The 47,127-nt window shown below is 51.3% G+C and carries 35 protein-coding genes and 1 pseudogene; 18 read left to right on the top strand and 18 right to left on the bottom strand.

What is annotated here, in order from left to right; all coding sequences use genetic code 11:
* The first annotated feature begins 250 nt into the window (after nt 1-250).
* The 4 genes from QZ311_RS05645 (at nt 251) to hflX (ending at nt 5,222) form a co-directional block, all read left to right on the top strand.
* Nucleotides 251-970, top strand: coding sequence for a response regulator transcription factor (locus QZ311_RS05645; RefSeq protein WP_297065207.1), 720 nt, complete (start codon nt 251-253; stop codon nt 968-970).
* The gene (locus QZ311_RS05640; protein WP_297065205.1) at nt 948-2,420 is read left to right on the top strand and encodes a HAMP domain-containing sensor histidine kinase; all 1,473 of its coding nucleotides are present in this window, start codon (nt 948-950) and stop codon (nt 2,418-2,420) included. The genes QZ311_RS05645 and QZ311_RS05640 overlap by 23 nt, the downstream gene beginning before the upstream one ends.
* Nucleotides 2,421-2,717: 297 nt before the next feature.
* Nucleotides 2,718-3,845: an MraY family glycosyltransferase gene (locus QZ311_RS05635; RefSeq protein ID WP_297065202.1), complete on the top strand. Its 1,128-nt coding sequence runs from the start codon at nt 2,718-2,720 to the stop codon at nt 3,843-3,845.
* A 147-nt stretch (nt 3,846-3,992) separates the two neighbouring features.
* On the top strand, nt 3,993-5,222 hold the full coding sequence (gene hflX, locus QZ311_RS05630; RefSeq protein ID WP_297065199.1) for a GTPase HflX: 1,230 nt from the start codon (nt 3,993-3,995) through the stop codon (nt 5,220-5,222).
* A 204-nt stretch (nt 5,223-5,426) separates the two neighbouring features.
* Here hflX and mgtE read toward each other — a convergent pair whose 3' ends face one another.
* The 9 genes from mgtE to QZ311_RS05585 all read right to left on the bottom strand — a co-directional run bounded on the left by mgtE (nt 5,427) and on the right by QZ311_RS05585 (nt 18,047).
* Nucleotides 5,427-6,794 carry a magnesium transporter gene (mgtE, locus tag QZ311_RS05625; RefSeq protein ID WP_297065196.1) on the bottom strand — a complete coding sequence of 456 codons (1,368 nt, stop codon included), beginning with the start codon at nt 6,792-6,794 and terminating at the stop codon, nt 5,427-5,429.
* Nucleotides 6,795-6,842: 48 nt separating this feature from the next.
* Entirely contained in the window at nt 6,843-7,655 is an 813-nt protein-coding gene (gene rsmA / locus QZ311_RS05620) for a 16S rRNA (adenine(1518)-N(6)/adenine(1519)-N(6))-dimethyltransferase RsmA (protein ID WP_297065193.1), read from the bottom strand.
* Nucleotides 7,656-8,078: 423 nt separating this feature from the next.
* A complete protein-coding gene (locus QZ311_RS05615) occupies nt 8,079-9,302 on the bottom strand; it encodes a serpin family protein (RefSeq protein ID WP_297065190.1) in 1,224 nt (407 codons plus the stop codon).
* Between the two features lie 16 nt (nt 9,303-9,318).
* Complete coding sequence (locus tag QZ311_RS05610; protein WP_297065187.1) at nt 9,319-10,581, bottom strand: C10 family peptidase; 1,263 nt, start codon at nt 10,579-10,581, stop codon at nt 9,319-9,321.
* A gap of 809 nt (nt 10,582-11,390) precedes the next feature.
* A complete protein-coding gene (locus QZ311_RS05605; RefSeq protein WP_297065184.1) occupies nt 11,391-12,059 on the bottom strand; it encodes a DUF4294 domain-containing protein in 669 nt (222 codons plus the stop codon).
* Nucleotides 12,060-12,103: 44 nt separating this feature from the next.
* Nucleotides 12,104-13,693 carry an L-aspartate oxidase gene (gene nadB, locus QZ311_RS05600; RefSeq protein WP_297065182.1) on the bottom strand — a complete coding sequence of 530 codons (1,590 nt, stop codon included), beginning with the start codon at nt 13,691-13,693 and terminating at the stop codon, nt 12,104-12,106.
* An 89-nt stretch (nt 13,694-13,782) separates the two neighbouring features.
* Nucleotides 13,783-14,979 carry an L-serine ammonia-lyase gene (locus QZ311_RS05595; protein ID WP_297065179.1) on the bottom strand — a complete coding sequence of 399 codons (1,197 nt, stop codon included), beginning with the start codon at nt 14,977-14,979 and terminating at the stop codon, nt 13,783-13,785.
* 19 nt (nt 14,980-14,998) lie between these two features.
* Nucleotides 14,999-16,513, bottom strand: a complete 1,515-nt coding sequence (gpmI, locus tag QZ311_RS05590) for a 2,3-bisphosphoglycerate-independent phosphoglycerate mutase (protein ID WP_297065176.1) — start codon at nt 16,511-16,513, stop codon at nt 14,999-15,001.
* A gap of 106 nt (nt 16,514-16,619) precedes the next feature.
* A complete protein-coding gene (locus QZ311_RS05585; RefSeq protein WP_297065173.1) occupies nt 16,620-18,047 on the bottom strand; it encodes an ATP-binding cassette domain-containing protein in 1,428 nt (475 codons plus the stop codon).
* A gap of 222 nt (nt 18,048-18,269) precedes the next feature.
* Between QZ311_RS05585 and QZ311_RS05580 the strand changes: the two genes are divergently transcribed.
* Together QZ311_RS05580 and QZ311_RS05575 are read left to right on the top strand one after the other, a co-directional pair.
* Nucleotides 18,270-19,796: a peptide MFS transporter gene (locus QZ311_RS05580; RefSeq protein ID WP_297065170.1), complete on the top strand. Its 1,527-nt coding sequence runs from the start codon at nt 18,270-18,272 to the stop codon at nt 19,794-19,796.
* A gap of 139 nt (nt 19,797-19,935) precedes the next feature.
* Nucleotides 19,936-21,639 carry a peptide MFS transporter gene (locus tag QZ311_RS05575; protein WP_297065165.1) on the top strand — a complete coding sequence of 568 codons (1,704 nt, stop codon included), beginning with the start codon at nt 19,936-19,938 and terminating at the stop codon, nt 21,637-21,639.
* Between the two features lie 117 nt (nt 21,640-21,756).
* Here QZ311_RS05575 and QZ311_RS05570 read toward each other — a convergent pair whose 3' ends face one another.
* Nucleotides 21,757-22,062: a nucleotidyltransferase domain-containing protein gene (locus tag QZ311_RS05570; RefSeq protein WP_297065162.1), complete on the bottom strand. Its 306-nt coding sequence runs from the start codon at nt 22,060-22,062 to the stop codon at nt 21,757-21,759.
* A 611-nt stretch (nt 22,063-22,673) separates the two neighbouring features.
* Here QZ311_RS05570 and QZ311_RS05565 point away from each other — a divergent pair.
* Together QZ311_RS05565 and QZ311_RS05560 are read left to right on the top strand one after the other, a co-directional pair.
* Entirely contained in the window at nt 22,674-23,831 is a 1,158-nt protein-coding gene (locus QZ311_RS05565) for a putative sugar nucleotidyl transferase (RefSeq protein ID WP_297065159.1), read from the top strand.
* Nucleotides 23,832-23,879: 48 nt separating this feature from the next.
* Nucleotides 23,880-25,079, top strand: a complete 1,200-nt coding sequence (locus QZ311_RS05560) for a pyridoxal phosphate-dependent aminotransferase (protein ID WP_297065156.1) — start codon at nt 23,880-23,882, stop codon at nt 25,077-25,079.
* A 131-nt stretch (nt 25,080-25,210) separates the two neighbouring features.
* Here the strand turns inward: QZ311_RS05560 and QZ311_RS05555 are convergent, their stop codons facing one another.
* Complete coding sequence (locus tag QZ311_RS05555) at nt 25,211-26,047, bottom strand: HAD family hydrolase (RefSeq protein ID WP_297065154.1); 837 nt, start codon at nt 26,045-26,047, stop codon at nt 25,211-25,213.
* 555 nt (nt 26,048-26,602) lie between these two features.
* Here QZ311_RS05555 and QZ311_RS05550 point away from each other — a divergent pair.
* The 6 genes from QZ311_RS05550 to QZ311_RS05525 all read left to right on the top strand — a co-directional run bounded on the left by QZ311_RS05550 (nt 26,603) and on the right by QZ311_RS05525 (nt 33,420).
* Nucleotides 26,603-28,129: a hypothetical protein gene (locus QZ311_RS05550; RefSeq protein ID WP_297065151.1), complete on the top strand. Its 1,527-nt coding sequence runs from the start codon at nt 26,603-26,605 to the stop codon at nt 28,127-28,129.
* Between the two features lie 101 nt (nt 28,130-28,230).
* On the top strand, nt 28,231-30,174 hold the full coding sequence (locus QZ311_RS05545; RefSeq protein WP_297065148.1) for a WG repeat-containing protein: 1,944 nt from the start codon (nt 28,231-28,233) through the stop codon (nt 30,172-30,174).
* A gap of 24 nt (nt 30,175-30,198) precedes the next feature.
* Entirely contained in the window at nt 30,199-31,257 is a 1,059-nt protein-coding gene (locus tag QZ311_RS05540; RefSeq protein ID WP_297065145.1) for an energy transducer TonB, read from the top strand.
* 410 nt (nt 31,258-31,667) lie between these two features.
* The gene (gene pyrE / locus QZ311_RS05535) at nt 31,668-32,321 is read left to right on the top strand and encodes an orotate phosphoribosyltransferase (RefSeq protein WP_297065143.1); all 654 of its coding nucleotides are present in this window, start codon (nt 31,668-31,670) and stop codon (nt 32,319-32,321) included.
* Nucleotides 32,322-32,483: 162 nt separating this feature from the next.
* On the top strand, nt 32,484-32,903 hold the full coding sequence (locus QZ311_RS05530) for a hypothetical protein (protein WP_297065140.1): 420 nt from the start codon (nt 32,484-32,486) through the stop codon (nt 32,901-32,903).
* Between the two features lie 10 nt (nt 32,904-32,913).
* Nucleotides 32,914-33,420, top strand: a complete 507-nt coding sequence (locus tag QZ311_RS05525) for a hypothetical protein (protein ID WP_297065137.1) — start codon at nt 32,914-32,916, stop codon at nt 33,418-33,420.
* Between the two features lie 117 nt (nt 33,421-33,537).
* Here QZ311_RS05525 and QZ311_RS05520 read toward each other — a convergent pair whose 3' ends face one another.
* The 5 genes and pseudogenes from QZ311_RS05520 to QZ311_RS05500 form a co-directional block, all read right to left on the bottom strand.
* Nucleotides 33,538-34,107, bottom strand: coding sequence for an NUDIX hydrolase (locus QZ311_RS05520; RefSeq protein WP_297065135.1), 570 nt, complete (start codon nt 34,105-34,107; stop codon nt 33,538-33,540).
* 29 nt (nt 34,108-34,136) lie between these two features.
* A complete protein-coding gene (locus QZ311_RS05515; RefSeq protein WP_297065320.1) occupies nt 34,137-34,484 on the bottom strand; it encodes a helix-turn-helix domain-containing protein in 348 nt (115 codons plus the stop codon).
* Nucleotides 34,467-36,236 (bottom strand): annotated as a pseudogene (gene recQ, locus QZ311_RS05510) (DNA helicase RecQ); the annotation flags it as partial. The pseudogene recQ and the gene QZ311_RS05515, both read right to left, overlap by 18 nt.
* A gap of 93 nt (nt 36,237-36,329) precedes the next feature.
* The gene (locus QZ311_RS05505) at nt 36,330-37,715 is read right to left on the bottom strand and encodes an undecaprenyl-phosphate glucose phosphotransferase (protein ID WP_297065133.1); all 1,386 of its coding nucleotides are present in this window, start codon (nt 37,713-37,715) and stop codon (nt 36,330-36,332) included.
* A gap of 188 nt (nt 37,716-37,903) precedes the next feature.
* Complete coding sequence (locus QZ311_RS05500; protein WP_297065131.1) at nt 37,904-39,820, bottom strand: DUF349 domain-containing protein; 1,917 nt, start codon at nt 39,818-39,820, stop codon at nt 37,904-37,906.
* 566 nt (nt 39,821-40,386) lie between these two features.
* On the opposite strand from QZ311_RS05500, the gene QZ311_RS05495 reads away from it, so the two are divergent.
* On the top strand, nt 40,387-42,180 hold the full coding sequence (locus QZ311_RS05495; protein WP_297065129.1) for a M6 family metalloprotease domain-containing protein: 1,794 nt from the start codon (nt 40,387-40,389) through the stop codon (nt 42,178-42,180).
* Nucleotides 42,181-42,231: 51 nt separating this feature from the next.
* On the opposite strand, the gene QZ311_RS05490 is transcribed toward QZ311_RS05495, so the two are convergent.
* Both QZ311_RS05490 and QZ311_RS05485 read right to left on the bottom strand, forming a co-directional pair.
* Nucleotides 42,232-42,780 carry a fumarylacetoacetate hydrolase family protein gene (locus tag QZ311_RS05490; protein ID WP_297065126.1) on the bottom strand — a complete coding sequence of 183 codons (549 nt, stop codon included), beginning with the start codon at nt 42,778-42,780 and terminating at the stop codon, nt 42,232-42,234.
* Nucleotides 42,777-43,406 (bottom strand): redox-sensing transcriptional repressor Rex, encoded by a 630-nt coding sequence (locus QZ311_RS05485; protein ID WP_297065123.1) that lies wholly within the window; start codon nt 43,404-43,406, stop codon nt 42,777-42,779. Before QZ311_RS05485 ends, QZ311_RS05490 begins: the two co-directional genes overlap by 4 nt.
* 317 nt (nt 43,407-43,723) lie before the next feature.
* On the opposite strand from QZ311_RS05485, the gene gltX reads away from it, so the two are divergent.
* The 3 genes from gltX (at nt 43,724) to QZ311_RS05470 (ending at nt 47,015) form a co-directional block, all read left to right on the top strand.
* Nucleotides 43,724-45,259 (top strand): glutamate--tRNA ligase, encoded by a 1,536-nt coding sequence (gene gltX, locus QZ311_RS05480; RefSeq protein WP_297065120.1) that lies wholly within the window; start codon nt 43,724-43,726, stop codon nt 45,257-45,259.
* 101 nt (nt 45,260-45,360) lie between these two features.
* Nucleotides 45,361-46,332, top strand: coding sequence for an N-acetyl-gamma-glutamyl-phosphate reductase (argC, locus tag QZ311_RS05475; RefSeq protein ID WP_297065115.1), 972 nt, complete (start codon nt 45,361-45,363; stop codon nt 46,330-46,332).
* A 143-nt stretch (nt 46,333-46,475) separates the two neighbouring features.
* On the top strand, nt 46,476-47,015 hold the full coding sequence (locus QZ311_RS05470) for a carbonic anhydrase (protein WP_297065111.1): 540 nt from the start codon (nt 46,476-46,478) through the stop codon (nt 47,013-47,015).
* Nucleotides 47,016-47,127 lie beyond the last annotated feature (112 nt).

Genomic DNA, 47,127 nt, shown 5'->3' with positions numbered 1-47,127 from the left:
TTGTTCTTTAACCTTAAATCTAATACCATGAAAACACAGTGCAAATATAGTAACTATGTCATTATAACCTCAGGCATCCGGAAAAGTTCACACAAACGGCCGATTTAACACAAGTTAACACTACGCCTCAAAAAAATGATGTAATTTAGCATCTTGAAAACCAATCTGACAGAGAATTACGCCACAACGATGAAATCGCACCGCTACAATCTGCCGGAGATTTATTAAACCGAACACGTAATATATTTATATGAGCACCCGCCTTTTAGTAATAGACGACGAAGAATCAATCTGCGAGATTCTGAAGTATAATCTTCAGAAAGAGGGATATATGGTCGACACCGCCTATAGCGCTGAGGAGGCTTTGGAAATGGACCTCACCCCCTACGATCTTTTCATCGTGGACATCATGATGGAACGTCTGAGCGGATTTGACTTTGCCAAGCGCCTGCGCAACTCATCTGAAATGGAAGACGTGCCAATAATTTTCTGTTCGGCTCTCAACGGCGAGGACGACACGGTCATGGGTCTGAACATCGGTGCAGACGACTATATCACAAAACCGTTCAAGATAAGCGAGATGCTCGCAAGAGTCAACGCCGTCTTACGCCGCACCCAGATTGCACGCCGTGCGCGCGAAGCTGCCTCGGCCGTTTCTCACGACGGACTCGAACCACAGATCGTATATCAGGAACTGCGCATCGACCCCAACGAAAAAATCTGCTATCTCGACGGAGAGAAGGTCGCTCTGACCAAAACCGAATTCGAGATACTCGCCTTTTTCCTCACCCGACGCAACCGCATCTATTCGCGCGAGGAAATCATACGCCATGTGTGGGCTGACGACGTAGTAGTCACCAACCGTACAATCGACACCAACATCACACGCCTCCGCAAAAAAATCGGCCACTACGGCAACAACATCGAGACTCGCTTAGGGTTCGGCTATGGGTTTAAAGAGAAGGATTAACTATCAGTGGAGACTTTTCCTGCCGATTGCGACAGCTCTGTGCATCGTATTCGGCGCTATAATCTTCTATCAATACAAGAGAGAAGCCAACTATCGCGCGCAGGTGTTCAGCGCCGAACTCGACCTCATCGACAGCCGAATCCTTGATGCGTATCGTCAGGACGTCAACCTGCGCACATTCCTTTCCTTCATCCAACAGTTTTTCCAAGGCTCGATGTTTGAGGGAGTCCGCGTCAGCGTCTACACCGACGACCGTCTCACATACTCTCTGGGCACGCCCATCCCTCTCGACATGAGCGAAGTCGATGTCAGGAAACGTGGCATAACCTTTTCAAACGTCGAAGGCATCGACGGCGAACGTCTTGTCGGGCGCGACGAAGACAAGCTCTATTTCTTCTCGAAAGTCAAGAGCGACGACGGCAAGGTGACAGTCTGCACGGCAATGCCCTACAGCGACAATGTCCACGATGCTATCGACATCGACATGAGAGTCTGGCTCGTAATCCTGTCGGCTCTTGCCGTGACCCTCATCATAGCCTACCTGTCGACACGGGTATTGTCGCGCAACGTAGTGCTCCTGCGCGAGTTTGCCTACAACGCCGCGGCCGGTGGGAAAGTCAAGGAGGACTACGAATTCCCGCGAAACGAACTTGGCGACATCTCCCGCGAAATTCTCAAATTCTATCATGACCGCAACAAAAGCCTCGAAGCCATCAAGCGCGAGCGCAGGATTGCAATACACGCCATTGAAGAAAAAGCCAAGATTTCGCGTCAGATGACCAACAACATCAACCACGAAATCAAAACCCCGGTCGGAATCATACGCGGCTATCTCGAATCAATCCTCGGCGACCCGGAGATGGACAACGAGACACGGACCCGCTTCCTCGAACGCATGCTGACAAATGTCGAGAGACTGACAGCGCTCCTCAACGATGTCTCGACAATGACCCGCCTCGAAAACGGCGCAGACATGATATCGGTGGAAAGCGTCAACATGCACGACCTCGTCTATCAGATTGAATATGACCTTCCGGCCAACAACCTTGCAGGAAATATGGAATTCCAATTCGACATACCGCTTGACTGCGAGGTCACGGGCAACTACAGCCTGCTCAACGGAATGGTATGCGGACTAATCAAGAACTCCGCCCTCTATTCAGGAGGCACGGAAATCCACCTCAACCTGATTTCAGAAAACGACCGATTCTACATATTCAGCTTCTATGACAACGGCAACGGTATCGGTGAAGAGCATATCCCCCACCTGTTCGAACGGTTCTACCGAGTCGACACCGGACGTTCTCGCAAAATGGGTGGAACCGGCCTCGGACTGCCGATCGTGAAAAGCACTGTCGATTCTCTCGGCGGAACAATCTCAGTCCACAACCGTTCGAAAGGTGGGCTGGAATACATATTCACACTGCCTAAATACATTGAAAAAGACTAAAATCATCCACAGGGGACAATTCGCAGAAATGGCTAAATTGCACAAAAACCGCGTTTTTATGCAAAAAAATAGTCTTAAATTTAGCAAATTCAGATAATAATGCTTAATTTTGCATTGAAACCCGTGACGCTTTGCATTATTTCTGTCGTAAATATAGAATCTCTGTCGACGTTATTTTATGAAGTTCACTCCCCTCTCCCGACACCTCGTTCATCACGATGTATTTCTTGCCATACAAACGGGCTTTGTGCTTAAAATAATACTCTTAAAACATCCTTATAATCGAAAGCTAATTTTATGGGATACTGGACAATAAACTCTCTCATTATCTTTGCTTTGTGCGCCCTCCTCGCAGGTGTGCTCATCCCTCAGATTCTTTTGATTGCCTATAGACGCAATCTTTTCGACGAAGTAAACGAACGCAAGATTCACAAAGGTCTTGTCCCCCGTCTGGGCGGTATCGCGTTCGTCCCTGTGATTATTGTTTCAATCGCCGTGCTGCTGGAGGGTAACATAAAGTTGGGCTACTCCACGTTTGCCGACGCTCTTTCCAACTGCTACCTTCCTCTTCTCTCTACATTTATCGCACTGCAACTGCTCTACCTTGTCGGCCTTGCCGATGACCTTATCGGTATCAAATACCGTGCGAAATTCGTCGTGCAGCTCATCTGTGCCATCTTCCTGCTTGGCGGTGGCGTATGGTTCTCGAATCTCGGCGGCGTGCTCGGCATCGGAGACGTATCGCCATGGTTCGGCTATCCCTTCACAGTCATTGTACTCGTATTCCTCATCAATGCAATCAACCTCATCGACGGCATCGACGGCCTCGCATCGGGTCTGAGCTCAATTGTCTGCGTCATCTACGGTGTTGCTTTCATGTTCCTTAGCGAATATGCCCTCGCGATAGTCAGCTTCGCAACCCTCGGCGTGCTCATCCCGTTCTTCTACTACAATGTGTTCGGCGATGTCAACAAGCATAAGAAAATCTTCATGGGCGACACCGGTTCACTGACAATCGGTCTCATACTCGGTGTGCTCGGCACAATCCTCTACGTACACCCCAACAACAATATGGTCGGTGTCAATCCGTCGATTATCGCATTCTCGCCTCTGATTGTTCCGTGTTTCGATGTAATCCGCGTCTATATGCTCCGCATACGTCAACACCGCAGCCCCTTCCTCCCCGACAAGAGCCATATCCACCACAAATTCCTTGCGGCAGGAATGAAACCGCGCATGGCCATGATTACGATTGTCAGCGTGTCGGCTCTCTTCACCATCGTCAACTTCGCTCTCGCCTCATATCTCAAAGTCAACATCAACATCATCGTCATAATCGACGTTGTGGCATGGACTATCGGAAACTACTGGGTTTCACGTAAAATCAAGCTCTATCAGGCATCACTCGCTTCAAAGAATGCCTAAGACAATACTTAATCAGTCCGTCGGCCGGACGCAACGGCAACGCTGATAACAAATTTCCCTGAAAAGAAATAACCTTTTCAGGGAAATTTGTTATCTTTGTAGAACACCACACGTAAACTCAACTACGAAAAAAAATCAGAATCAATCATGATTGACCAGATACTTAACGAGGAGATAACCGAAAAGGCAGTCCTTGTCGGACTTATCACCGAACAGCAAAACGAGACCAAGGCAAGGGAATATCTCGACGAACTCGCCTTCCTCGCCGACACGGCGGGAGCTGAGACCGAGAAAATTTTCATGCAGAAACTCCCCTATCCCAACCCGCGCACATTTGTCGGCAAGGGCAAACTCGAAGAAATCCGCGCCTATATCGAGGACAATGACATCGGTATGGCTATTTTCGACGATGACCTCAGCTCGAAACAGGTGCTCAACATCGAGCGCGAACTGAAAGTCAAAATCCTTGACCGCACGAGCCTGATTCTCGACATCTTCGCCAAGCGCGCACGCACAGCCAACGCAAAAACGCAGGTGGAGCTTGCCCAGTACCAGTATCTCCTTCCGCGACTCACCCGAATGTGGACACACCTCGAACGCCAGCGAGGCGGCATCGGTATGCGCGGTCCGGGTGAGACACAGATCGAGACCGACCGCCGAATCATCCTCAACCGCATATCGTGGCTGAAAGAGCAGCTGCGCGACATCGACAAGCAGAAGGCCGTGCAGCGTAAAAACCGTGGCAAACTCACGCGCGTGGCACTTGTCGGCTACACCAATGCAGGAAAATCAACCCTCATGAACGTGCTCAGCAAAAGCGACGTCTTTGCCGAAAACAAGCTTTTTGCAACGCTCGACACGACCGTGCGCAAGGTTATCATCGACAATCTACCCTTCCTGCTGACCGATACCGTAGGGTTCATACGCAAACTTCCGACACATCTCGTCGACTCTTTCAAATCGACACTCGACGAGGTGCGCGAAGCCGACCTGCTCGTGCACGTGGTCGACATCTCACACCCTAATTTCGAAGAGCAGATCGAGGTTGTCGACAAGACTCTCCGCGAGGTGTGTGACGGCGCTGACAAACCGATGATAATGGTGTTTAACAAAATCGACGCGTTCACCTACACGCCTAAGGACGAAAACGACCTCACTCCCGAAACCCGCGAAAATGTGTCGCTCGAAGAGCTGGAACGCATGTGGATGTCACGCCTGCCACACGACTGTGTGTTTATCTCGGCCAAGAAAGGCACAAACATCGACGAGCTAAAACAGATGCTCTACCAGCGCGCGAAGGAAATCCATCTCACCCGTTTCCCCTACAATGATTTCCTTTTCCAGAAATATGACACTGAAAACATCGATCCTGAATAAATACCGAAATCTCTGAAGGTATTTTTTAGGGATACAGAAATTCAGAAATAACAAAAATAACAGATTTTTTATTCTGTCATTTGGATTCAGGCGATTTGATTGCCTGTTATTTCTCAACCGACAGGTTGAGTTGTCCAAAAGAATAAAATCTGTTATTTTTGTTATTTCTGAATTTCTGTACCCTATACCCTATCCCCTCATGTGTCAATGCAATCCGAAGGAGAGGATAAGCCACGAGGAAATGGACATGTAGATGAGCATGCCTATGATGTCGTTGGTAATCGAAATGAACGGGCCGGTGGCGATTGCCGGGTCGATTTTGAGCTTTTCGAGCGTGAGCGGGACGAATGTACCGAAAACAGAGGCAAACATCACCACGCAGAATATCGAAGCCGAGACTGCGATAGTAGTCACCTGATGTTCGCTGCCAAGGGTAAAGAAATTGTAGATAAACACCAGAAGGGCTATGATGCTTCCGTTGAGCAGACCCACGCCAAGCTCCTTGAGGAGCTGTCGTGATGACTTCTTGATGTCCAGCGAACCGTTTGCAAGGCCTTGGACTACGATTGCCGACGACTGTGTGCCGACATTTCCACCCGTACCTCCGATAAGCGGTATAAACAGGGCCAATGCCGGATCGACCACAAAACCGCCTTCGAAACGGCCGAGAATGACCGAGTTGCAGATACCTCCGACCATACCTATCAGAAGCCACGGCAGACGTGCCTTGGTCTGGGCAAACAGCTTGTCGTCGCTCTCCACATCGCCCGAAAGACCTGATGCCAGCTGATAGTCTCGCTCGCTTGAGTCACGCACCTTGTCCATCACGTCGTCGACCGTTATACGGCCGAGAAGACGCCCAATCGAGTCAACCACAGGCATAGCCACAAGGTCGTATTTCTCGAAATCAAGCGCAACCTCGTCGATAGGCGTGTCGGCCTTGACCGCCACCGGGTCGGCCTCCATGACGTGACGTATTTTCGACACCGACGGATGGGTGATGAGCTTCTTGAGCGGAAGAGTTCCGCGCAGACGGTCCTCGTTGTCGACGACATAGACATAGTAGACCTCATCCATATCCTCGGCCTGCATCCTCATCTGCTTGATGCACTCGGGCATACTCCAGTTTTCGTTGACCACGATCATTTCCGTACCCATCAGACCGCCGGCCGTATCCTCGTCATACTTCAGAAGGTCAATGATGTCGCCGGCCTGCTCAACGTCGTCGATATGGCTGAGAATCTTCTCACGGTCATCCTCGTCGAGTTCCTGAATAATGTCGACCGCATCGTCCGAATCAAGATGCTCGATCTGCTTGGCGATATCGGCCACATCCATCTTCGAAAGCAACTTGGCACGGTCGTCCTCGTCAAGTTCCATGAGCACATCGGCCTGCATCTCCTCGTCGAGTAGCTTAAACAGATATTCCGCCTCATCAAGATCAAGATCCTGATAAAGCTCCGCGATATCGGCCGGATGGAGGTCGGCAAGTTCTTCGGCAGCAGCCGAATCTGCACGGTCATGTATGATTTTACGCAGATGCGCAAGATATTCGGATGTGAATTCTTTCATTACCGTCGTGTGAGGAGGGAGGGCTGGAAAAATTCGACTCTTATTGGCTTATCTCGATGAACCGACAAGATTTGTCAGTTCGATGAACTGAGCCACCGAAAGCTGCTCGGGGCGCAGTGAGAGAAGCGGGTCGTCCGGCAACGGCACTCCGGCAGGGAACATTCCGCGGATTGAGTTGCGTATAGTCTTGCGGCGCTGCCCGAAAGCCGTCTTCACGACGGATTTGAACAGACGTTCGTCACAGCCGAGATCGGTGACACTGTTGCGCACCATCCTTATCACTCCGCTCTTGACCTTCGGCGGAGGATTGAAGACATTTTCATCGACAGTGAAAAGATATTCCACATCATACCATGCCTGAAGCAATACGCTCAGGATTCCCCGGGCCTTTGTCCCCGGAGCGGCGGCAAAACGCTCGGCCACTTCACGCTGTAGCATTCCCGAGCAACACACCACTTGGTCGCGATAGTCAAGCACATGGAAAAATATCTGCGACGAGATGTTGTAGGGATAGTTGCCGATTACGCAAAACTTCTGTCCGTCAGGATAAATACGCGCCAGATCAAGACGCAGGAAATCCGCGTCGAGTATGCGACCGGCCAGTTCAGGATAGTTATAGCGCAGATATTCAATGCTTTCGCCGTCGATTTCCGCCACTTTCACATCATGGCCCGAGGCGATGAGATATTTTGTCAGTACACCCATTCCCGGGCCTACTTCCATCACAGGAAGGCCCTTGTAGGATGAAAGGGTGTCGGCGATGCGTGCGGCAATGCTCTCGTCGGTCAGAAAGTGCTGCCCGAGAGCCTTTTTAGGACGCACATCACCGCCTGTCGAGGCTTTTGTTTGGATTCTTTTCATGGACTTCTGCGCGTGGAAGGGTTGATTAATCACATGCAAAGTTAAGCCTTTTTAATGAATTTAGTCACAAACGAGACCTATAAAATCAAACCTCTCGTCTCCTTAACACCAATTTACTTCTTTTAAATACATCCGCTCAACCATTCACATTTTTCTGTGTTTTAATTATGAACGCGGAAAAACAAGACGTTCAATTGGTAGTCGTTGGCTATAAGGCCTCCGGCTATATTACGAAGAGCAGAGCTCGAACCCCAATTCGGCTCTCTCTGCCCCCGATAGAAGGTTTCTAAACCGTAGAAACCTTAGGGAGACGGCCTAAAACCCGCTCCCGACATTATCACCCCGCCCGGCAGTGGAACCAGCGTCCCGCCGGGCTTTTTTGTGGGGTGTATGTAATCAAAGTTTTTGATATACCGGTCTGTATTAAAGTTTATTCACACGGCCTGTAAAGAGAATCGCACCTGTCGATGTCTCTTCGATTATGAAGGCAAAGGTACGGTTGACATGAAATTCTACCGGCTGATGGATAACATCAGTGTACTCTCCCTCAAGTTTTGTCACAGCCGTCGCGACTGTGCCTTTTTCATCGACCGCAATGCGGGTAAACTGGTCTGACTTAGATAGGTAGACAGCCTTGTCAGACATAGCAGACAAATCTGCCTTCGCGCTGTCGTAGACTTCCTTTATACCTATGCTTTTAAAATAGTCGTCAAGCTCAAAATGAGTCGCTATGCTGAATTTCGGCATTTCGAGGTTGCAATCCCTGATTTCGCATCCTCTTTTCCATGTCGACCAAGCGTAGGGGTTCAGCGTCTGCAACACCTCGCCGAGCGACGAGTCCTTCGACGGGAGCAGCAGAGTCATCGCATACGCGCCGTTGCCATAATTCATGCGGGCAAGTTCATATTTTTCCCCCTTGAAATAGTACATATTTTCTTCTTTGCACATTGTGGCAACATTCGAGACTGTTCCGTCGGCATTGGTGAATTCCTTGTTTACAGTATTCTCTGTTTTAAACGGCTTTTGCCATTCACCTTTGAAATACAAGGCGTTAAGTATGACAAATGCTGTATTGTCCGTGTAAGGCTCTTTGATTACGGTCGGAATCATACCTTCAGTTTTTGAGGAACACCAGTCATTGATTCTTTTCATGGTCTCCTCGGCCGAAAGGTCAACCGTCGCAGCCTCGGCGCGATAGAAATCTGCCATGGAACGTGAATAGGCCGGCAGGATATTGAATCCATTGTTAAGCCACAAGGAGTTGGCACTGCGGAAAGCGGTCTTCTTGTCGGCTTTGGGCAGTTCGGAGAGGAGGCGTTTATTAAGGTCGTTCAGCTCGTCGAGGGAGTGGCTGCCGAGGGCGGCAGTAATCTCATCGAGTGTTTTTCCCTGCGCACCGTTGGCGAGCATACCGAGTGAAAACTGCGCACTCAGAGGCGACACCATGAAATTACCTTCCTTTGAATTGGAGTCAAAGTAACGCAGCATATCAAAGGCTGTGCTGTTTTGTGTATTGACGATTTCTATTTCATTACCATCCAGCACTATATCTTTACGCTGGTTTGTTTCTCCTCCATCATTGTCACTACTGCTGCAACCACTAAACAAGAGGGTAGCTCCCAGCAATAAAGCACTGTACTTTTTCATTTGTATGTAATTTTAATTATCGTTTGATTGAGAAATATTTAACGTTATATTTATAATTTACGTTGGAGTTCCATGCAAATACTCCATCATAGAAATATCCGTCATTGATGCCATCAAATCCCCAATTGAAATAATTATACATTTCTTCATTTACGCAATCTGATAATATCTTCCAATCTGGTTTATCAATATCTCTTACATACTCAACAACATGAGTCCATTTATATTTGTCTCCACTTACAACCCACATGTGTCCGACTGATTTCTCTTTATCGTCTTCTATGTATTTCCTCGTACCGCCTACTATTATAATTCCTCCTCCAACACCTCTAAAGCAATGTTGGCTATAATTATCTATACTACTGACCGTGTAGCCCAACCCTTTTAATGTTGCTCGTGTTGCAGACATTTTAGTTGAAGTAGTATTTGGATCTGTGTTATATGTAGAGTTAGATCTTTTGCCCAGTTCTCTCATTAACTTTGCAATAACTGAATGTGGGGCATTCGGAGCACAGCAGAAATTATAGCTTCCACTTATATGACGTTTAATATTATTCCAATCTAATATAAGTTCTCTTCCCCCATTTATATAGGACAAAGATAATTTTGTAGGATACTCAAAATAACTCATAGCCATGGCTGCAGCAGTATTGCTACAGCCTGCAACTCCATTAGGACAGAATTGTCCATATATGCCCTCTTGTCCCCATTTCATTTTCACTCGTGGCAATACAGTATCTCCACGAACTTCCACTTCTCGTCTTGTTTCCTGTATAACGAAATCTCCCGGGTTAATTGTCTTAGATGGATTCACTGGAGATTCTGCTACATAATTAACAGCCATATCCATAAACATAGCGAAACCGGGATTATCACACTCTTCAATGGTAGTATACCTTCCCGATTCGGTAACAGCAAGCAAGGGAGAATCTTTGGTTTTCTTTGCAGAAACAACCGCAAAACCAGCCTCATCCTTATAATTAATTACATAGATAAGGGTATCTGATTCAGAACGTGATATTGCTGAAGTAACGTAACTAATATCGTTCAAGTTTACTTCACGCGATACAAAAGAACGAGATGAACTATTATCATCAAACATAGACCTCGCATCATTTGCAATCTTGATTGCCTCGTCGAGAGTACGAGTAGAACTTTGTGATTTTTCTACTATTTTTTCATTAAAATCAGATTCAAGCGGTTCGCTTAAATCTGAGCTACAAGATACTAAAAATCCTAAGAACAGAGGCATCAAATAGCAAAACTGATTTGAATTCATGGCGGTGGTTTTAGTTAAGTTTTAGTTATAATGAGGCTAAATATACTAAATTTTAATTAAAAATACAATACCAAACCTATTATTTAACTAAATCTACCCCACAAAAAAGACTGATTTAACAAATATTTACAAAAAAAATACAACTTATTATTGCTACCAGATAAAACGTTTGAAATCATCAATAACGCTCTGATGTGAAATTAATTGTGTGCGAATCCCTATCATTAGGATTATCTGTGGGGATTTTATTGGTAATCGGATATTTATATATGTTTATCTGACACTGATATTAATTTTACAGCGACGAGGTTTGATCTTGCCTGAATGGTAAAGCGATGTCCTGCCGGACATCATTTTGCTTAAATATATCTTTCCCCGCACATCTTCGCTACGCTGCGATGTACGGGGCTATGAGTAATTGGATGTCCTGCGGACATCGGCATGTATGTTTGCATCGGAGGAAGTGCATTTTGGGAAGCCAAGAAGCCTTAGTAGACACGCTGTATCAGGCAAAAAAATATCCGGCAGACACGGCATGTATGTTTGCATCGGAGGATGTGCATTTGGGGAAGCCAAGAAGCCTTAGTAGACACGCTGTATCAGGCAAAAAAATGTCCGGAGGACACGGCATGTATGTTTGCATCGGAGGATGTGCATTTGGGGAAGCCAAGAAGCCTCAGGAGACACGGTGTATCAGGCAAAAAATGTCCGGCAGGACATTGATTTACCATAATCTAAAAATCTGCCGATTGAATTTTATTATGGGTATCCGGAAAGCCTGCACATGCGACTTTGCTGCGACGACTGCATTAGAGCTGACCCAGTTCCACCATAGTGGCTACACGCTCGACTATAGCGTCCTTACGGTCAGTCTCAGGCTTGTAGGAAGTCTTGAGATTGACTCCGAATATGCGGCCGAATGTCTGCCAGAAACCGGCTCGGAATGAGCCGAGAAAAGCTTTCAGAATATTGTAGCTCGACTGATTTGTCTCGCGGTTGATGAGCTTAACAAGCATCTGAGCCTGCGACTTCGTAAATTTCTTGAGAGCAGGTTTATACTGTTCGAAGACCGCACCTTCCATCTTTTTCAGATGCTCCTCACGCTCCTTCTGAGTCGGGAATGTCTCTATATACTCATATGTCTCAATCAGCGTCTCGCAGATAAGTTTGGCATATGGGAGTGTCTTCTTGACATCGCGTACCGTCTTCCAGTAGAACTCCTCCTCTTTTTTATTCTTGAATTTCAACGGCGGATAGACCGTCACGTCGGCAAGCACGAGCATCAGTGTGTTTTCGCCGTCCTCACCGTCAAAAAAGTAGTAGCCCTGCAATGGCTTTACGCGTCCGCTGCCGACCTTTATCGGGTCGTCGGCCACCGTGACATCTGTATCGGGTGTCATGACAGGGCTGCTGTATGCGCAGAGCGCACACAGAGCCGTCATGATAATTGAGATGAAGATTCTATTGAGTTGTGTCATACATTATTATAACACCCGAAACCGGTGTTTTATTGTAGCGCCGGTTAATCTATGGCCGCAGGGCCGTGTGGCACGGGAGGATAGTCGACCGTATAGTGCAGGCCTCTGGACTCCTTGCGCTCCTTGGCCTGACGCATTATGAGGTAGCCGACATTGATGATGTTGCGCAGTTCGCAGATTTCGCGCGATGCTTTCGACTGCTTGAAAAGCTTCTCGGTCTCCTCATAGAGAATGTCGAGGCGATTCCATGCACGGTCAAGACGGAGGTCGGAACGCACGATACCGACATATGTACCCATAATCTGATTGACCTCCTTGATGCTCTGGGTGATGAGCACCATTTCCTCGGTGTGGCGAGTGCCCTCGTCGTTCCATTCGGGGACATCGGTGCGGAAATCATAGTGCGAGGCATTGGCAACGGCATGTTTAGCGGCCGCGTCGGCATAGACAACAGCCTCTATCAGCGAGTTGGATGCCAGACGGTTACCGCCGTGGAGACCTGTACACGAACATTCGCCCACCGCATAGAGTCGACGTATCGACGACTCGGCGTTGCTGTCGACCTTGATGCCGCCGCAGAGATAGTGGGCCGCCGGAGCGACGGGGATATAGTCCTTCGTGATGTCGATGCCAAGCGACAGACATTTGGCATAGATGTTGGGGAAATGCTTCTTTGTCTCCTCCGGGTCTTTATGAGTGACATCGAGATAGACGTGGTCGTCGCCTGTAAGCTTCATTTCCGAGTCGATGGCGCGGGCGACGATGTCGCGCGGAGCGAGCGACAGACGCGGGTCATACTTGTGCATGAACTCCTCTCCCTTGCGATTGCGGAGCACTGCGCCATAGCCACGCATGGCTTCGGTAATGAGGAAGTTCGGGCGGTCGCCGGGGTGATAGAGCGCGGTGGGATGGAACTGTATGAATTCCATGTCCTTCACCGTACCTTTCGCACGATAGACCATCGCGATGCCGTCGCCTGTGGCCACGAGCGGATTGGTGGTCGTCTGATAGACAGCCCCTACGCCACCGGTGGCAATCAGGGTGATGCGTGAGAGGAACGTGTCGACCACGCCGGTTGCGGTGTCGAGCACATAAGCCCCATAGCATGTGATGTCGGGAGTGCGGCGGGTAACGATCTTACCCAGATGATGCTGTGTTATTATCTCGATTGCAAAATGATGTTCGAAAATGTCGATATTTTCATTTGCCCTGACAGCCTCGATAAGCGATTCCTGAATTTCAAAGCCGGTGTTGTCGGCATGGTGGAGGATACGGAATTCCGAATGGCCACCCTCGCGGTGAAGGTCAAAAGTTCCGTCGGCCTTCTTGTCGAACTCGACACCCCAGTCTATCAGCTCGCGAATCTGTCCCGGAGCTTCGGTGACAACCTTGCGGACAGCCTCAGGGTCGCTGAGCCAGTCGCCGGCAATCATAGTGTCGTTGATATGTTTTTCGAAGTCGTCCACTTCGAGATTTGTGACGGAGGCCACACCTCCTTGAGCGAGTGCCGTGTTGGCTTCGTCAAGGGTGGTCTTGCAGATGAGTGCCACGCGCCCTTTCGACGCTACTTTCAGAGCAAAGCTCATGCCGGCTATGCCTGAACCGATTACGAGATAGTCATACTTTCGTGTCATGATGCCTTTCGAAATATGAGAGGATGGAGAGGATTGGTTTCTTATCGAATTGAGATTATGTTTATGAGTGTAGAGCAGCGGAAACCGGCCTATTTGATGATTGCCAGTCCGCCTTGAGCCGTTTCCTTGTAGATCGACGGAAGGTCGTGGCCTGTCTGTTTCATGACCTCCACGATGCGGTCGAACGACACCGAGTGGCGTCCGTCGGAGAACGACGCATAGAGATTGCTGTCAAGCGCGCGGGCAGCCGCATAGGCGTTGCGTTCGATACAGGGAATCTGCACGAGTCCGCAGACAGGGTCGCAGGTAAGCCCGAGATGGTGTTCGAGTCCCATTTCGGCCGAATATTCAATCTGGGCCGGCGTGCCTCCGAAAAGCTGGCTGGCTGCGGCAGCGGCCATTGCGCATGCGACACCGACCTCACCCTGACATCCGACCTCCGCACCCGAGACCGAGGCATTGTGCTTGACGACACTGCCGAAAAGTCCGGCAGTGGCAAGCGCACGGAGTATGCGTTTGTCAGAAAAGCCCTTTGAAGTCGAAAGATGATAGAGTACGGCCGGGAGGACACCGCACGAACCACAGGTCGGGGCGGTCACAATCTTGCCGCCCGAAGCGTTCTCCTCGCTGACGGCAAGCGCATAGGCATAGACGAGTCCGCGAGAACGAAGGCTGTCGTTATGGCCGGAGGCATGAAGATAGTAGCTGACGGCTTTGCGGCGCACGCCGAGACCTCCGGGGAGCACCCCTTCGGCATCGATTCCGCGCTCAACCGCCTCCTTCATCACTTTCCAGACTTCCGCCAGATAGTCCCACACATCCGGGTCGTCATATTCCTCGACATATTCCCAGAAACTCTTGCCCGACTTGTCGGCCCAAGCAAGAATATCGGCAATCTTGCTGAGGGGATAGACATCGCGTACCTGCGGACAGTCCTCGCCCTCGTTGACAATGTCGCCACCGCCTACCGAATAGACCGTCCGGCGGTCGGTCTCATGCCCTTCGCTGTCGAATGATGCAAAAGTCATCCCGTTGGGGTGGAACGGCAAAAAGATGTCGGGTTGCCAGAGAATGGTGGTCGGAGCAATCTTCTCAAGTTCGCCAAGTATCGCCACATCAGTCATGTGACCCTTTCCGGTGCCCGCAAGAGCGCCGTAAAGGGTCACAGTAAACGATGCGGCATCCCGGTGAAGGGAGCCAAACTCCTGAGCGGCCTTCAGAGGCCCCATCGTGTGAGAGCTCGACGGGCCGTGGCCAATCTTATAGAGTCGTTTGATTGATTCCATCAATAATTTTTGAAAATCATCAGTCGATGAGGGCGTGGCCTGTCATCTCCTTGGGCTGAGGAAGCCCCATAATCTTAAGCATAGTGGGAGCGACATCTGCCAGTTTGCCGTCCTCGACCTTAGCGTCCTTGCGCTCTGTCACATAGATGCAGGGAACAGGGTTGAGCGAATGGGCGGTGTTGGGAGTGCCGTCGGCGTTGACCGCGTTGTCGGCGTTACCGTGGTCAGCTATGATAATCACCTCGTAGCCTGCTTCTTTAGCAGCCTCAACAGTGTCTTTAACACATTCGTCGACGGCCTTAACGGCCTTGCAGATTGCATCGTAGACACCGGTGTGGCCCACCATGTCGCCGTTGGCATAGTTCACGACGATGAAATCGTATTTTTCTTCCTTGATAGCTTCGACGAGCTTGTCTTTAACCTCATAGGCGCTCATTTCGGGCTTGAGGTCGTAGGTAGCCACTTTCGGAGATGCGACGAGGATTCGCTCTTCGCCCTCGTAGGGCTCTTCGCGTCCGCCGTTGAAGAAGAATGTCACGTGGGCATACTTCTCGGTCTCGGCGATGTGGAGCTGCTTCTTGTCGAGGCTCGACAGATATTCGCCGAGAGTGTTCTCGACATTCTCTTTCGGGAAGAGGATGTGGACACCGGTGAACGAAGCGTCGTAGGGTGTCATGCAGTAATACTGGAGACCGGGGACAACCTTCATGTCGGCTTCGGGAATATCGTGCTGTGTGAGAGCAACGGTGAGTTCCTTCGCACGGTCGTTGCGATAGTTGAAGAAAATCACTGCGTCGCCTTCCTTGATAGTTCCGTCGACTGTCGAGTTGTTGATAGGCTTGATGAACTCATCGGTTACATCTTCATTGTAGCTTTCCTGCACAGCTTCGGCCATGTCGGCAGCCTGCTTGCCTTCACCCTTGACGAGAAGATCGTAGGCAACCTTCACACGCTCCCAGCGCTTGTCGCGGTCCATCGCATAGTAGCGGCCGATGATCGAGGCGATTTTTCCGGCTGATTTTGCGCAGTGGTCTTCGAGAGCCTCGATAAAGCCCTTTCCGCTGCGGGGGTCTGTGTCACGGCCATCCATGAAGCAGTGAATGTAGACCTTTTCAAGACCGTAGTGCTTTGCGATGTCACAGAGAGCATAGAGGTGGTCGAGCGATGAGTGTACGCCACCGTCGCTGGTGAGACCCATGAAGTGGATGGCCTTGCCGTTGTCGCGGGCATAGGTGAACGCATTGACAATCTCAGGGTTGGTGAGGATTGATCCGTCCTTGCATGCCTTGTTGATTTTCACGAGGTCCTGATAGACCACGCGGCCTGCACCGATATTGAGGTGACCCACTTCCGAGTTGCCCATCTGTCCGTCGGGAAGACCGACGTTTTCACCAGAAGCCTGAAGCTCGCTGTGGGGATATGTGTTTACGAGATAGTCCCAATAGGGGGTCGGAGTAGAGAAAATCGCGTCGCTCTTTGAGTGATTGCCGATTCCCCATCCGTCGAGAATCATTAACAATGCTTTCTTTGCCATGATGTTATAGAAATTGTATGGTTATTTTTCAAGAGTGCAAATTTACAAATATTTTATTAGAAACAGATAAGGTTGCAGCGATAAATGAGGCCACCACGGCTGTCTGTCAGATTTTTTGCAAGGTCTTGACCTTCGTGATGGTCGAGGGGATTTCGCGGGTGTAGTGGGTGACAAATATGAGCGACGTGCCGTTGCGGCCGACAAGCAGGTCGATGAGACGGCGGACACGCTCCTTGCGTGCGGCGTCAAGTCCGTGGAGCGGTTCGTCGAGAATCAGCAGCGACGGCTGCTTGATGAATGCCCGGGCCAGAAGCACAAGACGCTGTTCGCCCGACGAAAGTTCCTGAAACCGGCTGTCGGCGATATGGCTTATGTCGAGAAGTCTCAGCCATGTGCGCGCCTCGTCAAGCTCTTCGGGCGCAGGCTTGCGGAACTGCGACAGGGAGTTGCGAAGACCTCCGGCCACGATTTCCTCAACCGGCAGAGTGGAACGGAAATACAACTGCATTTCCGGACAGACATAACCTATGCGGTCCTTTATCTCCCAGATGCTTTCGCCCGAACCGCGACGGCGGTCAAAGAGGGTGATACGGTTGGCGTAGGCCTGCGGATTGTCCGCACAGACGAGGCTCAGCAACAGAGATTTGCCCGAGCCGTTAGCTCCTGTCAGCGCCCATCTCTCACCGGCACAGACCTTCCAGTCGACTCCTTCAAGCACCGACTTGCCTCCGTAGCGCACGTGGCCGTCCTCAATGGCGAAGGCCACGTCAAACTCTCCGGCACTTTCTTTCTGCGCGGGAAGGTCGCTGAGAATGATTTCCGACGCTGAAGGCGACATCCCTTTGCGGAGCGCCTCAATGGCTTCCTGACCGCCGACGGGAGCTGCGATTTCATTGTCGGCCATAAGAATCACAGAGTCGGTATAGGATGGTATGTCGGCAGGGTCACACAGCAGAAGCACGATGCCAACCCCTCCGCCGGCTATGCCCATGATTGCATTGTCGAGTTCAGAACGCGAGAGCTCGTCGAGGCCTATATACGGATTGTCCAGAATCAGAAGGTCGGGCGTCTCCATGAGTGCGTTTATTATCAACAGCTTGCGCAACTCACCGCTCGACAGGTAGTTGATACGCTTCCCGACGACATCGCGCAGCGCGAAGGCATCGCAAAGCTCCGTCCATTTTTCAGAAACGGCCTTAGAGCCAAGTATCTCGCTGACAGTCGGGACAAGGTCATTGACCGTAGCCTCAAGTCGCTGATCGTAGCGGGTCACTTCGATGCCTGTCAGCGAATGTATGTCGGTGAATGCAAGCATCCTGACCTTCATATCCGGGCGGCAGAACTGCAGACGGTTGCCGTAGGCATAGCGTCCTTTCTCGATAACAAGCCCGAGAGTCGATTTTCCCGACCCGTTCGGACCGAGCACGACAGTGACTCCTTCCGGAATATAAGACATGTGCGGATTGCGGAGCACTACATTGCCGTAGCCGAGCTTCGGACTGTTGAAACTGACGATAAACTTCGTACTATCCATAGATATTTAATTATTCAAGCTGTTGACCTAAAAAATCTGTTTTATAGCCACAAAATTACAAAAACAGCCAACAGACGACCTCATTTTTGTTTGACTATATTAAATTTTAATGATATTTTTTGTATTTTTGCCGAAAGTCTACACCCTCTCTCACCGATGACAAACGAATAACCAAAATACCAGATACCTGAAAAAGTAACTTTCAAGCAAAATTTCATCCCTATGTTTAAAGACCAACCCAAAGGCCTTATTCCAGCCGCCCTCAGCAACATGGGCGAACGCTTCGGCTACTACATCATGAACGCCGTGCTGGTGCTGTTTCTATGTTCGAAATTCGGACTCAGTGAAGAAACAAGTACACTGATTTATTCCTTCTTCTATGCCGGCATCTACCTGCTCAGCCTTGTCGGCGGCTTGATTGCCGACCGCACACAAAACTACAAGGGCACAATCATCAGCGGTCTCATCGTGATGTGCTCAGGTTATCTCCTGCTCTCCATTCCCATTCTTTCAACCAGCGACAACATCTCATGGCTTCTGCCGATGACCTGTTTCGCACTCTTCCTCATCGCATTCGGCAACGGTCTCTTCAAAGGCAACCTGCAGGCAATCGTAGGTCAGCTCTACGACAATCCCCGCTATGCCTCCAAGCGCGACTCCGGTTTCCAGATTTTCTATGTGTTCATCAACGTCGGCGGTCTCATCGCCCCCTTCGTAGCTCCCATGCTCCGCAGCTGGTGGCTCGGTGTCCACAATCTCGCCTACAATGCAAAACTTCCCGCGCTCTGCCATGAATATCTGAGTGTTACCGACAGCATGTCGACCGAAAACCTCAACAACCTCTACTCGCTCATCACCGCTACCGGCGGAAATGCTGCAGGCGACATTCAGGCTTTCTGCACCCAGTATCTCGAAGTGTTCAACACTGGTGTTCACTATTCATTCATCGCCTCTGTAGCGGCAATGGCGCTCTCTCTCGTCATCTTCCTTATCTACAAGAAGGGTCTTCCCAACCCGTCGGCAAAAGCCAAGGCCACTTCTGTCAGCATCTCTGACGAAGAGCGTCACGCTATGGCCAAGGAAATCAAACAGCGCATGATGGCCCTCTTTGCAGTGCTAGGCGTGGTTATCTTCTTCTGGTTCTCGTTCCACCAGAACGGCACTTCGCTCTCGCTTTTCGCCCGCGATTTCGTCGACACATCGACTATCGCTCCTGAAATCTGGCAGGCTGTCAATCCTTTCTTCGTGATTGTCCTCACCCCCGTGGTCATGGCTTTCTTCGCTATGCTCAGCCGCCGTGGCATCGAAATCTCAACCCCCAAAAAGATTGCCATCGGTATGGGACTCGCAGGTCTCGCCTTCCTTTTCCTCGCCATCTTCTCGGCAGTTTCCGGCTATCCCTCGGCAACCGAATTCCGTGCAATGCCTGTCGGCGAGACCACAGGGATGCTCGCAGGCCCGTGGGTGCTGATTCTCCTGTATTTCTTCCTCACAGTGGCCGAGCTTTTCATCTCGCCGCTCGGACTTTCGTTCGTATCGAAAGTTGCCCCCAGCCACATGCAGGGACTCTGCCAAGGACTCTGGCTCGGAGCCACCGCACTCGGCAACCTACTGCTCTTTATCGGCCCGCTGATGTATAACGCTTGGCCTCTCTGGATGTGCTGGAGCGTATTCCTCGCCGTATGTCTCGTCTCGATGGGCGTAATGTTCGGCATGGTCAACTGGCTCGAACGCGTGACCAAAGCATAAATTCAAGCATAATTTAAGTATATAAAGGATAAAGCATTTGGTGCTGATGTCATCATCTCAGGCCAAATACTTTATCCTTTATCAATACCCACCGCAAACCTAACACTTAATACTTAACACTTAATACTTAATACTTAAAATGTTTAAGAATCAACCCAAAGGATTATACGTGCTTGCGCTTGCCAACACCGGCGAGCGTTTCGGCTACTATACGATGCTTGCCATCTTCCTGCTGTTCCTGCAGGCGAAATTCGGCCTCGACTCCACCGTATCCGGCCAGATTTACGCAGGCTTTCTCGCACTTGTCTACTTCATGCCCCTCATCGGCGGCTGGGTCGCAGACAAATGGAGCTTTTCGAAATGCGTCGTCACAGGCCTCGCCGTCATGTTTGCCGGCTACCTCATCATGTCGATTCCCACCGACATCCGCAGCACATCGTCGCTCATCGTACTGATATTCGCACTCTTGCTCATTTCCTGTGGCACAGGCCTCTTCAAAGGCAACCTTCAGGTGATGGTCGGCGACCTCTACAACGAAGCCCGCTACAGCGGACAGCGCGACGCAGCCTTCTCGCTTTTCTACATGGCCATAAACATCGGCTCTATGTTCGCGCCTATGGCTGCCACAGCCATGTGCAACCTTGCGCTGAACAGCAAAGGCCTCACCTATGTGTCATCACTTCCGACACTCTGCAACAACTACCTTGACGGACACGAAAACTCCGCGGAGCTCATCGCCGCCGCTTCTGAAAACGGCATGACCGTCGGCTCGGACATTGCAGCCTTCGCAAGCGACTATATCACCACCCTCTCGACCGGCTACAGCTATGCTTTCGCCATAGCCTGTGGTTCGCTCATCGTCAGCTTCCTCATCTACTTCCTCGGCCGACGCACCTATGCCCACATACTCACAGACAAGAAACAGGCTACCGCAGCCAAATCGGTGGCAAATTCCGGCCCGGAGCTGACACCTGCACAGACAAAACAGCGCGTAGTGGCGCTTCTGCTCGTCTTCGCCGTAGTCATATTCTTCTGGATGGTGTTCCACCAGAACGGCGCTACACTCACCGAATTCGCCAAGAGCTGCACATCGCCTCAGGCCGGCGGATGGACGCGCATCGGATTCAACGTCTGGGCTCTCACAAGTATCGCCATCGGTGTCTATGCCCTTTTCAATCTCTTCCAGAGCAAGGGCACTGCCGGCCGGCTCATTTCCCTGCTCATCCTGTGTGCGGTCGCAGGCGCGCTGACCTACTTCTACAATTCGACACCCGACCCGCTCACCGGCATTCAGCCTCAGGAATATCAGCAGTTCAACCCCTTCTATGTCGTTGCGCTCACACCGGTCTCACTGGCAATATTCGGTTGGCTCGGCAAGCGGGGAAAAGAACCCTCAGCACCACGCAAGATCGGCTACGGCATGATCATGGCAGCCGTGGCCTACGGCCTCATGCTCGTCGGGTCGCTTTCAATAGTCGGAACGACAGCCTCAGTCTCGCCCAACTGGCTTATCTCGACCTACCTGCTCCTGACCTTCGCCGAGCTCCTGCTTTCGCCGATGGGCATAAGCTTCGTCAGCAAGGTCGCTCCTCCGAAACTTAAAGGCTCGATGATGGGCGGATGGTTCGCTGCCACAGCCGTCGGCAACTATCTCGTATCCATCCCGATGTTGCTCTGGGGCAAAATCTCCGTCTATGTCCTGTGGGGCATTCTCGTAGCCATCTGCCTTGTCTCGGCTGTGTTTATCTTCTCAATAATGAAGAAACTCGAGGCTGCTACTGCCGACACCCCGGCTCCGGCCGACAGCGACTCGCTCGAAACAGTCGAAAGCGACGCTATCTGACACCTCGCTAAACGAGTGGCCGGAAAAAATCTCACCAACCCATTCATTACTATAAAAGCATTCTCGTCATCCATATAGCAGGGGTGACAGGAATGCTTTTATTGTAACAATCGAAATTCATCCATAAATCAAACGTTTTGTACGATTAATATTACGGATAAAGAATTTGTTTTTAAGCCCTCTTTCTTCAATTAGGTCTACTTTACGTCCGAAAAGAGCTTCAAGCGCATCGCGTAAGCTGAAGTAGTTTGAAACATAGTCGAATTTATCATGGTCAATATCTCCGAAATCCACAAGAAAATCAACATCGCTGTCATCGTTGAATCTATCAGTAAGGATAGACCCAAAAACCGACAACGTTCTGACATTATGCAGACGGCATAAGTCAAATATGCGCTGGAGATTCAATTCAATCAGTTTCATTTATCGGCATTTGCTTTTAATTAACTGCAAATATAATAATCATCTGTAATAAACAACGTCCATGAAGATGAAAAAGTCGGGACATGTCGGTGAGGCTACATGTCTTTCGGAAATCTATAGTATATAAAAAAATTGTCCGCTGCCCCTTTCAATCAAGGAGCAACAGGACCAAAGCCAAAAAGGCGTCAAATAGTTATAAAACTATTCCTTTCCAATAATGTAGAGATTATATCATACTTACACTACACCATCGTTTGCCCCGAAAACCATCCTCACGATGACTTACCGAGCAATGTTGCCTTTTTTCCTTAGTCCAAATATTGTGAATTTAATGCGTAAAATTTTATCAGTCCAAGGATTGCAACTATTGTGGTGCTTCTTTTCACTGCAAAGGTAAAAACTTTTTCACATAGCAAAGAAATCATTTTCATTCTATTAATATTATTTAACACTCGCAAATACCCAATCTGAATTTAGTTGTGCGACACGGCAATATCAGCTTTAAAGACAAAAAAACATCCGTCGCAGGCAGATGTTTTCACAATTAATTCGTATTTTTGTCATTCTTATATATACTCAATCACAATAACCCTCACGTGACTTCTATCACAATGAAAAATATCATACTCTTCGATCCGGTCGGGACGCGCGACCGTCTGCTTCCGATGACGCTGACCCGCCCCGTAGCCCTCATTCGCCACGGCATAACCACTATCTCCGAAAAATGGCAGAAAGCCATCCCCGGCGCATATTCTTATTCGACTCAGGACTATCTGTCGATGAAATATCCTATGGTAGAAGCCGCCGATGGCGACAACCTCTTCATTGCCGGAAACCTCCACCCCGACGACAAGCTTGTCGAAGCAATTCTCGCCCTCAACATCGGAGAAGCCCTCACATTTGAAGGCGAGACAATCGCCCGCAGAGGCAACGGCAATCCCGACTCCGAAATCGAATATGACGAAACTCCATTCCGCCTCAGCAACGTCTGGGACATCTTCATGCTCAACGACGAAGCCATCCGCCGCGATTTCTCACTCCTCACCGCCGGACGCACTTCCAGCCCGCTCAGCGACACCTGCCGTCTCATCGGCGACCCCTCGCAGCTCTTCATCGAGGATGGTGCGACTGTCGAATGCGCAAATATCAACGTGTCGAAAGGCCCGGTCTACATCGGACGCGACGCCGAGGTGATGGAAGGCGCATGCCTGCGCGGACCGATTGCCATGTGCGAGCACTCGGTGGTCAACATGGGAGGCAAAATCTACGGTGCGACCACCCTCGGCCCTTACTGCAAGGTCGGCGGAGAGCTCAACAACGTCGTGATGACAGGCTTCTCCAACAAAGCCCACGACGGCTTCCTCGGCAACGCCGTCATCGGCGAATGGTGTAACCTCGGCGCAGGATGCACCGCCTCGAACCTCAAAAACACATATGCACCAATAAAACTCTGGAGCATGGCCGAAGGACGCTTCGTCAAGACCGACATGCAGTTCTGCGGACTCATCATGGGCGACCATTCTAAGGCCGGAATCAACACCATGTTTAACACCGCAACAGTAATCGGCGTGGGTGTCAACTTCTATGGCGCAGGCTTCCCGAGGACATATCTCCCATCCTTCACCGAAGGCTCACCGCTCGGCATGAAACCCGTCATCATGGACCGCTTCTTCGACACCGCATCGCGCATGATGTCGCGCCGCCACAAGGAACTCACTCCCATCGACAAGGAAATCTATATCAACATCCGGGAGCAGAGCGCCGAATAAACCCGGCCCACGCATTCCATCCATTCACCCCCCAACACATCAACCACTATGCCAAACGTATCAGAACGCGGCACAATCATGCCCGCATCACCAATCCGCCGCCTCGCCCCTCTTGCCGGCGACGCCAAGGCCAGAGGCATAAAGGTCTATCATCTCAACATCGGTCAGCCCGACGTCCCGACCCCTCCGGCCGGACTGGAGGCGCTGAAACACATCGACCGTCAGGTGCTCGAATACAGCCCGTCGGCCGGACTCCCTTCGCTCCGCGAAAAACTCCGTGAATACTACCACCGCTTCAACATCGAGGTCGACGTCGACGACATCATCGTGACGACCGGCGGTTCGGAAGCCGTGCTCTTCGCCTTCATGGCATGCCTCGACCCCGGCGACGAAATCATTGTCCCCGAGCCTGCCTATGCCAACTACATGGCTTTCGCAATCTCGGCCGGAGCGAAAATCGTCACCGTCCCCTCAAGCATCGACCAAGGTTTCGCACTCCCCCCTGTCGAGAAATTCGAGGAGCTTATCACTCCGCGCACAAAGGGCATACTCATCTGCAACCCCAACAACCCGACAGGCTACCTCTACACGATGAAAGAGATGCTCCAGATCCGCGACCTTGTCAAGAAATATGACCTCTTCCTCTTCTCCGACGAGGTCTACCGCGAATTCTGCTACACCGGCGCACCCTACATCTCGGCCTTCCACCTGCCCGGAATCGAGGAACAGGTGGTGCTCATCGACTCCGTGTCGAAGCGCTACAACGAATGCGGAATCCGTGTCGGCGCGCTCATCACCAAGCACCCGCAGCTCAAGACCAACGTCATGAAGTTCTGTCAGGCCCGTCTTAGCCCACCGCTGCTCGGACAGATCGTGGCCGAAGCTTCGATCGACACTCCACGGGAATACATGCTCGAAACCTACAACGAATATGTCGAGCGCCGTAAATTCCTCATCGACGAGCTGAACAAAATCCCCGGCTGCTACACCCCCATACCAATGGGAGCATTCTACACCGTCGTGAAACTCCCCGTCGACGATGCCGACAAATTCTGCCAGTGGTGTCTGCGCGACTTCGACCTCGACGGAGAGACCATCTTCATGGCTCCGGCCTCAGGCTTCTACACCACACCCGGAATGGGACGTGACGAAGTGCGAATGGCCTATGTCCTCAAGAAAGAAGACCTCGCCAAAGCGATGAAAATCCTCGCCGCCGCCCTCAAGGCCTACCCCGGACGCACAATTTGACTCCCCTCGTCAACTCATAAATAGAAATCCGGAACACGACGATAGCGCACGACATCCGGGCACTCCAGCCCCGACGCCATGCGCTATCGTTTCGTTATATCTATACCTTATTATATATAGGAAGACCGCCGTCAGCCCTCGCCGACAAGCCGCCTGATGTCGCGGGCCACCGACGAATCACTGTTAGGCCCGATGACGCGGTCGGCAGCCGCAAGCACCTCCGGCATAGCATTGGCCACGGCCACGGCCTCGTCTGCAATCCCGAACATCGGCAGATCGTTAAGATTGTCACCATAGACCGTGATACGCTCCGCCCCGATATGGCCGGCAAGCCACTTTATGGCCTCAGCCTTGCTGACACCCGCTCCGAAAACCTCGATATTGGCCACGTCATGGTTGAAAATATCGCGGTAGCACGACACCGACACACCATCCACACCCCTCAGACGCTCAGCCACAGCCTCGACCCTCACCGCCTCGCCCATGCCGAAAATCAGTATGGTCGATGCCGACGGCTCGACAAGCTCACGGCTGTCGCCCAACACGAAGCGCTTCCCCTCCAGATGGCGGCGCTCCTCATAGAAACGCTCCTCCTGACGGTTCATCGTGCTACGGTGATAGACATCGAGACGCTCACCGTCACCAAGGTCATAGACAAACGGATCGACACCCTCGGCAGCAAACGCCGCCACCACCCGGGCAGCCACACCGCCATCCATCAACACCGGCCGCAGATAGCGCCGGCGCACCCTGTCCCACAGCGCAGCCCCCGTCATGACAATTGCCGGAATCGACGTATAAGTATCCTCAAGCAACACATCCACCGTAGCCGGAGTGCGCGCCGTAGCCACCGTGATTGCCGTCCCGCGTCGCGAAAGAGCGCTGACAATCTCCGCCGTCTCACCGCTGACCCTGCTGTCCGGCCCAAGCAGCGTCCCGTCCATATCGCTTACATATAGAGTTTTCATAAATTTTATTTTTAAATCATATAAATACCTAATCAGCTAATCCGCTGAGCGGTATCCCTGACTACAATATTTAATTTTATTGCAAAAATACGGAAAATAATTCCCATTTCTCCAAACTGTCCTCTCTAAAAACCGTAGGCAAAATGACAATCATTGAATGAACTAAACGTCAGTCCATCCTCAGCCTTGACAATCCGACCTCAAAATTTGCAAATCTAATGGAAGATGTCTAATTTTGCAACATAACTTTGGCAAGAGAGCCTTAGTTCTACATTTTAACTAATTACAAGCGTTTTTTGCTTAATCCTTCAATCAAAAATCGGCAAAATTTTTACACAGAGGATCGAGCAGTCAAAAAAGACGCTCATGCGTGCCTATCTTCCACCCCGTAGGCTCGGGGTCGATATATCGGCATGGCGTGGGGGTGGACTGTTTATTCTGTGTTGGGCGTTTGCCGATGCCTTGATTGAGATATTCAGCACAATGTCCCTACGCTTTTTTATTGACTTTACGGCTCTGAGGGGGACACACAGCCAAATAAACCAATCAATTTACATGGCAACAACTCTACGCTTCGGACTCATTATGTCCATTGCAAGTGCTTTCGGGCTAAACGCCGCAGCCCAAAGCGAAACATTCACCGGGGTATCGGGCACAAACTACTATGTCAACTATGAGGATGGATTTATCGGGCGGACCACCAATGGAGAGATGACACTGATTTCGCCCCACTCTTTTGTCGAACGAGACCTGATACCTATGGCAACCACCGCAGATTCTCTTACGGCAGAGACAAAAGACATCTATGACAGAATTCAATATGCCACCGACGCACTCCAGAAACTAATCGACGGAGCAACGATGATTACCAATGGATACGCGGATGAAATGACTGTGTTCAACAAGGACATGGAGAATCTGCTGCATCTCTACCTTCAGTTTAGCGAGAATCTCGACAAAATCTATAACTCTCTCCAGAAAACAAGTGTCAGAAAAGCACGAGAAACAAAGTTCGAATTCAATGTCAGCGGAACTCTGACCGACCTCGACTACACATTGTTCATGGTGAATTTCACACGTGATTATCTCAATGACCTTTTAAACGAAATTATCGAGACCGCAAACGAATATGAGGCCGCCGGCAAAGAAATGATTGATATTCTCACCCTATATCAGAGCCACGCCTCGACTCTGACTGATAATTACAACTATCTTGCCGACTACTTCAACAAGAACGCAGCCACAATGACGGAAGAAGACTGCTATTGGCTTCTGGAGCAGATTACAAATCAGGTAGGGACCATTAACTCATTACTCAATGATGCCCCCAAGAACCCGGCTTCCTATGCCGAATATCTCCTCAAAGTGACGACTGAAACCCTCGATAAAACATATTCCGAATATCTCAAAACCGTCGAGGAAATCAACAATCTTAATAATCAGCTTTTAAACCTTGCCTACTTCCCGTCTGTACTCTATGCAGGCATCGAAGGAGACCCATTCGGACTGTATTACTACATAAAAGACAACGGAGGTGTGCTCAATATTCCTTCCACCCAAAAATATGTCGACACATACACTGTGACAGGCATAAACGGCAATATTTTTACGTCTTTCTATGAGACTGCCAATCCCAATTGCACAAAGCTGATAATCCCGTCCACAATCAAATCAATTTCCGACAACGCATTTGCGGTCAACGGACTTGAAACAATCGAAGTCAACACTACAGAAGCGCCCGATATGACCGACGACTGCTTCACATCTGACGTGTACCGTTCGGCTACACTGATTGTCCCCGACGGCACAACAGAAGCCTATGCCTCCGCACCGGGATGGAAAAACTTCATCAACATCAGATCTGCATCTGAGTCAGGCATCGAATCTGTGACCACCGATGACATCAGCGTCAATGTTAAAAACGGCACAATGTATGTCAGCGGGGCTGAAGGTCGAGTTATCGAAGTCTTCGCTGTCAACGGAACTGTCATCTATAACGGCACTGCATCGGAAATCGAACTTCCGGCACGCGGAATCTATATTGTCCGTATAGCAAACCGCACATTCAAAGTCGTGCGATAAGCCAACCTATATTCCGAAGGACGGTGTATCATATCCTGACACACCGCCCTTCACTATATGACAATGCATGAAAGGTTAAATCACATTTCTTAATTCCTACCATGATGAAAAAAACAGTCATCCGCCGAATCCTGTCACGGATTTTCATTCTGATGTTACTTCCGGCTTTCGGTTCGTGCGGAAGCGGTGACATGAACACCGGTCTTGTCCCCATCCTCAGTGGAAAAAACTATGGTTACATCGATCTTGAAGGAAACTACATAATCAATCCGCAATTCGACTACGCAGGAGAATTTTTTGATGGCCGTGCTCTTGTCGGCAAAGGGAATCTCTACGGTTATATCGATGAAAAAGGAACTTATGTTATTCCACCAAAATACGTAAGTGCCACACCATTTTCAGAAGGTGTTGCATGGACAGTAGAGCCCGACGGTGCGCCAACCCTGATTGACACCGACGGCAACACGCTCATAGTAGCAAAGGATGCCGAAAGAGTATGGATATTCACCGATGGTCTGGCAATAGCCATGACCACAAAGTCTGACAACTCTCAGGCATACGGTTTCTTGGACAAAAAAGGAAAATTCGCGATAGCACCTCAATTTGACGATGTGTCACTTTTCAGCGAAGGAATGTCCAAAGTCAGAATCGGGAAAAATACAGGCTACATCAACAAGGAGGGGCGAATGGTGATAAGCGACTCGGTAATGCAACATCTATCAACGTTTATCGACGGATATGCCATTGTCAAAAACAGCAATGGAGACGCCGGAATCATCGACAGCAACGGCCGACTTGAAATCAACCCTCAGTTCAGCGAAATATATCACGACGGTGACCTTTTCCTCATCGCCACCTCTGACGACAAGGAAAACTATGGTTGGTGTGACAGAAAAGGTAAATTTGTCATAAACCCGCAGTTCAGCAATGCATCAATCTTCGGCGGTAACGATTATGCACCTGTAAAAATCGGAAACAGCTGGGGATATATAGACCGTAAAGGTAAAATAGTCATCAATCCTCAGTTTGACGAAGCGCTCTCATTTATTAACAATAAGGCGGCCTTTGTAAGAACAGGTGACAAAGTCGGCATAATTGACAGAGAAGGCAAATATGTGGCAAATCCCCAGTTCGACGGACTACCGAGAATGTATATTCTCAATATGATGTACGGACTCCCCCGCACAGGAATCAACTACTATGTCGACACCCGCTATTTCAACATCGATAAAGCAGTCGGGATGGTGATGGACAAAGTGACTAAAGGAGGAATCAAGGGCATTACTCTAAACACCCCCATTTCCAAAATTCTCAAGGAATTTGACATTAACGAACGTAACCTCTACGTAAGCTATGGAGAGACAAATATCGACTCCGAGGAACTTGGCAAAGACCTCATCGCCACTTTCTGCATTAAAGGCGAATTCTTTCAGGACGTTTCCGACGGATGGTGGGGCACAACCAGTGTGCTTGTAAAGAATGCAACCCCGAAAGCCATGCTTTATTCACTACAGACCACAGGACTGGCCAGCGGAAAAGAGGAAAAACTGTTCAATGCCTTAGCCGAAAAAATGAATCTCAAAATCAGCTCTGACAAAAACTCGGCTGCGGGAATTTATGGAAAAAACCACATCAAACTATCCCTTAACGACAATAGAATCAATATTACAATGATTTCGGGAGGAAAAAACAATTCCGAAATTCAGGATTCCACATCCACAGCCGACGACACGCAGCAAGCCGATGACACGGCCTCGACAGAGAGATTCGAGGGTAAAATCAATAATAAGTATGGAATAGTCATGCAACTCCGCATTCTCGGTTCAGAAGTAAGCGGAACATATCACTACACATCCCGTAACTCTCCGATCAACCTGTCAGGATATCTCGACAACGACGGCACAATCCGGCTTGAAGAGAAAACAGACGGCAAAATTACAGGCCAGTTTGCAGGGACATACAATTCATCGGAAATCTCCGGCACATGGATTTCAGCCGATGGCAAAACCAAGATGCCTTTCGTCATCGAGCGCAGCAATAATTAAGGATTATTATACCAAATCAAAAATATGAGACATTCAATCAACCTACTTCAGAGATTAGCAGCGCTAATACTGATTTCCATCTCGCTGATACCGGCAAGCGCCTACAATTACGACGAGGAAGCCGGACTGAGAAACTTCCGTGAGAAATCTTATGTGGCAGCGCTCCCGATGCTCCAGCGCGCAGCCAAGGCCGGAAGCCTGCCGGCGCTCGATGCACTCGGGCAGATGTATGAACACGGATGGGGAGTAAAGGCCGACAAAACAATCATGATGAACATGTACAACAAGGCTGCCTTACACAATTATCCTCCCACCCTTTTCCATCTTGCCAATTATTATTACGAAAACGGACAACCCGACAAAGGTCTCGAAATGATGACCAATGCATCTGACCACGCATCAACCGAAGCCAGCATGTTTCTGGGAAATCTCTATGCGAACTCGGACCAAGAGAAGGCAATCAGATATTACAAGCATGCAGCTGAAAACGGCGAATATGCCGGAATCAATGAAATCGGCCGTATATATTTCGCCGCCAATGACTGGACAAACTCAGTCAACGTCCTTATTGAAGCCCTAAAGCACAAAGCCATCAGCAATGACATGAAACTCTCACTCGCCTCAATGATTGCTCAGGGACAAGGGACAGCCAAGAATCTCGAATCAGCACTTATTCTATTGACCGAACTTCACAACGATGGATACGAACCGGCCAACGCCCTATATACAGAAGTAAAAGCCGAAGCCAACAAGATTACTGCTCCGGTCTATCCGGGAGGAGCGGACGCATTGTATGCCTTCCTGCGTAAAAATGCGCGCAAACCACACGCTGCAATTCCATCGGCTCTTAACGGAACGGCAACAGTAGAATTCATCATCACGCCCGAAGGCGCTGTAAGCAATCCTCAATATGTCCGCCGGTGCAATGTGAGAGTCGACGAAGAAGTTATGCGACTTGTAAGATTACTGCGCGGATGGAAACCCGCGACCAAAGGAGGAAAAGCATGCAGCACGGTCGCTCGTCTGTCCATGTCATTTTCTCCGGCCTACAGCGCTGAAATCAAATTCGTGAAGGTGAAATAAACAAGTGTTAAAGAATAAATACATGCAAATGTGACTATTTTTATCTATTTTTAGTCAAAAAAAGTTAAAATCGTTTAGTAGTTACTTATCATCTCAATTATAATGCGTACATTTGCATGTGTGTTTTTCATAGTATTAGATTAAGATAAAGGTTTAAAAAGGAAAGAGGATGTCGTGAGACATCTTCTTTTTTATTATACTTATATAGCTTTAACAGCCTGTTGTCAGGTCAATTGTCGGGCAATCATGCCTCCTGACCGCCGAATGTCATCGGCAGCACAACCACTTGTTAAAAAACAACTTTTTTAAGAAACGTAAACTAAAAAAAGTTGCATTTCGACGGCAAAAATTCTAATTTTGCGCCCGAATATTATCAATTCATCCAACCTATTTCCCGAATAGCAATTCTCATGAAACATCTTGACCTTATCCTCGCAGAGAAGCTACTGAAAATCAGTGCAATCAAACTTCAGCCGGAAAACCCCTTCACTTGGGCGTCAGGCTGGAACTCACCCATCTATACGGATAATCGCAAGACTCTCTCTTATCCCGATGTCCGCAACTTCATCAAGGTCGAGCTCACCCGCATTATCCTCGAGAACTTCGGAGACGTCGACGCCATCGCAGGCGTGGCCACCGGAGCGATAGCCCAAGGCGCACTCGTTTCCGACACTCTCGGTCTCCCATACGTCTATGTCCGCTCAACTCCCAAGGACCACGGACTTGAAAACCTCATCGAAGGCGACCTCCGTCCCGGACAGAAAGTAGTGGTAATCGAAGACCTCGTTTCGACCGGAGGTAGCAGCCTCAAGGCAGTCGAAGCAATCCGCAACGCCGGATGCGAAGTCATCGGCATGGTCGCAATATTCAGCTACGAATTTCCCGTGGCGGTAAAGCGCTTCAAGGATGCAAACGTCAACCTCATCACCCTCTCGAACTACTCGGCTCTCATCACAGCAGCCCTCGAGACCGGATTCATCCGCGAGAGCGACGTCGCAACCCTCAAGGAATGGCGCAAAGACCCCTCGCTCTGGACTCCCGACACCCCCAAGGCCGACGAATAATCACCTCATCAATCACTGCCGGTCCATTCTCACACCGCCCTGATTGAACGAAAAACGACCGAAAACAATATCAAGCCACCTGTCCGCAATCAAAAATTCAACGGACCGGTGGCTTTTATCACCATAAACCAAAACCCAAACCACAAAACAAACGCTAAAATTATGGCAACATATACAGGCAAACCCGTGACACTCCCCCGTCCCATCGGACAGATCTATGAACGCGTGGCTGACCTCAGCCAATACCGCTCGCTCGTCGACCAGCTCCCCGAGGAGCACCGCGAAAAGCTCAACGGTGTCGAATTCGACGGCGACTGCATCCGCATGGAAGCCCCGGCCATCGGCCAGCTCGTGTTTAAAATCAGCGAGCGCATCCCGACAAGCCGCGTAAGCTTCTCGGCCGAAGGATGCCCCGTCCCCCTCAGCCTCTCGGTCAACCTCAAGGAAGCCGGCGAAGAATCAACCACTCTCACTCCGGCAATCAAAATCGAGATTCCACCGATGCTCAAACCCTTCATCGGAAACAAGATTCAGGAAGCAGCCGACAAATTCGGCGAAGTCTTCACCTCAATATTCCAGTAATACCGCCAGAATGCACACTCTCCTTCGCAAACTGCTCGCGCTACTACCGCTGGCCGCAATGCTCACGGCATGCGAGTCGGTCGGCGACGACCGCATCCCCTACGCCGAAGTCCATCTGACATTCCACACCGTCGGCGACTGGAACATATATGGCGTGCAGGGCGATGCAGCCTCATCGCGCACCTACATCTTCAACTCAAAAGAGCGCGTCCCCTCCAATTTCCCCTACACCACACTCGACCGTACAGGCTATGGCGGCCTGCTGCTCGTCACCGATGTCATCGGCGACCTCCACGCCTACGACCTCGCATGTCCGTTCGAAGTGCGTCCCAATGTCCGTGTCGCCATCCCCGAAGGCGAACTCTTTGCCCGCTGCCCGTCGTGCGGCAGCACATTCGACGTGTTCCAGAACCGTGGCAACCCGATCTCAGGCCCGGCACAGGAGCGCGGCTACGCCCTCAGGCGCTACTCGGTCATCTCAGGCGGAGCTACGGAATATCGTGTCGTGACCCGCTGAGAATACGCAGGATCGGAAGATATAAACAAAAACAAACCAGAGGTGCAGGAAAAGCCTTGTCAGCCAAGACTTTCCTGCACCTCTGATTTTTTCTATTATATACCTATATAAGTAAGCTTATTCCTTACGTCCTTTCAGAGCGAAATACTTCCAGAGCGGAGCGGCCATGAGAGCCTGCTTCATATTATCGTTGACAAGCATATCCCAGACCTCATCCTCACTGAGCAATTCGACCCTTATATCTTCGGTCTCGTCAAGATGCTGCTCGGCTATGCGCTCCACACCTCTGGCGATGAAACTGTAGCTGAGATTGTTCTGGCTGCTCGGATTGGCCGAAATCACCATCGACAGCTCCCACTCGCCGCCGCCGAAACCGGTCTCCTCAAGCAATTCGCGCTTCGCGGTGGTCAGCGGGTCTTCACCCTTCTCGGCCACACCCGCACAAAGCTCCGTAGCCACGATGCCCAGACCGTGGCGATATTGCTTCACCATCACAAACTTCCCCTCGGGGGTAATGGCTATCACATTGATCCACGTCGGATATTCAAGCACATAATACTCGTTATACACCGTTCCGTTTGGCAGACGCACAACGTCGCGTCTTGCCGTCAGCCACGGACGACGGAAGAGATACTCGCTGCCGAGCGTCTCCCATTTCATCTTCTCATCTTCATTGACAGAATTCATAATTAATATATTTAGGGCTGTTTATAACCTTATTTCTCCTTCTGCCTAAGCAGAAAATCACTGATGGCAAGCGCCACCGACGGAAGGCCGTCTGGCATCTCGCTGTTGAGTATATCCCACATCCCATCGGGGTTCTCACGTGCGACAGTCATCACACGCATATACTGCTCGCGGGTTATGATTGCCGAAAAGTCGGTCAGCTTGTCCTGACGGATAAGCGAGACGATGTGGCTGTAGACCGTGCGTGGCTTTATACCCTTGGTCTCCGCGATGCCCTCCACATCATAGCCGGCATTGAGCAGCAGAAGCGTCTCTTCGTGCGACAGCCCGCTGCCGAGCGACTCGGCGATACCCTTGAACTTGCGTATGGCCGTCACAAACGGCTTCCAATACCTGATGGTCTTCTTCTCGCCGACACCCTCGACCTTCGAGAACGAATCCATGTCGGTCGGCTCGACGCGCACCATTTCAAGCAGCGTCTTGTCGGAGAAGACGATGTAGGGGGGGACCTGCTCCTTGCGGGCGAGCTTCAGACGCACCTCCTTCAACTCGGCCAGCAGGCGCTCGGCCGGCTTGAGTTCAGGCTCGGGAATCACCTCCTTCCTTCCGCGCACCGATTTGCGGCGTTCGGGCTCTTTATATTGTGCGAGTGTGACAGGCGTGCGGTCGCGCAACACAGCCGCACCATAGGCCGTCACCTTCAGGTGGTTGTTTTCATTATAGGCAATGTCGATCAGTCCGAGCTGTATGAGCTGCGAGAGATACGAGTTCCACTCCGGGTAGCTCAGGTCGCGCCCTGCGCCGTAGGTCTTTATCTGATGATAGCCACGGTCGATAAGGTCGCGCTTCGCCGCGCCTCGCAGAATATCGATAAGCATCGTGAACCCGACAGCACCCTCAGTCCTTATGATGGCGCTCATGGCCTTGAGGGCGATGACAGTGCCGTCCATACGTTCGGGAGGATTGAGACACACGTCGCAGTTGCCGCAGTCGTGGTCCATGGTCTCGTTGAAATAGCTCAACAGGATGCGCCGCCGGCACAGCGACGACTCCGCATATTCCTGCATGCGTTTCAGCTTCTCGTTGTTTATGGCCTGCTGTCCGCTCTCATCGACGAAACCCTGCAGGGTGATGATGTCGGCATAGGAATAGAACATCGTCGCCTCGGCCTTCACGCCGTCGCGTCCGGCACGCCCTATCTCCTGATAATAGCTCTCAATATTGCGTGGCATGTTGTTGTGGACCACCCAGCGGATGTTGCTCTTGTCGATACCCATGCCGAAAGCCACCGTCGCGCATACCACCTGCACGTCACCATTGATAAAACGGTCCTGCGCACGGTTGCGTTCCTCGATTGAAAGCCCGGCATGGTAGACCACCGATTTGTAGCCCATGCCGAGAAGCTCGTTGTTCATAGACTCGGCCGATTTGCGGCTGATACAGTAGACTATGCCCGAATCGTAGCGGTAGCGGTCGATGAGCATAGCGATGTAGCGCAGACGCTGGCTCTTGCCGGGATTGTTCATCACACGGAGCGAAATGTTCGGGCGGTCAAACGAGCCGATGAATGTGGCCGGCTCTCTCAGGCAGAGCTGCCGCGCAATGTCGTCGCGCGTCAGGCGGTCGGCCGTAGCCGTGAGCGCCATAATAGGGACATTCGGATAAAGCTCCTTCAGGCGCGACAGCCGTGTATAGTCTGGGCGGAAATCATGCCCCCACTGCGAGATGCAGTGAGCCTCGTCGATGGCAATGAGACTTATCGGGAGGTCGCGCGACCAGCGGTCAATTTCCATCAGCAGACGTTCGGGCGATATGTAGAGAATCTTGATGCGCCCGGTGAAAAGCTGCTGTAGTATATTGTGGTTTTCAGCATCGGTCTGCATCGAGTTGACCGCCGCCGCAGGGATGCCGTTGGCAGTCAGCGCGGTCACTTGGTCCTTCATCAGCGCTATGAGCGGAGAGACGACTATGGCCACTCCGCCGTCGGCCAGCAGAGCCGGAATCTGATAGCAGATCGACTTGCCGCCGCCAGTAGGCATGAGCACCACGCAGTCACGCCCGCACGCAGCCGTAGTGATGATGTCGAGCTGCAGGGGACGGAATTCACTGTAACCATAAAAACGGCGCAGAAGTGCGACCGCACGTTCCTTTATATCGAGTATTGATTCTGACAATTGTACTGGATGAGATTGGATTGGACAAAAATAGGCAGGCGCAAGGGGTCAGAAAGCCTGCTCCTCTCCACCGAGGGCATTGATGACCGTGCGGACGATAATTTTCAGGTCGAGGAGAAACGACCAGTGCTCAATATACCATATATCGTGTTCGACACGTCGCTCCATCTGCCACAGTTCCTCGGTCTGCCCGCGGTAACCGCGCACCTGCGCCCACCCCGTGATGCCGGGCTTGATGAGATGGCGCACCATGTACTGGCTGATAAGACGGCGGTAGTCCTCGGTGTGTTTGAGCATGTGGGGACGCGGGCCGACAATCGACATGTCGCCCATGAACACATTGATAAACTGCGGGAGCTCGTCGATGCTCGTGCGGCGCAGGAAATCACCGAGCTTCGTCTTGCGGGGGTCATTCCTCGTGGCCTGCATGCTGTCGGCCTGCGCGTTGACCCTCATGGTACGGAATTTCCAGCAAAGGAAATCGCGCCCCATATAGCCTGTGCGCATCTGGCGGAAGAACACCGGACCGGGCGAACTGAGCTTGATGGCAATCGCCACAGGGATAAAGATGATGGGAGAAAACAGCAGGAATGTACCTGAAAAAGCTATGTCGAAGGCCCGTTTGAGCACACGGTTGGCATTGCGTTCAAGAGGGTTATGGCGCACTTCGAGCACAGGCATCTGCCCGATGGAGTCAAGCCTGAACTTGCGTGTGAGATAGGGCGATATCTGAGGGACGAAATGGAACTTGACCATATGCTTCTCGCAGATGCCGAGTATGAGCTGGACAGCCTCACGCTGTTCACCCGAAAGGGCATAGAAAATTTCGTCTGTATGGTTTTCGACCACAAATTTCTCCAGTTCCTCAAGATTGCCGGCATACTGGCTGCGGAGTTCGAAATCGGGAGGACAGTAGCGGTCGAAAAATCCCTGACATCTGTAGCCGAAACCGCTGTCAAGCTCCATCTCAGCCAGCAGACGCTCCCCGGTTGGGTTGCACCCGACAATGACAATCCGCGAATAGCTCCGGCCACTGCGGCGATAGGTCTTCAGGAGATAGTGAGAGCCGAGCCACCACACCATCTGCATCAGCGCCATCACCGAGTAGAACTCCGCGAAAACACGCCCCGGGATTGCATCGAGCTTCAGGAAATAGAGCAGGAATATGAATCCGAGCGCGTGGAAACAGACGGCGTGAAGGACCGAAAGCATCAGCCTGTCCATCTGCATGGCCCTCACCTTGTGGATGCGCCCGATGTGACGGGCAACCGGAATATAGGCCACGTTGAGCAGAACCCATATCAGCCGCGTGTGGATTTCAGCCACCGACGGATTAAGTATGGTCACGACAAAAAAGACCCCGTTAAGTATCAGGAAGTCAACTAAAGTGAGAGCTCTGTGGAAATATCGTCCGTGTCTGTTACCTTTTCCCATAGCCTAATGTGTGTGGTCTCTTATATATAATCGGTCTGCCACCCTTAAATATTGTGAACGAAGCCGAAAAAATATCAACCCGACAGAAAACAATGGCCATCGGAAGCATCAATCCTGCCTCCGATGGTCACTCATGTCGTATGGTTCGAATCACATCGCCTGCCGGCGCTATGATTGCGTTGTCTTTATCAGAGTTTGCTGTCGATTACCGCAATCTTCTTTTCGAGGTCGGCGATATCGTCTTTCAGACGCTGCATGCGGCGCTCCATGTCCTTGAGCATCGAACCGGCATTCTTTGACTTAGCCGAGAGGAAGCCCATGTTGTTCTCATAGGTCTGAAGCTCGCTGCGACGCTGCTCGTAGATACGCATAAGGCGCTCGCGTTCGCGGTAGAGACGGTTTTCGTCATTGCCGATTTCATTGATGGTATTCTCGAACGAAGCCATTCGCGAACCGCGCTGCGAGATGTCAAGCTTCTGATAAAGCTCGTTGACAACGGCGCGATAAGCCTCATAGATATTGTCTTTCTCGCTGAAAGGCACATGGCCTACGCTCTGCCATTCGGCCTGAAGGTCCTTGACAGCCTTGATGGCCTCTTCGCGTCCGAGAGCCTCGAGATCGAGAGCCTTGAGCTTGTCGATAATCTCGTTTTTCTGTTCGAGGTTGGCACGCTCTGTGCGGCGTGTGCCTGAATTGTTCTTTTTCTTCTGCTCGAAGAAGTAGTCGCATGCGGCAAGGAAACGACGCCACACCTGATCGGAATGCTTCTTGGCCACAGCCCCGATAGTCTTCCATTCTTTCTGAAGGGCGGCGAGCTCATCGGCTGTCTTGCGCCATTCGGTGCTGTCTTTCAGAGCCTCGGCGCGTTCGCAGAGTGCGATTTTCTTCTCAAGGTTGCGCGAAAGAGTGTCTTTCATGCCACGGAAAAATTCAGCCTTGGCGGCAAAGAACTTATCGCATGTCTCACGGAAACGGGCAAACAGCGCATTGTTTGACTTGCGCGAGGCATAGCCGATCTTCTTCCACTCTTCCTGAGCGGCGATGATCTGCTTTGTCATCTCGTCCCATGCGGCATAGGTCGAGAGCTTGTCGAATTCGTATGACTCGATGCGTTCGCATAGCGCTTCCTTCGCAAGCTCGTTTTCACGCTCGCGGGCCTTGCGCTCCTCGAAGAAAGTCTGATAGCGCTTGTTGATTTCAGCTGAAATATCCTTGAAGCGGCCCCAGATTTCCTCACGCACTTCCTTGGGCACAGGACCGATCGAACGCCACTGCTCGTGGAGTTCCTGAAGGCGGCGGAACGCTGTGATTACGTCCTCTTCGCCACGAAGCTTGTCGGCCTCAGCCACAAGAAGTTCCTTCTCCGAAAGGTTCTTCTTGAAATCATAGTCGCGGAGCTCCTTGTTTATCTTGAGCTGGTCGTAGAATTTCTCGACAGCGTCCTGATAGCTCTTCCAAAGGTCGGCGGCAACGGGAGCGGGCACTTCGCCAATCTCCTTGAATTCGTTCTGAAGGTCGCGCACCTGCTGGAAGAAACGGTTGGCGTTGTCGACATCGCTTCCCATTTCAAGAATCTTGTCGATGATTTCTTTCTTACGCTCATAGTTCTTCTGCTGCTCGGCCTCGATGGCGGCACGCTGCTCGGCCTTCTTCTCCTTGACGGTGGCAAGGATAGCCTTGAAAGCCTCCTCGGTCTCATCGGATGCCGGCTGGAAAGCCTCAGGCTGATTGCCCGCCTCGACGAAAGCCTCACGTTCGCTGCGCTGCTCCTCGTTGCGGATAGCATAGAACTGTTGTTTCAGACGCGACACTTCTTCATTGGTAATCTCCGCAGGTTCTTTCTCTGAAAGGAGCTTCAATGCAGCGAGGATGCTTTCTTTGGTTGCAGGCTCATGCGAACGTTCGGGAGCGACTCCCTCTGAAAGCTCTTCAGACGAAGCAGCCACAGGCGACTCCTCCTCAATAGCAACAGCCGCTGAGACAGTCTCGGTCGGTTCAGGTGTTGGGGTGGAAATGTTTGTAGAATCGGCTGCCACTGATGCGGCGCCTTCGTTCAGGGTTTTATCCAATGCGTCGTTAGGCATTGAAGTGTCACGCGGTTCCATAACAGTTGTTTAAGGTGATAAAATGCTCACTGCGCTTTTTCAGGGGCCGCAGCCGCCTCGCGCAGCGAGAAGGGATAGGTAAATAGATTTTAGTGTGCTAATTTACTGATTATTTTCAAAAAAAATAATTTATTTCGCGAAAAACACAATAATTAACATCAAAATACTAAAATTAACATAAAATATCATCGAGAGTCACGCTAAGTTCAAACGCACCCTCTGTCGCAATGCGTCCGATTAACGAAGACGATTTCTTGTCGGCACACCTCAAAGGCAAGGCCTCTATGGTCAGGGCCGGCAACTCGGCAGACATCAGAAAATATCTACCACCTATATAATATAAATGATGTCCTTCAATCCACACGGGCTACTCGCCGATACTGACACCTCCGTTGACCATGACATTCGGCTCTCCGGCCGCTCAGCCGGTCTTCCGATCGAAATCATTGATGCGTTTCGCCCGATGACCGTCACAAAGCGGAGTCGCCTCAGGCGAGTCATTGCCCCTTTTCCGATTTCGTCATATTTATTTTTATCATTAATCAAAAAAGCCCTATCTTTACATCATGACATCATCACATAGATTTCTGCTTGCAGCCACGCTGCTACTTTCCGCCATAAACCTCAACGCTTCTCCGGCACGCCCCGTGAGACATACCGCCACCCTACCCGACGGCTCGACTGTCACCTACCGCATGGTCGGCGACGAACGTTTCCATTATTTTGTGACCGACGATGGCTATCCGCTTGTTGCCGACGGACCGAGGCTCTATTTTGCAGAGACGGCCGACAACGGGAGGATGGTCAGCAGCGGCGTGGCGGCCTGCGACCCTCAGTTCCGTACGGCCGCGACCGTGGCTTTTCTCAAAAAACTCGACTGCGAGACATTAATTGAAAAAGCCTCGCTGTCGGACGCATCATCCCCACGGCATTCCGTCAGTCGGAAACGCGCATCGTCACGCGCACCCGAATCCATGAGCACAACTACGTTTCCGACCACAGGTTCTCCACGCGGACTGGTAATCCTCGCAGAATACACCGACGTGAAATTCTCGACTCCCATGCCGCAGGAATATTTCGGCGACCTGCTCAACCTTGAAGGCTTCAATCGTGACAACGCCACCGGGTCGGCACGCGATTACTTCATCGCATCGTCCGACGGGGTGTTCACCCCGCAGTTCGATGTCGTAGGGCCGGTGACCCTCCCCCACACTCAGGCCTACTACGGAAGCAACGAGCCTTACGACGATGCCAATGCCTCCTACATGATTCCCGACGCCTGCGACATCCTCAGCGCCCAAGGCTTCGATTTTTCAATCTATGACTGCGACAAGGACGGCGAAATCGACAACATATACCTCATCTATGCCGGGCGTGGCGAATCGTCAGGCAGCATAAAAGACATCAACACCGTGTGGCCACACTCTTGGGAGGTCGGTGAGATGAACAGATACTACAACGGCTGCCTGCTCAACCACTATGCCTGTTCAAACGAAATTGACGGTGGCAAGCCGGACGGCATAGGCACATTCTGCCACGAATTCTCCCATGTCATGGGACTCCCCGACCTATACTACACCGGAAACTCCCATCTCACATACCTGACACCCGACACTTGGAGCGTACTCGACGTGGGGTGCTATCTGAACGACTCGCGCACCCCGCCACTCTATTCTTCATTCGAACGCATGTCGCTCGGTTGGCTGCAACCTAAGGTAATCGACAAGCCCGGTGAATACACGCTCGAACCGCTTGCCGACACCAACACGGCCCTGCTTGTCGAGACCGATGCCGAAAATGAATTTTTCCTCTTTGAAAACCGGCGAAAAGAGGGCTGGGATTACTATCTGAGGGGAGAAGGCATGCTCGTCTGGCACATCGACTACGATAAAGAAATATGGTTCAGCAACACCGTCAACAACTCACGCTCACATCAGCGCGTGGATCTCGTGGAGGCCATCACCCGAACATCTCCCTCGGCATCCCCGAGCGACCCGTTCCCCGGCGCATCAAACGTCACCGAATACACGGCCAATACTCTCCCGCCGAGCCCCAGTTTCAAGTCATGGTCACACAACAATCCCGGCTATCCGCTCACAAACATCCGCACCGACGGCCGTCTGATACGCTTCACGGCAGGAAACAGTGACGATTCAGCCATCGACAATGTAATGTCGCCCGACGCAGTCACGGTCAGAGGCGGCGAAGCCATCGTCATCAGCGGGTCAGACCTCCCGGCATCAGTCTACACCGTCGCCGGCACTCCGGTCTATCAAGGCGACTCCCGCCGAATCATCCTCCCCACAGGACTCTACATAGTCCGGGTCGGAAACCACATAACAAAAGTGGCGCTTCACTGAAAGCGCCACTTTTGTTATACATATTACTAATCTCCGTTAAGCTTCAGAGGCTCAGACTATCCTCAGGTCAATCACGGTCTCGCCGTCGAGAGCGGCAGTGATGCGCGCTCCCTCTTTAATCTCTATCGGGCCGGCAACCGGAGGCAGCATGACCACATCGCCCATCTTCAGTGTCATGTATTCACTGACTTTGGCAATGACCTCATCGACCGTCTGAGCTATCGGCCCGGCAACCGATTCAGCGACAGTCTCATCCGAGACCGCAACCTGAACCCTCATATCTTCCGAGGCATGCTCTGCCGGAAGCCACGAACCATTGACAAGGCTCGAATCCATCCCCGACAGCACACCCTCAAGCCCTGCCGGCTCCCTGAGACTGACACGGAGCGAAAGACTGATGCCGTCATAGTAGCGCGACGCAAACTTTCGTGCTATGTTCTTGCCGAGACGGCCGATTTTGACCGAAGGATGCAATGACGCCACCCAACCCTCGCCCCATTCGGGCATAAAGAGAGGACGGCCCGGAAGAATCAGGGCCGAATCGGGATGAATATCAATATCGGGAGAGGATGATAACGAAACGAGACGGATTATTTTCATTTTGGCATACGGTTATACATCACCGCGAGATGCGCATAGATCGAGGTGTTCTGTATAGCCACCGCCGGCGATGTCTTGATATGGAAAGGTGTGAAGTTCCAGAGCGCCTTTATTCCGGCATCGACACACTTCTGAGCGACTTCCGCAGCGCTTTCCACCGGGACTGCGATGACCGCGATTTCGGCGTCAAGCTCCCTGACGCGGCGTTCAAGCTCCGAATAATCATAGATCGGTTTGCCACCCAACCGCGTACCGACGACATCGGGATTGACATCGAACCCGGCTACGATGTTAAGCCCGTAGCGCGAAAGGCCGGAGTCGGCCATGAGTGCCGCACCGAGACTGCCGACCCCCATCATCACCGCATTGTGCTCGCGATGAAAACCGAGGAAATCGAGCAGACCGCGTTCAAGCTCCTTCACCTCATAGCCTATGCGTGTCTTACCCTTGATGTTGAGATACGACAAATCCTTCGCTATCTGCGACGAGTCGACGTTGAGCTGATGGGAAATGGCCGTCGAGGAGACATACTCGACACCTTCCGCTCTCAGACGCGACACGCAGGCGAGATACCACGGCAGGCGGCGTATGGCCGGTTCCGGTACGTATGGTGCTGTCGTCTCCATTAAGGCAATCGTGTTTTAGTCATTCAATCAAGAAGTAAACTTCTGTTTCCGAGAAAATGTTTGCTTTCACGCTCTAAGAGTGGACGTGGAAGGAGAGCGTTCATGACTCGAAGTCCCACCCGTCGGCTATCGCCGCGAAGGCGACACGAACGTGGACTGCAGGCCTCCATAGATTTCAAAGTCCGAAAAGCAAACAGACTCTGAGACAAAATTACAACTTTTCCGCCTATTATCCAAAGAACTATTCAGCACCCTTTTTGCATCTCGCAAAAAATTTCATAATTTTGCCGTAAAAATAAGCAATCAATTTTCACGACATGAACCGCAAAGTAAGAGTACGTTTCGCTCCCTCTCCAACAGGCCCGCTCCACATCGGAGGTGTCCGCACAGCGCTTTACAACTATCTTTTCGCCCGTCGCAACGGCGGCGACATGATTCTCCGCATCGAGGACACCGATTCCAACCGCTTCGTCCCGGGCGCAGAGGACTATATCAACGAGTCGCTCGCATGGCTCGGAATCAAAATTGACGAAGGTGTCCGCGAAGGTGGCGCTTACGGCCCTTACAAGCAGAGTGAACGCCGCGACATATACCGCACACATGTCAGACAGCTCCTCGACGCCGGACGCGCCTACATCGCCTTCGACACCCCCGAGGAACTCGAAGCCGCACGCGCCGCAACGCCTAATTTCCAGTATGACGCATCGACACGCATGAACATGCGCAACTCCCTTTCGATGCCGGCCGAAGAGGTGAAGCGGCTGATGGACGAGGGTACTCCCTACGTGGTGCGTTTCCTCATCGAACCGGGACGCGACGTGGAGGTCAACGACCTTCTGCGCGGAAAGGTCACCATCAACTCGTCGATTCTCGATGACAAAGTGCTCTACAAGAGCGCCGACGACCTTCCCACCTATCACCTCGCCAACATTGTCGACGACCATCTGATGGAAGTGTCCCACGTCATCCGTGGTGAGGAATGGCTGCCTTCGGCTCCGCTCCACGTGCTTCTCTACGAGGCTTTCGGCTGGGCCGACACCCGTCCTGAATTCGTCCACCTCCCCCTTCTGCTCAAGCCCGACGGCAAAGGCAAGCTCTCGAAGCGCGACGGCGACCGCCTCGGCTTCCCCGTGTTCCCTCTCGAATGGACCGACCCCAAGACAGGCGCTGTTTCGTCGGGCTACCGCGAGTCGGGCTACCTCCCCGAAGCCGTCATCAACTTCCTCGCCCTTCTCGGATGGAATCCGGGCGACGACACCGAAATCATGTCGATGGACGAGCTGATTTCCAAATTCTCGTTCGACCACTGCTCGCGTTCGGGCGCTAAGTTCGCCTTCGACAAGGGCCGCTGGTTCAACCACGAATATCTCCAGACCACACCCGACGACGAGCTGGCACGCCTCTTCCGCCCCGTCCTCGAAGCCCACGGCGTGAACGCCGGCGATTTCTCCGACGATTACATCGCCCGCGTTGTCTCACTCGTGAAAGGCCGCATCAATTTCGTCGCCGACCTCTGGGACCAGGCCAAGTTCTTCTTCACAGCTCCCGAGACCTATGCCGAAAAGGACATAAAGAAACGCTGGAAAGAAGACACCCCGGCCATCCTCACAGAGCTTATCGAAGTGCTCCGCTCACTCCCCGACTTCAGCTCGAAAGGCGCTGAACCTGTGGTGCTCGACTGGGTGGCAGCCAAGGGCTACCATCTCGGTAACGTGATGAACGCCTTCCGCCTCACCCTCGTCGGTGAATGCAAAGGCCCTCATATCTTCGACATCACCGAGCTTATCGGACGCGACGAGACCATCGCCAGAATACAGCGCGGCATCGACAACATCAAAGCTCCTGAAGCTTAATTCACTCACAGCTGTAGGGCCACTGCGGCCCTACAGCATCATTTCTCCTTAACAATACTTAATCCTTAACACTCAACACTCAATCCTTAAATATCAAATCCATGATCAAAGTAGGCATAATCGGAGGTTCAGGCTATGCTGCCGGCGAACTCATCCGCATCCTTATCAACCATCCCGATGTCGAACTGAAATGGGTTCATTCGCGCACTGTCGGCGGACAGCGCATCGTCGATGTCCATCAGGGACTCCACGGAGAAATCGACATGAACTTTTCAAGCAACTTCGATCTCAAGAACATCGATGTCCTCTTCTGTTGCCGTCCTGCCGGAAAGACTCGGGAATTCATCGAGACCCACACCATACCCGAAGACCTCAAAATCATTGACCTCGCACGCGACCACCGCATCGAGGACGGAACTCACGACTTTGTCTACGGCCTCTCGGAGCTTAACCGCAAACCGATGGTGCGCGGTGCGCGCCATGTAGCCAACCCCGGCTGCGTGGCTATGGCTGTCGAACTCTCGCTCATGCCGCTGGCCAAAAACCTCCTGCTCAACTCCGACATCCACACTACGGTCATCACCGGCGCGACAAGCGAAGGCGCGGAACACCGCCCGACCACACACTACGCGTGGCGCAACGACAACATGGTCGTCTACCGTCCGTTCGCCCACACCCAGATGCCCGAAATTCTTCAGACGCTCAAGGCGATGCAGCAGAGCTTCAACTCTAAAATCCACATGCTGCCGATGCGCGGTTGCTTCTCGCGCGGCATCATGGCTGTCAGCTACCTCGACTGCTCGCTCGATCTGCCCGAAATCATCAAGCTCTACAGCGACTATTTCGCTGACCACAACTTCACATTCATCACATCCAAGATTCCCGACCTGAAAGATGTCGTCAACACCAACAAGTGCATCATCCACCTCGACAAAATCGACGGCAAGGTGCTCATCACAGCTGTGATCGACAATCTGCTCAAAGGTGGTGCGGGCAACGCCGTCCACACTATGAACCTTCTTTTCGGCCTTCAGGAGACTACGGGTCTCACCATGAAACCCGCTGCATTCTGATCGGAGGAAAACAATGTGAAACATACCGATTTTTTCAGAGTGTCACAATCCGTGGCACTCTGTTTTTTTATAAATTTGCAACCTAAAACCCATATCCGATTAAGCAACACCTAATTATATTATTATATTAAAAACTCACTGCTATGATAGACGAAATCATAAGGTATAACCGCGAATTCGTAGCCTCTGAAGGCTATCTCCGTTACCAGACCTCCAAGTACCCCGACAAACGCATAGCCATAGTGACCTGTATGGACACTCGTCTTGTCGAACTCCTCCCCGCCGCCCTCGGCATCAGAAACGGCGATGTCAAAATGATTAAAAATGCCGGCGGGACAATAACAAACCCATTCGACTCCACCATGCGTTCGCTACTCGTCGCCGTCTACGAACTCGGTGTCAACGAAATCATGGTCATCGGACATACCGGCTGCGGAGTGCAGGGCATGGATGCCGAAGAGATGCTCGAACTCATGCGCAAACGTGGAATCGACGAAGAACATATCTCGCTCATGCGCCACTGCGGAATCGACCTCAACAGCTGGCTTCACGGATTCACCGACACCTCCGAAGCTGTAGCCGAGACGGTCGACCTCATCCGCAACCATCCTCTTATGGCGAAGGATGTAAGGGTCGGAGGATACATCATGGACTCAGTCACTGGACTCCTACAGAATATCTGAAATATTACAATAAGCCTCCCTCCGTCACCACCGACCCGGAGACAAGAAGTTTTTAACCAATATTGTCCTAAACGTTTTGGGCAAAAATAAAAATAGGAAGTAGTTACTAAGG

This window comes from uncultured Duncaniella sp. (assembly GCF_910578445.1).
Taxonomy (GTDB): Bacteria; Bacteroidota; Bacteroidia; order Bacteroidales; family Muribaculaceae; genus Duncaniella.
This window is presented reverse-complemented; position numbering and strand designations above follow the sequence as displayed.

Bases quoted from the DNA above. Each gene is read 5' to 3' on its own strand.
- QZ311_RS05645 (WP_297065207.1), top strand. From the start codon at position 251: ATGAGCACCCGCCTTTTAGTAATAGACGACGAAGAATCAATCTGCGAG.
- QZ311_RS05640 (WP_297065205.1), top strand. From the start codon at position 948: ATGGGTTTAAAGAGAAGGATTAACTATCAGTGGAGACTTTTCCTGCCG.
- QZ311_RS05635 (WP_297065202.1), top strand. From the start codon at position 2,718: ATGGGATACTGGACAATAAACTCTCTCATTATCTTTGCTTTGTGCGCC.
- hflX (WP_297065199.1), top strand. From the start codon at position 3,993: ATGATTGACCAGATACTTAACGAGGAGATAACCGAAAAGGCAGTCCTT.
- mgtE (WP_297065196.1), bottom strand. From the start codon at position 6,794: ATGAAAGAATTCACATCCGAATATCTTGCGCATCTGCGTAAAATCATA.
- rsmA (WP_297065193.1), bottom strand. From the start codon at position 7,655: ATGAAAAGAATCCAAACAAAAGCCTCGACAGGCGGTGATGTGCGTCCT.
- QZ311_RS05615 (WP_297065190.1), bottom strand. From the start codon at position 9,302: ATGAAAAAGTACAGTGCTTTATTGCTGGGAGCTACCCTCTTGTTTAGT.
- QZ311_RS05610 (WP_297065187.1), bottom strand. From the start codon at position 10,581: ATGAATTCAAATCAGTTTTGCTATTTGATGCCTCTGTTCTTAGGATTT.
- QZ311_RS05605 (WP_297065184.1), bottom strand. From the start codon at position 12,059: ATGACACAACTCAATAGAATCTTCATCTCAATTATCATGACGGCTCTG.
- nadB (WP_297065182.1), bottom strand. From the start codon at position 13,693: ATGACACGAAAGTATGACTATCTCGTAATCGGTTCAGGCATAGCCGGC.
- QZ311_RS05595 (WP_297065179.1), bottom strand. From the start codon at position 14,979: ATGGAATCAATCAAACGACTCTATAAGATTGGCCACGGCCCGTCGAGC.
- gpmI (WP_297065176.1), bottom strand. From the start codon at position 16,513: ATGGCAAAGAAAGCATTGTTAATGATTCTCGACGGATGGGGAATCGGC.
- QZ311_RS05585 (WP_297065173.1), bottom strand. From the start codon at position 18,047: ATGGATAGTACGAAGTTTATCGTCAGTTTCAACAGTCCGAAGCTCGGC.
- QZ311_RS05580 (WP_297065170.1), top strand. From the start codon at position 18,270: ATGTTTAAAGACCAACCCAAAGGCCTTATTCCAGCCGCCCTCAGCAAC.
- QZ311_RS05575 (WP_297065165.1), top strand. From the start codon at position 19,936: ATGTTTAAGAATCAACCCAAAGGATTATACGTGCTTGCGCTTGCCAAC.
- QZ311_RS05570 (WP_297065162.1), bottom strand. From the start codon at position 22,062: ATGAAACTGATTGAATTGAATCTCCAGCGCATATTTGACTTATGCCGT.
- QZ311_RS05565 (WP_297065159.1), top strand. From the start codon at position 22,674: ATGAAAAATATCATACTCTTCGATCCGGTCGGGACGCGCGACCGTCTG.
- QZ311_RS05560 (WP_297065156.1), top strand. From the start codon at position 23,880: ATGCCAAACGTATCAGAACGCGGCACAATCATGCCCGCATCACCAATC.
- QZ311_RS05555 (WP_297065154.1), bottom strand. From the start codon at position 26,047: ATGAAAACTCTATATGTAAGCGATATGGACGGGACGCTGCTTGGGCCG.
- QZ311_RS05550 (WP_297065151.1), top strand. From the start codon at position 26,603: ATGGCAACAACTCTACGCTTCGGACTCATTATGTCCATTGCAAGTGCT.
- QZ311_RS05545 (WP_297065148.1), top strand. From the start codon at position 28,231: ATGATGAAAAAAACAGTCATCCGCCGAATCCTGTCACGGATTTTCATT.
- QZ311_RS05540 (WP_297065145.1), top strand. From the start codon at position 30,199: ATGAGACATTCAATCAACCTACTTCAGAGATTAGCAGCGCTAATACTG.
- pyrE (WP_297065143.1), top strand. From the start codon at position 31,668: ATGAAACATCTTGACCTTATCCTCGCAGAGAAGCTACTGAAAATCAGT.
- QZ311_RS05530 (WP_297065140.1), top strand. From the start codon at position 32,484: ATGGCAACATATACAGGCAAACCCGTGACACTCCCCCGTCCCATCGGA.
- QZ311_RS05525 (WP_297065137.1), top strand. From the start codon at position 32,914: ATGCACACTCTCCTTCGCAAACTGCTCGCGCTACTACCGCTGGCCGCA.
- QZ311_RS05520 (WP_297065135.1), bottom strand. From the start codon at position 34,107: ATGAATTCTGTCAATGAAGATGAGAAGATGAAATGGGAGACGCTCGGC.
- QZ311_RS05505 (WP_297065133.1), bottom strand. From the start codon at position 37,715: ATGGGAAAAGGTAACAGACACGGACGATATTTCCACAGAGCTCTCACT.
- QZ311_RS05500 (WP_297065131.1), bottom strand. From the start codon at position 39,820: ATGGAACCGCGTGACACTTCAATGCCTAACGACGCATTGGATAAAACC.
- QZ311_RS05495 (WP_297065129.1), top strand. From the start codon at position 40,387: ATGACATCATCACATAGATTTCTGCTTGCAGCCACGCTGCTACTTTCC.
- QZ311_RS05490 (WP_297065126.1), bottom strand. From the start codon at position 42,780: ATGAAAATAATCCGTCTCGTTTCGTTATCATCCTCTCCCGATATTGAT.
- QZ311_RS05485 (WP_297065123.1), bottom strand. From the start codon at position 43,406: ATGGAGACGACAGCACCATACGTACCGGAACCGGCCATACGCCGCCTG.
- gltX (WP_297065120.1), top strand. From the start codon at position 43,724: ATGAACCGCAAAGTAAGAGTACGTTTCGCTCCCTCTCCAACAGGCCCG.
- argC (WP_297065115.1), top strand. From the start codon at position 45,361: ATGATCAAAGTAGGCATAATCGGAGGTTCAGGCTATGCTGCCGGCGAA.
- QZ311_RS05470 (WP_297065111.1), top strand. From the start codon at position 46,476: ATGATAGACGAAATCATAAGGTATAACCGCGAATTCGTAGCCTCTGAA.